We start from the raw sequence: 57499 nt of genomic DNA, 5'->3' as shown, positions 1-57499 counted from the left end.
AAGGCCGCGAGGGCGTAGGCGATGACGATGCGTTCCGCGGGCGTCGCCGAGCGCCAGCGGAGCACGATCCCGGTGACCGCGAGCGCGATGGCGATGACGGCGCCGATGACGGCGAGCACGCCCGGCAGCGACCACGACTCCGCGAGCGTGCCGAGCTTCTGCACCACGGTCGTGGATGCGTCTCCCTGCCCGCCGCTGCGCACGAAGCTCACGAGGCTGCGGAGGTGCTCCACGAATCCGGAGAAGCCGAGCGAGATCAGGGCGGCGAGCTCGAAGAGCAGGGTGGGAACGGCGACCATCACGAGGGGGAGCCATGCGCGTCGCAGCAGGTCGCGCATGCGCGCCCAGCCGGTGCCGTCCGAGAGCACCCAGAGCGCGATGGCGAACGCCGGCAGCGCGAGGAGCACGATGAGCTTCGCCTGGATCGCGAGCCCGACGAGGAGGCCGGCGAGCCAGGCCCGGCGCGGCAGCACGATGAGGGCCCAGACGAGGAGAGCGGCGGCCGGCACCTCGCCGAGCAGGTCGGCCGGTCCCTGGATGGGGGAGACGCTGGCGCTCGCGGTGAAGGCCAGAGGCACGGCCACGGCGAGCAGAGCCGTCCAGCGACCGGCGATCCGGCGGCCGATGACCGCGAGCCCGGCGAGCAGCAGCACCCAGTAGCCCAGGGGGATGAGGCGAGCGGCCAGCACGGGGTCGATGCCCGTGGCGAGCAGCACGGCCACGGGGAGCAGCACGACGGGCCCGGTCGAGATCCGCGGGTCGAACGGGGTGATGGTCGAGCCGGAGAGGGCGCCGTCGCTCGAGTAGCCGAGCCCGGCGAGCAGGTTCTGCGGGACGGTGAGGTTGAACGCCTCGTCCTCCCAGAAGCGCCAGACGACGAGGCTGTGCCAGGCGACGATCACGTGTCCCACCAGCAGTGCGGCCGCGACCGCCCAGAACAGGATCGTGCGCGTGCGGGTCATCGCGAGACGGACTCCGGCCGACGGATGCCGCGCAGCGGGGCCGAGGGGCGTAGCGACAGGCTCCAGGCCTCCGCGAGGGCGGTCCGCACGAACGCGCGCAGACGCTTCGGGGGCAGGCTGACGGCGTTGCCGCGGCCCCACATGGTGCCCGTGGTCGACGCACCGCGACGAGGGATGCTGGCGACCCGCAGGTAGCGGACCGTGAAGCCGGCGCGGGCTTCGGCGAGGGAGAAGTGCACGTGCGGCACCGAGGCGTCGGAGGGGATCGCGTCGATGAGGGTGCGCAGAGCCTCGGGACGGTACGCGCGCAGGGGAGTGTTGACGTCGGGGATCCGGCGACCCGCGGCGAGGGCGATCAGCAGGCCGACCGCGGAGGTGAGCACCTTCCGATACCAGGGGTCGGTGCGTCCGTCGCGGACGCCGTGCACGACATCGGCATCCGCCTTGTCCAGTGCGGCGAGGAGGCGCGGGAAGTCGCTTCCGTAGAACTGTCCGTCGCCGTCGACGTGGACGAGTGCGGTCGGATTCGCCGCGAGTCCGGCCCGGTAGGCCGCGAGCGCGGTGGGGCCGTGTCCGCGGTTGATCGGCTGCACCTCGACCGTCACATCCGCGACGTCGTCGAACACGGAGGCCGTGGCATCCGTCGACCGGTCGTCGGCGATGTGGAAGGTCACGCGGTCGGCCAGAGGTGACACGGAATCCCGGATCTCGTCGATGAACCCCCGGATGCCCTCGGCCTCGTTGAAGGCGGGCATGACGATGGCGAGATGGCAGAGAGTCACAGGTGTCCTAGGGATGGCAGGGCGCAGGGCATTCTGCAAGTAGCCTAGTTGAGCCATGAATCCTCCCTCCCGACTGCGCCGCTTCGTCGGCGTCGGCAGCCGCTTCCTCCTCGTCGGGGGGCTGAGCACCCTCATCGAGATCGGCGTCTTCAACCTCCTCGTCTACGTGTGGGGCTGGGATGTCGTCGCGGCCAAGATCGTCGCGTCTCTGGTCGCGCTGGTGAACGCGTACATCGGCAACCGCGAGTGGACGTTCCGCCACCGCGACCGCCGCGGCCGGGTCGCCGAGGTCGCGCTGTTCCTCGGCACCAATGCCGTGTGCACCGCGATCGGCGCCGCGCTCGTCTGGGCCGGCGTGGAGCTGGTGGCCGCATCGCTCGGTCGTGCGCCCGGCGCCTTCGCGGTGAACGCCGTGAACCTCGCGAGCATCGTGATCGTGGTGATGCTGCGCTTCGTGCTCTACCACTGGGTCGTCTTCCGGGTGGCGCCGAAGGCCTGAGGGTCCGTCGCGGGCTGCCGATCGAACGCGTTATCGCCCGAACCTGCTCAATACCTGTGAGAACATATCTCCAGGGGAGTGAGTAAGTCTGAGGGGGCTTCCAGTCTTGAGCGGCAAAAAGGAGTTCGTCGATACGTCGACGGGCGATATTCCGGTATTCTCGAAGGTGTCCGTCACCCAGAAGCGACGCCGGATGTTCGCCGCGATCGTCGACGGATTGTGCTGGAGTTTCGGTGTCGTGCTCGCGATCGCCCTGCGGTTCGAGTTCATGATGGATGCCCGCGGCTGGATCTCGACCACCCTGCTCGCCCTGATCGCCGGTGCGATCCAGATCGTCGTCGGCTATGCCACCGCCCTGTACCGCGGCCGCTTCTCCTACGGCTCGTTCGACGAGGTGCGGGCCGTCGGCATCATCGTCGTCCTCGAAGCCGTCGCCCTGTCGCTCGTGGTCATCCCGATCGGTCCGTTCATCGGGGTTCCGCGCGGCACGCTGCTGCTCGCGTTCCCGTTCGTCCTGCTGCTGATGTTCGGTGTGCGCTACCTCGCCCGTCTGCTCATCGAGCGCGCGCGCAAACCCGGTGAGGACGCCACCCCCGCGCTCATCGTCGGGGCCGGCTTCATGGCCGACAAGCTGCTCGCCAACGTGACCACCGATCCGGCATCGCCCATCCGCGCCGTCGGTCTCCTCGACGACGACCCGGACAAGCGCAATCTACGGCTCCGTGGCATCTCCGTCCTCGGCTCCACGCACGACTTCGCCGAGGCCGCCCAGCGGACGGGCGCCGAGCTCGCCATCATCGCGATCGGCAGTGCGGACAGCACGCTCCTGCGCAAGCTCAGCGATCGTGCCGAGATCGCGGGCCTCCGTGTGGCGATCACGCCCACTCTGAACACGCTGAAATCGGGGGAGAGCTCGATCAGCGATGTCCGCGACATCAGCATCGAAGACCTCATCGGCCGCCACCCCGTCGACACCAACGTCGAACTGATCGCCGGATTCGTCACCGGCCGGCGCGTGCTGGTGACGGGTGCCGGCGGATCGATCGGCGCCGAGCTCTGCCGGCAGCTCGCCAAGTACGGTCCCCGCGAGCTGATCATGCTGGACCGCGACGAGACCGGACTCCAGGACGCCCAGCTCGGCACGGCGGGGCACGGTCTGCTCGACACGAACGACGTCGTCCTCGCCGACATCCGCGACGTCGAGCTCCTCGACCGCATCTTCGACGAGAGGCAGCCCGAGGTCGTGTTCCATGCGGCGGCGTTGAAGCACCTCCCGATGCTCGAGCAGTATCCGGACGAGGCGTGGAAGACGAACGTGATCGGCTCGCTGAACGTGCTCAACGCGGCCCGGCGCGTGGGGGTGTCGACCTTCGTCAACATCTCGACCGACAAGGCGGCCAACCCGACGAGCGTGCTCGGGCATTCCAAGCGCGTGGCCGAGAAGCTGACGGCGTGGGCCGGCCAGGAGACGGGGATGCGCTACCTCTCGGTGCGCTTCGGCAACGTGATCGGCAGCCGAGGGTCGATGCTGCCCACGTTCCAGCGGCTCATCGCCGACGGTCGGCCGATCACGGTCACGCACCCCGACGCCACCCGGTACTTCATGACGATCCCCGAGGCGTGCCAGCTGGTCGTGCAGGCAGGGGCCATCGGTCGTACCGGCGAGGTGCTCATCCTCGACATGGGCGAGCCGGTGTCGATCCTCGAAGTCGCCAAGCGCATGGTCGCGATGTCGGGCAAGAGCATCGAGATCGTGTTCACGGGCCTCCGCCCCGGAGAGAAGCTGCACGAGGAGCTGGTGGGTTCGCGCGAGAACCTGGAGCGTCCCTTCCACCCGAAGGTCTCGCACACCCGCGCCGACGTGATCACGCCGGAGCGACTCGACAAGACGGGCTGGCTGGCACGGATGTTCGCGAGCCCGCGGGACAACGACACGGTCGTCATCGAGCCGATCCGTCTCGCGAAGGCGGCCGACGCGTGAGCGAACGGATCTACATGTCCTCGCCCGACGTGGGAGAGGCGGAGGAGCAGGCTGTCGTCGCCGCGATGCGCTCCGGCTGGATCGCCCCGCTGGGGCCCGACGTCGACGCCTTCGAGAAGGAGCTCGCCGATCGCCTCGGGGTCGCCCATGCGGTCGCACTGAGCTCGGGGACGGCGGCGCTGCACCTCGGGCTCCTCACCCTCGGCGTGAAGCCCGGCGACGTCGTGCTGACGTCGTCGATGACCTTCGCGGCGACCGCGAACGCGATCGTGTACACCGGCGCCGAGCCGTACTTCATCGATGCCGATCCGGCGACGGGGAACATGGATGTCGCGCTGCTCCGTGAGGCGCTCACCGAGCTCCGCGACGCGGGGGAACAGGTGTCGGCGATCGTGCCGGTGGACCTGCTCGGCAAGGCCGTCGACTACACCGCTATCCTCGCGCTCGCCGACGAGTTCGGCGTGCCCGTGCTGTCGGATGCCGCGGAGTCGCTCGGCGCCACGCACGCAGGACGCGCCGCCGGGAGCTTCGGCCGCGCATCCGTCGTCTCCTTCAACGGCAACAAGATCATGACGACGTCGGGCGGCGGGATGCTGCTCACCGACGACGCCGAATTCGCGCAGCACGTGCGATACCTGGCCACGCAGGCACGGCAGCCCGTGGTGCATTACGAGCACACCGACATCGGCTACAACTACCGGATGAGCAACCTGCTCGCGGCTCTCGGGCGTGCGCAGCTCACCCGCCTCGACGAGATGATCGCGCGTCGCCGCGAGATGCGGGAGCTCTACAAAGAGCTGTTCGCGGATGTCGACGGCGTCGAGGTCTTCGGCGCTGAGGGCGATGAGGCCGACAACGTCTGGTTGACGTCGATCCTGGTGGATGCGGAGAAGACCGGCTGGGAGCCGTCGGCGCTCGCCGCGGCCCTCGCGGAGGACAGCATCGAGAGCCGTCCGCTGTGGAAGCCGATGCACGCGCAACCCGTCTTCGCCGGTGCGCGCAGCAAGATCAGCGGTGCCTCGGAGTCGCTGTTCGCGCGTGGTCTGACACTGCCGAGCGGCTCTGCCCTGACTCCCTCTCAGCGCGAGCGCGTGATCGCGGCGATCCGCGGCTTCCTGATGCCATGAGTGCGCGGACCCGCCCCTACGATCTCGTCAAGCGTGCGCTCGACGTGGTCGCGTCGGCCGTCGCCCTCGTGCTGCTGTCGCCCGTGATCGTCGCGACCGCCGTGCTCGTCGCGATCAAGCTCGGACGGCCCGTGGTGTTCGCACAGGAGCGTCCGGGCCGGGATGGCCGGATCTTCACGCTGTACAAGTTCCGCTCCATGCGCTCGATCGACGAGTCGCGCGGGTGGGTGACGGATGCCGATCGCCTCACCCCGTTCGGAAGGCGACTGCGGTCGACCAGCCTCGACGAGCTGCCGAGCCTGTGGAACGTGCTGCGAGGCGACATGAGCATCGTCGGCCCCCGCCCGCTGCTCGTCGAATATCTTGATCGCTACACACCGGAGCAGGCACGTCGGCACGAGGTGCGACCCGGGATCACGGGCCTCGCGCAGGTGACCGGGCGGAACGCGATCTCGTGGGAGAACAGGTTCGCCCAGGACGTGCGCTACGTCGATCGGCGCAGCGTCGGACTCGATCTGCGGATCGTGGCCCGGACCGTCGGCTCGGTCGTGAAGCGCGAGGGGATCTCGGCGGAGGGACACGTGACCATGACGAAGTTCGGTGAGACGCATGGCTGAGCGGATCGTGATCGTGGGGGCCGGCGGCTTCGGCCGCGAGACCCTCGACGTCGTGGAAGCGCTGATCGCCGCGGGGGAGCCGCTGCAGCTCCTCGGTGTCGTCGACTCCGGTCCGCGTCAGGTCGACCTCGGCCGGCTGGCGGAGCGCGGCATCGTCTACCTCGGCACCGAAGAGGACTGGCTGCCGACCGCCGCCGGCGATGAGCGGTTCATCGTGGCGATCGGCTCGCCGGCGGCCCGCGAGGCCGTCGCGCAGCGGCTGTCGAACGCGGGACTGCGCGCCACGACCCTCATCCACCCGCGTGCGGTCATCGGGTCTCGGGCGCAGATCGGCGACGGCGTCGTGATCACCTCGGGCGTGCAGGTATCCACCAATGTCGCGATCGGCGACCACGTGCACCTCAACCCCGGGAGCATCCTCGGACACGACGCGATCCTCGCCGACTTCGTCTCGGTGAACCCCGGGGCGATCGTCTCGGGGAACGTCGTCGTCGAGAGCGGAACGCTTCTCGGTGCCGGCTCGGTCGTGCTCCAGGGGCTCACGGTCGGTGCGGGTGCGACCGTCGGAGCCGCGGCGTGCGTCACGAAGGACGTCGCAGCGGCGACGACCGTGGCGGGCGTTCCGGCGCGCATCCTCGAGGACCGGGCGTCGTCGTGAGAGTGCTCATCGTGTCGCAGTACTACCCGCCGGAGGCCGTGCCGCTTCCGGCCGACCTCGCCCAGGGACTCGCGGCGCGCGGGCACCAGGTGAAGGTGCTCACGGGATTCCCCAACTACCCGACCGGGAGGGTGTTCCCCGGCTACCGTCAGCGCTGGCGCTCGACGGAGCAGGACGGCGCGGTCGAGATCCGTCGCGTGCCGTTGTTCGCCGACCATTCGCAGAGCGCGGTCAAGCGCATGCTGAACTACTTCTCCTTCGCGTTCAGTGCGGCGACCGCTCGGCGCCTCTCGCGGGGGGCCGATGTCGTCTATGTGTACGCGACCCAGATGACCGCCGGCTTCGGGCCGTGGCTGTGGCGCGTCACCGGTGGGCGGCCCTACGTGCTGCACGTGCAGGACCTGTGGCCGGATTCGATCATCGGCTCGTCGATGATGGCGGGTGGCACGAAGGAGCGGGTCGTCTCCGCTGCCCTCGGCCCCTGGTTGCGCAGCGCCTACCGTCGAGCGGGCGGTGTCATCGGGATCGCGCCGACGATGGTGTCCACTCTGGTCACCCGCGGGGTTCCCGCCGATCGTGCCCATCTCATCTACAACTGGGCGGATGCCGGCGAGCCCGTGGCATCCGTTCTTCCTGCGGCGGAGGCGCCGCGCGCGGAGATCGTCTACGCCGGCAACGTCGGCGACATGCAGGACCTCGGCACGGCCGTTCGCGCCGCTCACGCCGCGGCGGATGCCGGTGTCTCGCTCACCCTCGTCGGCGACGGTGTGGTGAAGTCCGACCTGCAGACTCTCGTCGAAGAGCTCGGCGCAGACAACGTTCGTTTCCAGGATCCGGTCCCGCGCGAGCGGATGCCGGAGATCTACGCGCGCGCCGACTACGCCCTCGTCTCGCTGAAGGACATGCCCGTCTTCCGCGGCACGATCCCGTCCAAGTTCCAGGCCGTGCTGTCCGCCGGCGTCCCCGTGGTGACCACGGTCCAGGGCGACGTGCGCCGCCTCGTCGAGGACGGCGACGTCGGCCTGACGGCGGATGCCGAGAGTGTCGGGTCGCTGGAGGCGGCCTTCCGGTCCGCCGCCGAGCGCACCGCGGAGGAACGCGCCGCCATGGCAGAGCGCGGACGCACGATGTACGACACCCAGTTCTCCCGCGAGTCGGGAATCTCCAGCATCGAACGGCTGCTTGCTGCGGCCGCGAAGGGAACGAGTAGAGGACGATGAGCGAGTCATACGGCGGAGCGCGGGTGCTGGTGACCGGCGGAACCGGGTCGTTCGGCCACACGGTCGCGAAGAAGCTGCTCGACCGTGATGTGTCCGAGATCCGGATCTTCAGTCGCGATGAGGCGAAGCAGGACCTGATGCGGCACGAGATCCCCGATTCGCGCCTGCGGTTCTATGTCGGCGATGTGCGCGACTACGACAGCGTCGACCGGGCGACGCGCGACGTGGACTTCGTCTTCCACGCGGCGGCGCTCAAGCAGGTGCCGTCGTGCGAGTTCTTCCCGATGGAGGCCGTGCGCACGAACGTGAACGGCAGTGAGAACGTCGTGCGTGCGGCCGACCGCAACGGGGTCTCGTCGGTCGTCGCGCTCAGCACCGACAAAGCCGTGTACCCGGTCAACGCGATGGGAATGTCGAAGGCGCTGATGGAGAAGGTCGCGCAGTCGCACGGCCTCAACAACCCGAACACCGCCACCACCGTGTCGTGCGTCCGCTACGGCAACGTCATGTACTCGCGGGGATCGGTGATCCCGCTGTTCATCCGCCAGATCAAGGCCGGGAAGAACATCACCGTCACCAACCCCGACATGACGCGCTTCATGATGTCGCTCGCGCACTCGGTCGATCTCGTCGAGTTCGCGTTCCAGAACGCGAAGCAGGGCGACCTGTTCGTGCGCAAGGCGAAGGCGACCTCGATCGGCACGCTCGCCCAGGCCGTGCTGAACCTGTTCCGCTCCGACGCGAAGCTCGAGGTCATCGGCACCCGGCACGCCGAGAAGCTGTCCGAGGCGCTCGCCACGCGGGAGGAACTGTCCCGCGCCCGCGACATGGGGGAGTATTTCCGCGTCGTCGCCGACAACCGCGACCTCAACTACAGCGTCTACTTCGAAGAGGGCGACGTCACCCAGAACCGCTTCGAGGACTACGACTCGCACACGGTGCAGCAGATGTCCGTCGACGAGGTCGAGCAGCTGCTGCTGACCCTACCCGAGGTCCGGGAAGAGCTCCGCCAGGCGGGGATACCCGAGAACGGAGCCGGCTCGTGAGCAAGGTCGCCGTCACGGGAGCCGGCGGATTCCTCGGCTGGCACCTTCGTGCCGCCATGACGGAGGCGGGCACGCCGGTCGAGCCGATCGCCGTGGGCACGGAGTTTCTGGCGTCGACGGCGACCGCAGCGGTCGACGGCAGCGATCGGGTCATCCACATCGCCGGTGTCAACCGCGCCTCGGACGAAGAGGTGAGCGGGGGCAACATCGCCTTCGCCGAGCAGCTCGCCTCGGCACTGCTCGCCGCGGAGACGCCGCCTCCGGTGGTGGTCTACGCGAACTCCACCCAGGCCTCCAACGGCTCCGTCTACGGCGACGCCAAGGCGCGCGCCGCGGAGATCCTCGCCGAGGCGGCATCCGAAATCGGAGCGGAGTTCGTCGATGTGCGTCTGCCGAACCTCTTCGGCGAGCACGGGCGTCCCTTCTACAACGCGGTCACGGCGACCTTCAGCCACCTCGTCGCTGCCGGCGAGAGCCCGGTCGTGGAGAACGACAAGGAGCTCACGCTGCTGCACGCCCAGAACGCGGCCGACATCCTCAGCGGCGCCGTGCCCGTCTCGGCTCTCGAGGATCTGCAGCAGGCGGAGACGGTGTCGGGGCTGCTCGACCGACTGCAGGGATACGCCGAGCTCTACAGCCGCGGGGAGATCCCCAGCGTCGCCGACAGCTTCGACCGCGACCTCTTCAACACGTACCGCTCGTACACGTTCCCGGCGCAGTCGCCGATCGATCTGACCCGTCACGCCGATGCCCGCGGATCGTTCTTCGAGATCATCCGCTCCCACGGCGGACCCGGCCAGTCGTCGTTCTCGACGACGGTGCCCGGCGTGACCCGCGGCGACCACTTCCACCGGCGCAAGATCGAGCGCTTCACGGTGCTCCAGGGGCGCGCTCGGATCTCGCTGCGCCGCCTGTACTCTGATGAGGTCGTGTCGTTCGAGGTATCGGGCGATGCGCCCGGTGCCGTCGACATGCCGACGATGTGGGCGCACAACATCACGAACATCGGCGAAGACCTGCTCTACACGTCCTTCTGGACGAACGACATCTTCGATCCCGCGAACCCCGACACGATTGCCGAGGCAGTGTGACATGGCCGACAAACTCAAGGTGATGACCGTCGTCGGAACCAGGCCGGAGATCATCCGCCTCTCCGCGACGATCAAGCTTCTCGACGAGCACACGGATCAGGTTCTCGTCCACACGGGGCAGAACTACGACTACGAACTCAACGAGGTGTTCTTCGAGGACCTCGGGCTGCGCCGTCCCGACCATTTCATGAACGCCGACACGTCGTCGCTCGGCGCGGCGCTCGGGTCGATCCTCACGAAGACCGAAGAGGTGATCCGCGCCGAGAAGCCGGATGCGTTCCTCGTGCTCGGCGACACGAACAGCTGCATCTCCGCGGTCATCGCGAAGCGCATGAAGATCCCCGTGTTCCACATGGAGGCCGGCAACCGGTCGTTCGACGAGAACGTGCCGGAGGAGACGAACCGTCGCCTCGTCGACCACGTCGCGGACTACAACCTCGTCTACACCGAGCACGCCCGGCGCAACCTGCTGGCCGAGGGGTTGCACCCGTCGAAGATCCTGCTCACCGGCTCGCCCATGCGCGAGGTGCTCGAGCAGAACCGCGAGCAGATCGAGGCGAGCGACGCCGTCGAGCGTGCCGGCCTCACCGCGGGGGAGTACTTCCTCGTGAGCCTGCACCGCGAGGAGAACGTCGACAACCCGAAGCGACTGCGGTCCGCGATCGCCGCGCTGCAGGCGCTGCGATCGGAGTACGGCATCCCGATCCTGGTGTCGACGCACCCGCGCACGCGCAAGCGCATCGAGGCCCTGGATGACGCCGAGGCGATCGACGGCATCACGTTCCACCCGCCTTTCGGATTCCACGACTACATCAAGCTGCAGCAGGACGCGAAGCTCGTGCTCTCCGACAGCGGCACGATCAGCGAGGAGTCGAGCGTGCTCGGCTTCCCGGCGGTGACGGTGCGCGACTTCATCGAGCGTCCTGAGGCGCTGGATGCCGGGGCGATCATCACGACCGGCCTGACGCCCGAGAGCGTGCTGCGAGCGGTCAAGGCTCGCCTCAGCATCCCCGCCGATCTCGCATCGCTGCCCGCAGGCTACGAGATCGACAACACCGCGTGGCGCGCGACCGCCTTCATCCTGTCGACCGCTCATTCGCACCGCGCCCGGCTCGGTCTGCATGACTGAGCGGACCTCCGCTCCGCTCGTCTCGATCCTGTCCCCGGTCTTCAACGAGTCCGCGCACCTGGAGGAGATGATCGAGAGCGTCCTCGCACAGTCGCACACGGCGCTCGAACTGATCCTCGTCGACGACGGATCCACGGACGACACCGTGGCGAAGGCCCAGGCGGCGAGTGCCCGTGATCCCCGGGTACGCGTCATCGATGAGGGCAAGCACGGCAAGGTCGGCGCCTTCAACCGCGCCTTCGCGGCGTCACGCGGTGAGGTGATCCTGCTCCTGGGCGGAGACGACGTCCTTCCGGTCGACTCGGTCGCCACGCGCGCTGCAGCGGTGATCGCGGCACGAACAGCGCAAGCCCCCCGGGTGGCCGGCTTCGCGCGCCTCGTGACGTTCTCCGAGGATCCGAAGTTCGACGGTCAGATCATTCCGCGCAACCCCGAGCGCGGTGCGCGGTCCGGCGGAACGATCGCCATGTCACGTGAGCTCGCGGAGGTCGCGTTTCCGATCCCGACGACGCTGGTCGCCGAGGATCTCTGGGTCGGTGGAATCGCGGATGCCGTCGCCGACGCGCACCGTGACATCTCCGACATCGTGCTGCACTACCGCATCCACGGGGGGAATTCGAACCCCCGCGGACAGAGCTTCCCGCGGATGACGGAGTCGATGCACGCGCGCATGAACGCGTACCGCCTGCTGTCCGAGACGCAGCAGGCCGAGCTCTCCGACGCCGACCGGCAGCGGTTCGCGACGCTCGCGGACGTCGAGGACAAGCGCTACGCCGGCTCCCTTCTCGGCGTGCTCACCCATCGCGGCGCCTCGTGGGGCACCCGCCTGCGCGCCGCCTCCATGACCTCGCCGTGGCTCTTCGCCGTGCGCACGCGGCTGTTCAAGTTGTTCTCGGGGTGGTGACGTCGGTGCCATCTGTACTATTGGGGAGATCCAACGCGAGTGGGCGTATGAAGACCGACAACCTCAGTGCCGAGACGGCGTCACACGTCGCTGAGCCCAAGGTGCACCGGGGTTTCGCGGTCCTCTTCTTCCTGATGCCGATCACCGCCGTGATCGCCGGGGTCGTCTCGATCAACGGTGTGACGCCGCACGTCTTCACCAGTGCGCTCTTCGCCCTGGTCGGGGTGGCCTCTGTCCTCCGCCCGCGCTACAAGATCACCCGGCTCGCGCAGACTCTGCTGCTCTTCGTCATCGCGTGGTTCGTGGTGACACTGCTCCACATCGGGCTGCTGAACGTCCCGATCACCAATGAGGTGACCATCTCCCTGTCGGGGCTCGCGATTCTGCTCGGCGTGGTGACGGTCCGCGTGAGCAGCCGCACGTTCGATGCGATCGTCGTCGGATGGACGTTCGCGTACTTCCTCGCGGCGGCGGTGGCCCTGATGGAGAAGTTCCTCGGATTCGTGCCGCAGAACAGTTACCTGGTGCTGCGGGGGTACGCCCTCGAGACCGTCGGATTGTCGAGCCTGTTCGGCAACCCGAACGGGTTCGGTCTCTTCCTGATCGCGACCAGCATCGTCTTCATGCCGTTCGCGCTGTCCGCGAAGAGACTGTCCGTGCGTTTCGTGTACTGCGTCCTCCAGCTCTCGACGCTGTACTTCATGATCGAGAGCGGCAGTCGGACAGGCCTGACATGTCTCGCCGTCGTCTTGGTCGTCACCCTCTGGAAACTGCTCCACAAGCGCGATGTGGCACGCATGCTTCTCATACTCGGCGTCATCGCCCTCGTGATCGCTCAGCTGCTCTCGCCGGGCGGAACGGTGTTCATCAACGAACTGCGTGAGAGCAGCCTCTTCACCGACACCGACGACGGCTCCTTCCTGCTGCGCTTCAACCTGGTGCGGAACGGCCTGGTCTTCCTGTCCGAGAGCCCGCTCATCGGGATCGGACCGGACATGTACGAATCGCACATGGTGACGCGTCCGAACATCTACCCCACCAGCTTCATCATCAATCCGCACAACGGATTCGTCGAGATCCTGAGTCAGTACGGCGTGGTCGTCTTCGCGCTGTTCATCTTCCTGCTGATTCGCATCGGCGTCTCCGGCTGGAAGCTCATGAGATCCGCCTCTTCGAACAGGGACCGGAACTACGTGCTGGGTCTGGGGCAGCTGCTGCTGCTCGTGCTGCTTCCCTTCGCCGCCACCATGCACAGCACGTTCCTCGGGGCGCCGGCCGCTTGGCTCTATCTCTGCGCTCTCGTCGCCCTCGGACGCATGGCGACCGTCGACGATGCCGAGCAGCGGACGCGGCCCGACGTGCGCCCTCATGCGATCCCGCTCAGCGCAGGAACGCAACGGCGTCATGCGTGAGCGTCTCGGCCGGGCTCTGCGCGGATCGCTCAGGAGTCAATCTCTCAAGCACATCCTGACGCTGAGCTCGAGCAATCTTGTCGCCCAGGCGATCACGATCCTCGGCATACCCGTGCTCAGTCGCATCTACGGGCCGACCGCCTTTGGATTCCTCGCGATCTATGTCTCTGTGGCGACGTTGGTCTCGCTCGTCGCGACGGGCCGCTACGAGTTCGCGATCGTCCTGCCACGCTCCCGAGGCAACGCTTTGGCACTCAAGCGTCTGGCGAGATCACTCCTCTGGTCCGTCGCGGCCCTGTTCGAGGTCTTCCTGCTCGTCTTCCTGGAACCGTTCGCCCGATTCCTCGACGCGACGGACTACCAGTACTGGCTGTTGACGCTGCCCCTCCACGTGATCCTCCTCGGAGAGATCTCGATCCTCAGCGTGTGGCACACGCGTCACAATGGGTTCTCCACCCTGGGGACGTACCGGATCGTCCTCAGCATCGGGACAGTCGGCTTGCAGGCGTTGGCAGGGTGGCTGTTGTTCCGCGACGTACGCGGGCTGATCATCGGACTGCTGCTCTCGCAGGTGGTCGCGCTCGTGTTCCTGATCGTCCGTGAAGGCATCAGCGCCCCAGAGCGCAGGGGAGTAACGCGGAGCCGCGTGTGGGTGTCGATGAAGCGCTACAAGAAGATGCCGTTGCTGAATGCCCCGACGGCGTTGCTGGACGGGCTGCGCGTCGCCGGGATCAACCTTGTGATCGGGGGGCAGTCTCAGCAGGCGCTGGGACAGTACTCCATGGCGTGGCGGAGTGTGCAGGCTCCGATCGGCCTGCTGGGCTCGGCGCTGAATCAGGTGTATTTCCAGCGCATGTCCCATCAGGACCGCGGTCGGCTGTTCTCGGTCGTCCTCTCCACGACGGCGCGCGTGTCGCTGCTGACTCTTCCTGTCTTCGTCGTCCTGTACTTCCTGTGCCCATGGCTTCTTCCCGTGCTGCTCGGACCCGACTGGGACGAAGCCGGGCGATACGCGCAGGCTCTCGTTCCCTGGCTCTACCTCAATCTCGTCACATCGCCGATCGCCTCGGTCTTCGTCGTCACCGGAACGCAGGGACGTCAGGCCGTCTTCGGAGTCGTCTACACCGTGACTCCGATCGTCGTCCTTCTCGCACTTCGCGGCGATCTGCTCTTGGCCGTGTGGTGCACCAGCATCCTGATGGCGCTGCTGCTGATCGGGCTGCTCGTCCTCGCGCTGTTCGCCGCGCGAGCGGACGACCGGCGACACCTCGCCGGCATCAGCGGGACGAAGGGGTGATCATGGGGCGACTGCAGAGTGTCGAGGCGCGGATGCTGCGCGGATTGCAGCGTGCGCCGCGATGGGTGAACGGTACCGTCGACTTCGTCGTCGACACCGTGGTGCTGCGGGCTGCGGAGGCAGTCCGCTACCGGCGATTCAACGCCACGTCGGCACACGCCGCGGTGCCTCCTCCCGTCCCCGTTCCGGCAGAACGCCAGCGCGTACTCGTGGCCCCGTTGAACTTCGCCGGACAAGGAAATGCGTGGGCCCGCGCGATCAGCTCGCACGTGCCGGGTGCCGGTGCCGTCAACCTGACGATCGAGTATCCGGGCGATCTCGGTTTCCCGACGGACCGCGCGGTGCCGCACCGCGTGAATCGGTACAGTCGCGAATGGCAGGTCCAGGAGAGCGAGCATGTCGTCGACAGCTTCACTCATGTGCTCGTCGAGGCGGAGGCGGCGATCTTCGGTGCCCGATTCCGGAAGAGCCCCGAGAAGGAGCGCGACTTCTTCGAACGTCACGGTCTCTCGCCGGCGTACATCGCCCACGGCTCGGACATCCGCTCGCCACGCAGACACAGGGAGGCCGAGGCGTTCTCGCCGTTTCTCGACGACGGCAGCTACTTCGATCGCGTGCAGCGTCGGGTCGATCGCAACATCCGCTTCCTCAGGAACTCGGGTAGGCAGGTCTTCCTCTCGACGCCGGATCTGATCGAGGACTACCCGGACGGAACCTGGGTACCCGTCGTCGTCGACGTCGAGCGGTGGGCATCGGGGTCCGAGCCTCCCGGCGGACAGGGTGCTTCCTCCGGGGTTCCTCGCGTCCTGCACACGCCCAGCAGGCTCGCGGTCAAAGGCACTCACCTGATTCGTGAGACGGTGACGGGACTGTCCGAACAGCGAATCATCGCTTACTCGGAGATCTCCGGCGTGCCGTCCTCTCAGATCCAGGCCGAGGTGCTCCGATCGGACATCGTGCTCGACCAGTTCCGCCTCGGCTCCTACGGCGTCGCAGCCTGCGAAGCAATGGCAGCCGGGAAGGTCGTGGTGGGGCATGTCTCCGAACGGGTGAGGTCGTTCGTGTTGAACGAGACGGGACTCGACCTGCCCATCGTCGAAGCCACTCCGGCGACCATCGAGGTGGTATTGACCGGCCTCGTGAGCGATGCCGGGCGTCTCGCGGAGATCGGTGCTGCCGGTCAGGTGTTCGCCCGTCACGTGCACGACGGCCGCATGAGCGCGGCAGCTCTCGATCGCCATTGGCTGCGGAAGCCGTGATCGGCCGATGAATGTGTTGATCGAGCCTGTCACCGATGCGTGTGGCCCCGACAGTGGAAGGATGAGCAGATGGCCTCGTGGGTAGCAGTAAGTTTCGGGGCCCTCGATGTTCATGACCACGTGCTCGGAGCCGGAGAGTACCGCTACCTCGTCGCTCCTGTCCGTCCGGGCGTCCCTGTGATGCTCTCGGGAGACGGTGCTGCGATCTGGGAGCGACTGGTCCGGGGACCGCTGCGTGCGGAAGACCTCGACGCCGAGGAGCTCGTGGTCGTCGAGGAGATGGAGGCAATGGGCATCGCCTCTCGCGATTTCGATGACGAGGCACGCGTTCGCGAGGTGAACGCGCCGTGGTTGTCCTCACCCATCCACGAACTCGTCTACGCCATTCTCGGACGAGTCGCCGATCAGTCCGGGGTGGAGCTCGTCTTCATCAAGGGCCCCACCCTCCACGCGCAGGGTCTGCGTACGCGTGAGCACTCCGGCGACGTGGATTGCTGGGTGGCGCCGGGGAGTGACGTGCGGTTCGCGCGTGCGATGCAATCCTGGGGATGGCGGCCGGCCTTCTCCGCCTTCACGGGAACGGGTGTGCTGCACTCGCTCACGTTGCGCGCACCCGAGTGGGGGTGCGCGGTCGATGTGCACGGCTGGTTCCCCGGGATGACGATGTCTCATCAGGATGCGTTCGAGCAGGTTCAGCGGTCGTCCGAATCTCGAATGTTCGCGGGCTACCTCGGCAAGACACCCGACCGGGCCATGCACGCGGTGATCAGCGCTTTGCACGACGTGAGGCCCAGCGGCGGGCACGGGCCCTCTGAACACCACATCGACCGGGCAGCCGAGACTCTTTCGATGGCAGGGGAATCGGTGACCGACATCGCCGTGCAGACGGGCGCTGAGTTCGCTCTTCGCGGTGCGCTCTCTCACGCGTTCCCGGATCATCCGATCGACTACAACCGCGCACGAGTGCCTCCGGACTGGTCGTGGCGGATGCAGTCGACGATGCCGAGAACGTACCTGGCGGCGTTGCGCAGTCTTCCCTTCCGCGAGCGCGGTCGAGCCCTCTTCCGCATCCTCTGGCCGACCCCCGAGAGCCTCCTGGCCGGGCCGACCGCGCAGGAGTCCGGGGCGACGAGCGTGCGAGAGCTGCGCGTGCGGCGCGCGACCAGGGGGTTTCGGGAGATGATGACGGTGCTGCGGCGGCGGCGTCGCTGAATCGATCAGACGGCAGGTCACGTGGGGAGTCGTCAACATCCGCTCAGAGAACTGCGATTGAATAGAAGCGATGTCCACTTCGCACCGATCCCGCGCCAGCTTGCGCGCAGATGCAGGCCGACGCGAGTCGAAGAGATCTCATCGACGTCGGGTGGTGTGGATCATCGTCGGCCTGGTCGTTCTCCTGCTGGCGGCAGTCATCGGTCTGGCCGCCGTCGCCGCGTCGAAGGCACTCAGCGTCCGTGACTCTCTGACACCGGCGGTCCCGATCGCGAGCGGGATACCCGCCAAGGTCGCGGCAGGCGACGCGGAGGGTGCAGCGGCGGATGCTGCTGCGCTCAAAGAGCTGGCGGCGCGAGCGGTGTCGCAGACGGAAGGATGGGACTGGCGGATCGCGGAATGGATCCCGGTCGTCGGCCAGAACCTCGCTGCCGTACGTACAGCGGCCGAGAGCGTCGATGAAGTCGCCGACTTCTCTGTGGACTCGCTGCCGAACCTCGACCTGTCGGCATTCCGTCCGGTGAACGGGGCCATCGATCTTCAGGCCATCCGAGGCCTCGAGGGCGTCGTCTCGGGAGGTGCGGAGACCTTCGCCGGGATCACCGCTCGTATCGACTCGGCGGACCGCACGTTCCTCCTCCCGCAGGTCGCGGACGCGCTGACCACGCTGGACGACGCCGTCTCCGGCGTCGACGAGACGCTCGGAACCCTGTCGCCGATACTCAAGGTGCTTCCGTCCGCCCTCGGCGAGGGGACACCGCGCACGTACCTGCTCGTCTTCCAGGGCAACTCGGAGCTGCGCGCGTCGGGCGGAAACCCTGCCGCAATCGCCCTCGTCACGGCGACCGAGGGTCGTATCGAACTCACGACCCAGGCGACGAGCACGCAATTCGCCAACGCCCGTGCGGAGAGCATCGCGCCCCTCGACGCCGAGACGGAGAGCCTCTACTCGGACATCATCGGCCGCTGGATTCCGAACATGACCATCACCCCGGACTTTCCGACGACCGTGGACATCATGCGGGCATGGTGGGCCGACGAAGGGCTTCCGCCGTTCGACGATGTGATCGCGACAGACCCCGTCGCCCTCAGCTACATCCTGCGAGCGACAGGACCGATCCCGCTCGCCACGGGCGAGACGCTCACGAGCGAGAACGCCGTCTCCTTGCTTCTGAACGAGGTCTACTTCAACTATGGAGAGATGGTGCCCGGTCAGGGTGCCGACGGCACCGCCCAGGATCTCTTCTTCGCCTCCGCCGCGGCGCAGATCTTCTCCACTCTCACGTCGGGCGTGGAGAACCCTCTCGCGCTGTTCGACGCGCTCGCTCAGGCGAGCGATGAGAGCCGGATGAAGATCTGGTCGTCGAATCCCGATATCGAGGCGATGGTGTCGGGCACCCGCCTGGCGGGGACCCTCCCGGCCACCAACGACGACCGGACGATCGCCGGCGTCTATTTCAACGACACCACCGGCGCGAAGACGGACTACTACGCCGACGCCAATGTCGTGGCGAGCACCGATCAGTGCACGGCATCCGGGCCGCCGACGTTCCACCAGACGATCACCTTCGCGAACAACATCACGCCCGAGCAGGCCGACGGCCTTCCGTACTTCATCACGGGCCCATACTTCGAACCGGGCTGGATCGCGACGGACGTCGTGGTCTACGCCCCCGTCGGCGCGGCGATCACGTCGTGGAACGTCGAGGGTGCGGAGAGCTTCACACTCATGTCGGAGGGCACCCACCTCGGGCGCTCGGTCGTTCGTATCAGCGTCGTGACGCCTCCGCAGACGGCGGCGACCATCACGGTCGACATGACGGGTGCCGACGGCACGACGGGCGCGGACTACGGCCCCTACGACGTCTGGACCACCCCGATGGTCCGCGAGACGCCGGTGACGCTGGAGACGCCCGGCTGCGGCTGATCCCTCGCGCCTACGGCCCGCCCCAGCGCGAGATCGGCCAGAGGATCGGTCCGGCCTTGCCGAACACGGCATCGCGCTGCATCCAGCGCCAGCATCCGTCGTCCGGCTCGGCGGTGCCCCGGCACAGGAAGACGGAGTCCGCGGAGTTCGCCCTGTTGTCCCCGAGCAGGAGGTAGGAGTCCTCGGGCACGGTGACCTCCGGGAAGCACCGTGTCGACATCGGCGTGGAGTCGCAGTCGAGCTCTCCGCGGACGAAGGGGAGGTCGTGCACGACGTACGGCTCGTCGAGGGGTTCGCCGTCGACGAGCACCTGCCCGTCGGCGGAGCAGCACTCCACGGTCTGGCCTTCGCCGGCGATGACCCGCTTCACGAGCACGTAGGGGCGGATGCCGGTGGTCTCGCCCACCCACTGCAGCCCACCCGTGAACCAGTTCTCCGCCACGGGCTTCTCGCCCCAGGTCTCGTCAGGCCGGAAGACGACGATGTCACCGGGAGCGGGATCGGCGCCGATGAACGCGAGGCGGTTCACGACGATCCTGTCGCCGGGTTCCAGCGTCGGAGACATCGAGCCCGACGATGGCTGACCGAGGAAGGCGACGACGATCGCGGTGAGTGCGAGAGCGAGTGCGACGTTGATCCACACACTGCCGAACCGGCGACGCCGCGGAGCGGGAGCGTCGGAAGTCGTCATGTCGTCTCCAGGTCGCGCGCGCGGGGGTCCACCCAATACTGTCAGGGAATGGACCAATATTCTGCGAGCACGGCGACGCGTGCGCCGGAGATTGGACAGCGGCAGAAGCCCGCGTCCGGCCGCCTTGTCGTTCCGGACGTCCTGCGCGGATTCGCGATCATCGCGATGCTGATCGCGCATGCGGCATCGTTCGTTCCGAACGCGCCCTGGGCCGTCCACTTCCTCACGGCGAACTTCAGCGACGTCGCCTCACCGCTCTTCGCCCTCGTGATGGGAATGTCGGCGGAACTCGTCCGGCGGCGCGGCGGACGAGTGGGGACCACCCTGCTGCAGCAGACGCTGCGGGGGCTGTTCCTCATCTTCCTGGGAGTCTGGATGGCCACCTGGGGATCGTGGGTGGCCGTGATCCTCGCCTACCTCGGTCTGCTCATCATCGTCGGGGCGCCGATCCTGCTCGCGCGCACCCCTGTCCTCATCGCCGTGACCGTGCTGATCCTCGTCGTGAGCCAGCCCCTCCTCGCGCTCGCCCGCACCTGGATCTGGGTGTACTCGTCTCCGCTGCCGGTGCGGGAGCTCATGACGTGGATGTTCCTCGGTCCGCAGTACCGCATCGTGAACCTGCTGCCGATGTTCCTCATCGGAGCGCTCCTGATCCGCCACGGCCTCACGCGCGACCGGCTGCTCTGGGTGCTCGCCGTGGCGGCTCCGCTGGCGTACCTGGCGTGGGGTCTCGGCCAGAGGCTCGGCACGGTGGTCTCCGGTGACTACCTCGACACCCTCAAGGATCTCGGACTCGTGTTCGCCGTCTACGTCTGCGTGGTGCTCGCGGCGACCGTCCGGCGAGAACGCGCCGAGCGCGTCTGGGGTGCGATCTTCGTCCCTCTGCGCGCGTGCGGCCAGGTCGCGCTGTCGCTGTACCTGCTGCACGTCGGGCTCATCGGGCTCTGGAACAACGCCTACGGCCGCCCGGCAGAGAACTTCTATCCCGGCTGGCTGGTCATCGTGCCCGGAATGATCCTCGTCGGCTGGCTGTGGTGGCGCTTCGTCGGCACCGGTCCCGTGGAGTGGGTCATGGGCTGGCTCACCGCCCGCCCCAAGCCGTTGCGCCGCTCGGCGCAGTAACGGAGCAGCTCAGGCCGGCGGGGCCGCGGCGAGGGAGCGGAGGCTCTCCACGAGCTGCGTCGTCTCGTCGCTGCCGATCGCGAGCGGACCCGCCTGGATGCCGTCGGTGCCGATGAGCGCGGCCACCGGGGTCGCGGGGCCGGTGCCGAGGCTCGCACCGAGCGATCCGCCGATGTCGAGCGCGAAACGGGCGTCCCGCGGGAGCTCGTGCGCGGAGCGGGTCGCTGAGGAGCCCGAGGCGGCCCTCTGCACGACGAAGACGTCCACGAGGGTGCTGATGTCGTCCTCGGGGTTCCTGAGGGGTGCCAGGGCCGTCTCGCAGGCATGGCATCCCGCAGACACGAACAGCAGAAGACGGGCGCGTGTGCCGGGAGCGAGGAGGTCGGCGATCTCCGACGTCTCGGGGAGGAGCACGGCGCCGGCACCCCGCGCAGCGGACTGCGCCGCTGCGACGGACGTGGTGGCGCGGGCTGTCGACCAGGCGGCGGCGGAGATGAGCGCAGACGCCGCCAGCGCTCCGAGGGCGTCTCCTGCGTGAACAGGGGAGGACAGGACGAGCGGCACACCGAGGGGCTCATCCGTGAGCGTCACGATGAGCACTGAGGTGACCAGCACCCCGACGGCCGCGAGGGCGAGCATCACGTTGCGCGTGATCAACCGCGGACCGATCGCGGCAGGGAGCCAGTCCCCGAAGCATCCGCAGTCATCGGTCGCGCCCCGTCGGTGCGCCCGCACGACCACCACGAGCAGACCGGCGGTCAGGACGACGGCTGCGGCGGCGAAGACCACGAAGACCCATCCCCAGGTCGCGACGAGCCCCAGCGCGACGAGCGCCTCGGCGACGATCAGGGCGATCGCTGCGGCATCCGGACGCCGGACCGGGATCTGCAGGGCCGAGAACGCGGCGCGTCCGCGATCGGGGGACCGGAGCTTGCCGATCGCGCTCGCCGCGAAGACGACGGCGAGGAACACGGCCAGCGGGATGACGAACGCGGTCATGAGCCCATCCTCCTCCTGGATCGGCGGAGCGGCCGGACCCCGAAGGATCCGGCCGCTCCGATGTTCTGACTGCTCAGATCTGCTGCGACCCGATCAGGTGGCCGAGCAGAGGATGAGCGTCGAGCTCACCGAGCCGGCCGACTTGCCACCGGTACCGGTGTATCCGGCCGGAAGGGTCGCGGCGCCGTTCAGCGTGAACGCGACCGAGATCGACAGCGTCGTGCGCGCGGCGAGCGTCGCGCCCGCAGCCAGCGGCGCGGTCAGGACGATCGAGCGTGAGGTGGGGGAGAGCACGTTCACGTTCGCGGTTCCGCCGGTGATGCTGAAGACACCGATGTTCGCGACGCCGCCGCCGGTGATCGTGATGGTGGTGCCGGCGGGCAGCGGTGTCGTCGGGCCGGCCTGGATCGTGAATCCGGGGCCGAGGACGCCGAGCACACCACAGGTGCCGTCGAGCGAGAACGCGCCCACGTCGACGGTCGATGCTGCCGCGAGCGGCGTGGCCACGGCGGCCGCGATGACCGGAACGGACCATGCCGCGCCCTTGACGACGGTGCGGCGCGAGACGCCCTTGTTCTTCTGGATTTCTTCGGTCACGTGAGTGCCCTCCCTCATAGATGCAGATACGGTTCCCCGTTGTGTCGCAAAGAGGCGACACGTTCGTCTGCATCCCCCAGGAGCCTCTTCGTAGGCATCAAGTTAGGGGCGCGATGGAGGGCCAAAACATCGAATGGAGGAAGTCAGCGCATTGTGCGCTGAACCTGCGCGATCTGTGCGAAATCGCGGGTTTTCGGGCTCTGCGCGAAGGCGGTCCGGGCTATCCGCGACGCTGTGCGCGGAGAGCCCGAGGCGTCGTCTTGTAGGCCTCGTCGAGCGCGCGGCGCAGGCTCATCGGCGACTGGAAGCCGGCGCGCTGCGCGATCTGTTCGATGCTCAGCACGTCGTACCGGCTGTCGACGAGGAGCGACCGGGCGAGCCGCGCACGTTGGCGGCGGATCTCCCCGGCGACGCTGTTCTCGGCTTCGGCGAAGACGAGCTGCAGCTGGCGCAGCGACGACTGCACCTCGCGGGCGACCTGGGTGGGCGTCAGCCCGGGGTCGCCGCACTGCTGGGAGATCACGGCGATCGCCCGGTCGCGCAGCACTGCACGCGGGGAGCCGTGGCCCGACACCGCGCCGACGCGATCGAGAAGGATCGCCCCGCCCATCTCCACGATCAGCTGCTCGACGGCGTACCGCTCGATCGCGGTCGCCCGCTCGTCGGCATCCAGCAGTCCCTCGATGAAGTCCTGCATGGCCCGATCGAGCAGTCGGCGGTCGGAGAAGAGCTGTGCGTCTGCGGGAAGGGCGGAGACGAACGACGCCATCGCCGCACGCGGTACGAAAGCCACCGTGGCGCTCCAGCGCCCCTGGCACCGCAAGACGCGAGTGATTCCGGGTGCCGCGATCACGAGTCCGGCTTCGATCTGCAGCCAGGGCTCGTCCTGAGACCGCGACCACAGCGCCTCCGCGTCGAGGAACGCGAAGACGGAGTATTCCGGGTGGGCGGAGACCGTGTCGATCACGACCTCGCTCGACATCCCGCGGAGAGTCAGCAGAGTGATGGAACCCGGAGTCCGCTCGCGCGCGCGGAGAGGCACACGGTCGCCGACAGGGCGGATGCCGTGATCGATCAGCTCCTGCGGACCGATCTCCCTCACGATGCCGAGATCCACGAACCACCCTTCCGTGCCGCCGAATGAGCGCGCGCCAGACTGACCCGTGCTCGTCGACCCCCTCAGACCGACCTGCACTCTGGCTTCGCGTGGTCGATACGCTACCGTCTCGAAGACCGTCGCGGTGACCGTGACCCCGCTTTTCTTCTGGAGTCAGAGGATTTCTTCGCGAGACATCCCTGATGCTCTGAATATCGTCACGCTATGGCGATCCAGGGTATTCGAACATCGAAATGAAGAACTGCGCGCATTTTGCGCTAAATGTGCGCGCGTTGTGCTTTCCTGTCGTTTCATCGAGCCCCGCGACCAGATCGATAGGCTGATGACATGCCTGATCGCTTTCTCGTCAGCGCGGTCGGTGCCGTCATCGAAGTGGACGTCTCAGACCGGGATCCGGCGTTCCAGACCCGCGCTTACGAAGCCTGGGCGGACGCCCGCTATCGCGGGGCTCGGGCGGCCGACGCCGTGGCGACGGCTCGTGCACATCTCGACGACGCGGCCGCGCTCTCGATGCTCTCGACGGATGTCACCACGACTGCTCTCGCCCACCGGCGAGAGGACTCCGTATGGATGCTGCACGCCGCAGGCATCGCCGACGACGACGGGCACGTCGTCGTGCTGAGCGCCCCCTCGGGGACCGGCAAGACGACGGCCGCCAGGCACCTGTCGCAGCGGTACGCCTACATCAGCGACGAGACCATCGCGATCGGCGCAGACGGCAGTGTGGATCCCTACCGCAAGCCTCTGTCGATCATCGAGGAGGGTTCCCCTCACAAGGCGCAGGTGGCGCTCTCCAGCTTCGACGGAGGCCGCTCGCTCCCCGCCGTGCTGCGCGTCGCGAAGATCGTCGTGCTCGACCGCTCGCCCGATGCGCCCGAGCAGCCGCTGATCGAGGATCTCGACGTCGCGGAGGCCCTCGAACTGCTCGGCCCTCAGACCAGCTACCTGTGCGACGGCGCCGCGCCGCTGCAGCGCATCGACGCCCTCCTCGAGGCGACGGGCGGAGCCGTGAGACTGCGCTACCGCGAGGTCGGGGGCATCGACGCCATCATCGACGCCCTGATGCGCACCGAGATCCGGTCGGTGCCGGCGGTCTCCCCGCGTTCTCCGGCACCGATCATCCCTTCATCGCGCCCCGGCGCCTATCAGCGATCCGAGGTCGTCGACGAACTCGCTCTCGACGCCCGCACGGTCGTGCTGCGGCGGATGCCGACGGGCGGGCACGTACACGTGCTCGACGGCATCGGGCCCACCCTGTGGGAGGCAGCCGACGGATTGACGCTGGACGAGATCGTCAACGCCATCGTCGACGAGCACGGCGAACCCGGGGCAGGAGACGCGCGTGCGATCGTCAGCGCGGCTCTGCAGGAGCTCGTCGATGACGGGCTCCTGCAGGAGACGGCTGTTCAGACCTGAGCAGCGCCCCGGCGGCGTACGCCCGGGCTCTGATCCTCCGCGTCGGAGTCGTCCTTGTTCTGGGCGTATCGCTCGTACGCCCCGTAGTACTCGCGGCCGTAGTAGGCCGACTCCGCACCCTTGCGCGGCACGCGGTTGAGCACCACGCCCAGGACGCGCCCGGTGGTGCGGGTGATGTTGTCGATCGCACGCTGCAGCATGTCGAACGTCGTCTTCCCCGAGGAGACGACGATCAGGACGCCGTCGGCACCGGCGGCGAGCACCGCGGCATCCGTCACCGGCAGCACGGGAGGCGAGTCGAGGATCACGATCGCCGACTTGCTGATCTCCGCCAGGAAGTCGCGCATGCGGTGGGAGCCCAGCAGCTCGCTCGGGTTCGGCGGAATGCGACCCGCACCGACGACGGCCAACGGGACGTCGCGCGAGGGCCGGTGCGCGACGTCCTGCAGATCCGCACGCCCGGCGAGAACGTCGGTGAGCCCGACATCGTGAGACATGCCGAAGATGTCGGCGATGACCGGACGCCGCAGATCGCAGTCGATGAGGATGGCCCACTGTCCCGCGGCCGCGAGGCTGGAGGCGAGGTTGACCGACACGGTCGACTTGCCGTCGCCGGGTACGGAGCTGGTCACGACGATGACCCGCGGCGGGTTGTCGACGTCGATGAACTGGAGGTTGGTGCGCAGCTCGCGCATCGCCTCGATCGTGTGGTGCGAGACACCGTGCTGCGACTCGAGCGAGAAGTCGATCACCTGGCGCTCGTCGGCCATCGACTTCTCGAGGGGGAGCGTGCCGATGACCGAGACACCGGTCTCGCGCTCGATGTCGCGCGGATGCCGCACGCGGCGGTCGAAAGTGTGCCGCACGAACGCATACACGAGCCCCAGTGCGAGACCGGCGAGGGCGCCGATGATGACGTTGAGGCGCGTGTTCGGCGAGGAGGGATCGGTGGGCAGTCGTGCCGAGTCTCCGACCATGAGAGAGATCGCGGCCGGCGTCGTCGACGTTCCGCCCTCGAGCTTCTCGATCTCGATCGCCATGCCGTCGAGCCACGCCTGGGCGAGGTTCTGCGCCGATTCGGGCGTCGAACCCGTCGCCGTGACCTTCAGCGCCGTGGTGTCGACGGGGTTCGTCACCGTGACGTGATTGACGAGCACGTCCGGGGACGTGTCGAGGTCGAGCTCGTCGATGGCGTGCTCGGCGACGGCCCGCCATGAACCGAGGTTGAGATACGACTTCACGCGGCTCTGTGCGAGCTGGTTGCCGACCAGCGCGCTGCCGCTCGTGCCGTCACCGCCGACCGAGGTCACGATTCCGGTGGTGTCGGCCGAATACACCCGCGGCTGCAGGGCACTCCAGCCGAACGCGGCGCCGGCTCCGACGATCGTGGCGACGATGATCACGATCCAGTGCGCGCGCAGAATGCGCACGTAGTCTCTCAGTTCCAACTCTTTATCCCCTCATGCATCCCGTGGGGAACTCGAGATGCAGATACGACATCGAGCATACGGCGAACGCCCGCCAGCCGTGGGCAGGCGCGGCTCAGACGATCGCGACCCGGACGATCCGCTCGACCTCGTCGAGCGTCGGCATCAGCTGCGACGCCGAGAGCGCGTAGGTCTCGCGAGAACGGCGGTACGGGTCGATCACATCGTCGTCATCCGCGGTCGACGGCGTCACGCCGCGCTGGTCGACGACGGCGCGCAGAACAGCGGCGAGCCGGTCGTGCGCAGACCCGCCGGCCGCGTCGGCGGCCGCGCGTGCCTCTTCCGTGCTGAGCGTCGAGGCGAGTCGGGCGAACTCGCGGATCGTGAACGTGCGACGCAACCGGTTGGGCATCATCTTCACCACATGCGACCGGTGCTCGCGCGCCATCGTGAGGATGAGATCGGCATCGGCCAGGAGCGGCTCGACGAGATAGCGGGCGTGATGCGCGGCCGCGGCCTCCGGATCGGCGCCGGCCTGCAGAGCGAGCTCGAGCGCCGGCTCGGGCATGCCGTGACCGACCATGGCGTGCGTGCCTGCGCTGTGCACGCGCACGCCGAGCGATTCGAGCCGTGCGCGCAGCAGGACCTCGGCGAGCGGCGAGCGGCAGATGTTGCCCGTGCACACCGTGAGGATCGTCAGGTTCGACCGCGGCTGCTCCGCGGTGGCGGGCCCGCCGAGGAAATCGGGCAGGGCGACGGGCTCTTCCGGAGCCGTGTCCTGCTGCTCACGCCACGCCCGGCGACTCATGCCGGCGGGCGGTCCATCCTGACGGTGCGCGTTCACGCAGCCAGCCTACGCGTCGTCGTCGGCCGGCCGACCCCGGCGAGATAGAGGATGAAGGCGACGATGAGGGCACCGATGAGAGTGCCGGTCGTGTTCGCGATCACATCCGAGAGGGTCGGGAACCGCGAGGGCATGAGGCCCTGCACGGTTTCGATGAGCACGCTCATCAGCGCGCCGATCAGCACGGTCTGCCACAGCCGCAGACGCGGCCAGGCCAGGGCGAGCAGGAGGCCGATCGGCACGAAGAGGGCGACGTTCGCGAGGATCTCCAGCACGAAAGCGCTCCGTGCGTACGACGCGATCCCGGCATCCGACACCCAGGTCGCGATGATGCCGACGAGGCCGGTGACCTTCGCCGAGACGGTCGCCGGCAGCCACACCGTGAAACCCACGAAGAGCAGGTAGCCGACCAGCAGCACCCGCGCCACCACGGCGCCGGTGCCGGCGCGGACGATCGGGGGAGCGGACATGCCGCAATGGTAGCCAGCGCACCCGACCGCGGCTCTCAGTTTCGGGTGCCGCTCCAGTTCAGCTGCTCGATGTACCGCAGCAGCACGCCTTCACGCAGCGCCCAGGGCGACACTTCGAGCTCGTCGAGGTCGAGCACGGTCATCGCCGCGTGCAGCGACACCGCCGCCGCGACGATCTGGAACGTCCGGTCCGGCGTGATGCCCGGCAGCTCCTGACGGGCGGATGCCGGGAGGCGTGCGAGCCGCGGGATCCACGAGCCGAGCGAGTCTCGGGGCAGCAGCATCCGGTCGGTGCCCGACCAGCCGGGCGCCGGGTATCCGACGAGTCGCGCGAGCGAACGGATCGCCTTCGATGACCCGACCACGTGATCGGGCCGGGGGAGCGCGATGAACTGGGGCAGCACGGCCGCGAGCGTCTTCTTCGCGTGGGCGCGCAGCCGTTCGACGTCTTCCTCCCCGGGAGGATCCTTCGGCAGGAACTGCACCGTCATGCGTCCGGCGCCCAGGGGGACGGATGCCGCGGCATCCGGCATCTCCTCCGCACCCGCCGCGATCTCGAGCGAACCGCCGCCGATGTCGAGGAGCAGGAGCTGTCCGGCCGACCAGCCGAACCATCGGCGCACCGCGAGGAACGTGAGCTCGGCCTCGGTCTCGCCGTCGAGCACCTGCAGGGGCTGGCCGAGAGCGGCCTCGATGCGGGCGATGACGTCAGCGCCGTTGCGGGCGTCGCGCACCGCACTCGTCGCCGTCGCCAGCAGCTCGTCCACCTTCTCGGTTTCGGCGACGCGGCGGGCCTGGGCGACCGCCGCCTCGAGCGCGACCACCCCCTCCTCGGAGATCGCGCCGTCGGGCGTGAGATAGCGCATGAGGCGCAGCACCGTCCGGTCGCTCGTCTTCGCCAGCGGTCGACCGCCGGGGCGGACGTCGGCGGCGAGCATATGGACGGTGTTGGAACCGATGTCGAGGACTCCCAGGCGCACGGGAAGAGACTACTCGTGCCCCGATACGATGGAAGGGTGACCACCGTCGACTCCGCGCAGCCGCTTTCGCCGTACCGTGAGATCGATCGCGCGGAATGGGCGCGGCTCGCGGCCGACCTCGATCAGCCCTTGAGCGAGACCGAGGTCGTCGAGGTCCGCGGCATCGGCGACCGCATGAGCATGACCGAGGTGCGCGAGGTGTACCTGCCTCTGAGCCGGCTGCTCAGCCTGTATGCGACGTCGACGAAGCGCCTCGGCGCCGCCACCTCGTCGTTCCTGCAGGAGGACGACACCACGACGCCGTTCGTCGTCGGCGTCGCCGGCTCGGTCGCCGTGGGCAAGTCGACGATCGCGCGACTGCTGCGCGAGCTGATGAGCCGCTGGCCGGGCACTCCGCGCGTGGAGCTCGTCACCACCGACGGCTTCCTCTACCCGAACGCCGAACTCGAGCGCCGCGGACTGATGGAGCGCAAGGGCTTCCCCGAGTCCTACGACCGGCGCGCGCTCCTGGAGTTCCTCACCGAGGTGAAGAGCGGCGCCCCCGAAGTGCGCGCTCCCTTCTACTCGCACATGCGGTACGACATCGTGCCCGATGCGCACGTCGTCGTGCGGCGCCCCGATGTCGTCATCGTCGAGGGCCTGAACGTGCTGCAGCCGCCGCCCGCGCCGAACGACGTCGCGGTCAGCGACCTGTTCGACTTCTCGATCTTCGTCGACGCCGACACCTCGCACATCGAGAAGTGGTACGTCGACCGGTTCCTCGCGCTGCGCCAGGGCGCGTTCAGCAACCCCTCTTCCTACTTCAACGTCTTCGCGCACCTCACCGACGACGAGGCGATCACCACGGCGCTCGGATACTGGAACGAGATCAACATGCCGAACCTCGTCGAGAACGTGATGCCCACCAAGCACCGCGCGCGACTGGTCCTCAACAAGGGTGCCGACCACACCGTCGAGAGCGTCCTGCTGCGCAAGCTCTGACCGCGACAGATCCTCCGCGCGATTGTTCGGACGACTTGCAAAAGTTCGCGCTTATCTTTGAACCATGTGTGGAATCGTCGGATACGTGGGCCCGCGCCCCAGCCAGGACATCCTTCTCGCCGGCCTCGCCCGCCTCGAGTACCGCGGGTATGACTCGGCAGGTGTCGCCGTCATCGACGGCGACGGTGCGCTCGGCATGCGCAAGAAGGCGGGCAAGCTCGCCATGCTGCGCGACTCGCTCAAGGACGCCCCGCTCGCCGACGGCTCGACCGGCATCGGTCACACCCGCTGGGCGACCCATGGCGGACCGACCGATGTCAACGCGCACCCGCACCTCGCCGACGACGACAAGCTCGCCGTCATCCACAACGGCATCATCGAGAACTTCTCCGCGCTGCGCGAAGAGCTGCTCGCCGATGGCGTGGTGTTCCGCAGCGAGACCGACACCGAGGTGGCGGCCGCTCTCCTCGGCCGCGAGTACGCGGGCAACGGCGGCGACCTGCAGCACGCGTTCCGCAGCGTGGTCAACCGCCTCGAGGGCGCGTTCACCCTCCTCGCGATGCACCAGGACCACCCGGGCCTCGTGGTCGGCGCTCGCCGCAACTCGCCGCTGGTGATCGGCCTGGGCGAGGGGGAGAACTTCCTCGGCTCCGACGTCGCCGCGTTCATCGAGCACACCCGCAGGGCGCTGGCGATCGGGCAGGACCAGATCGTCTCGATCACCCCGGATGCCGTCACGGTCACCGACTTCTTCGGCGCGCCTGTGCAGGCCGAGCCGTTCGACGTCTCGTGGGACGCCGCCGCTGCCGAGAAGGGCGGCTGGTCGAGCTTCATGGCCAAGGAGGTCGCGGAGCAGCCCGAGGCCGTCGCGAACACGATCCGCGGGCGCATCCACGACGGCCAGGTCGTCATCCCCGAGCTCGACGGACTCGACGAGCTCTTCATCGGCATCAACCGCGTCATCATCACGGCCTGCGGAACGGCATCCTACGCAGCACTCGTCGGCAAGTACGCGATCGAGCAGTGGGCGCGCGTCGCGGTCGACGTCGAGCTCGCGCACGAGTTCCGCTACCGCGACCCGGTGATCGGCGCCGACACCCTCGTCGTGTCGATCAGCCAGTCGGGCGAGACCATGGACACGCTCATGGCCGTGAAGTACGCCCGCGAGCGCGGCGCGCGAACCCTCTCCATCTGCAACACGCAGGGCGCGACGATCCCGCGCGAGTCGGATGCCGTCGTCTACACCCACGCCGGACCCGAGGTCGCCGTGGCATCGACCAAGGCCTTCTCGGCTCAGATCACCGCGCTGCTGCTGCTCGGCCTGCACATGGGCCGCGTGCGCGGCACGGTCGCCGATGCATCCGCCGACGTCGCCGAGCTCGCCGCTCTGCCGGAGAAGGTCGCCCGCGTGCTCGAGAGCGAGCAGGAGCACGTCACCCAGCTCGCCGGCTGGATGGCCGACACCCGCTCCGTGCTCTTCCTCGGCCGCCACGTCGGCTACCCGATCGCGCTCGAGGGCGCGCTCAAGCTCAAGGAGATCTCGTACATCCACGCCGAGGGCTTCGCCGCCGGTGAGCTCAAGCACGGCCCGATCGCGCTCATCGAGCCGGGTCAGCCGGTGTTCGTGCTCGTGCCGTCGCCGCGTCACTCGGCGCTGGTGCACTCCAAGGTCGTCTCGAACATCCAGGAGATCCGCGCTCGCGGCGCCCGGGTGATCGTGATCGCCGAAGAGGGCGACGCGGCCGTCCTGCCGTTCGCCGACGAGGTCATCCACATCCCGCTCGCGGGCGCGATGTTCGAGCCGCTGCTCGCAGTCGTGCCGTTGCAGATCTTCGCCATGGCCCTCGCCACGGCCAAGGGTCTCGACGTCGACCAGCCGCGCAACCTCGCGAAGTCCGTCACCGTCGAGTAGGTCGCCCATTTGCAGGACGGCGGCGACCACGGTCGGCCAGTCGTGGACGATCATCGCGTAGTCGAAGCGCAGGGTCTCATATCCGAGAGCGGATGCCGCGGCATCCCGTTTCAGGTCGGCATGTCGCTTCGCGTGACTGTGGCGAAAAGCTCGTTCAGCGCAGACGAACCGCTCAACCCACGAGCATGCTCGCTAGGCTGAACGGGTGATCATCGGGACCGGCATCGACCTCGTGGACATCCCGCGGTTCGAACGGACCATGGAGCGGACACCACGTCTGCGGGAGCGACTCTTCGCCCCCTCGGAGCGCACGCTCCGTCTCCCGTCGCTGGCTGCGCGATATGCCGCGAAGGAGGCGCTGATCAAGGCGCTGGGCGGCTCGGACGGTGTGCACTGGACCGAGATCGAGATCGCCTCGGAGGCGTCGGGCAAGCCGCACTTCGTCCTCACCGGCTCGACGGCCGCGGTCGTCGAGGAACGCGGCATCCTCACGCTGCACCTGACACTCACCCACGACGCCGGCCTCGCTGCGGCGTTCGTCATCGCCGAAGGAGCACCGCTGTGACCGTCCCCTTCCGCGAGGCGACCATCGATCTCGACGCGATCGCCGACAACGTGCGGCACTTCCGACGTCTCACGGGCGTCGAGGTCATCGCCGTCGTCAAGGCGAACGCCTATGGTCACGGGGCGGCCGCGTCCGCGATCGCCGCGCTGTCGGCGGGTGCCACCCGGATCGGCGTTGCCGAGATCCCCGAGGCCCTCGAGTTGCGCCGACAGGGCGTGCACGCGCCGATCATGGCGTGGCTGCATGCTCCGGGGGAGCGGTTCGCGCAGGCCGCCGCCGAGAACATCGAGGTCGGCATCTCCTCATTCGACCAGCTCGAGGCGGCTGCGACCGCCGCCTCGGTGGATCATCCGGTCAGCGTGCACCTGAAGTTCGAGACCGGGCTCTCACGCAACGGCATCGCTCCGGCGGACTGGGCGCGCGTGCTGGCCGAGGCCGCGCGACTCGAACGGATCGGACGCCTCCGCATCGTCGGACTGTTCAGCCACCTCTCGAACACCTCGCCGGAGGACGACAGGGCGGCGCTCGCGCGTTTCGAGGAGGGCGTCGCGGCCGCGGCATCCTTCGGCATCCGACCGGAGATCCGTCACATCGCCGCCACGGCCGCGGCGATCGACCTGCCCGAGATGCGGCTCGACGCGGTGCGCATCGGCATCGGAATCTACGGACTGTCGCCGTTCGACGATCGCACCTCGGCCGAGCTCGGACTGCGTCCGGCGATGACCCTGCGGGGATCGATCGCCGCCGTGCGCCGCGTGCCCGCAGGCGCCGGTGTCTCCTACGGCTACGACTACCGCACAGAACGCGACACCACCCTGGTGCTCGTCCCGCTCGGCTATGCCGACGGCGTCCCGCGCAGCGGCTCCGGCAAGCTCTCCGTCTCGATCGCCGGTCGGCGGTTCCCGAACGTCGGACGCGTCGCGATGGACCAGTTCGTGGTCGACGTGCGCGACACCCCGGTCTCGATCGGCGATGAGGTCGTGCTGTTCGGCGATCCGACGCTGGGCGTGCCGTCGGCGGCGGAGTGGGCGGATGCCGCGGGCACGATCAACTACGAGATCGTCACGCGCATCGGTCCTCGCGTGCCCCGGCGGGCATCGTGAGCGTCGATCCCGCCTTCATCGGAAGGCGCGAGATCGCGACGACGGAGGCGATGGAGGATCTCGGACTGCGCATCGGAGAGCAGCTCGGTGCCGGCGACCTGCTGATCCTCACCGGTCCGCTCGGCGCAGGGAAGACCACGTTCACGCGGGGGCTCGCCCAGGGACTCGGCGTGCGAGGACCGGTGCAGAGTCCGACCTTCGTGATCGCCCGCACGCACCCGTCGCTGGTGGGCCGTGCTCCGCTCGTGCACGTCGACGCCTACCGGCTCGGCTCCGGCGCCGAACTCGACGACCTCGACCTCGACCTGACCCGCTCGGTGGTCGTCATCGAATGGGGACGCGGAATGGCCGAGGAGCTCGCCGACTCATGGTGGGACATCGAGCTGGAGCGCCCCGTCGGTGCCGGCGATGCGGATCCGGCCGAGCTGGACGCCGACGCCCCGCGCATCGTGACCATCAGCCGGGAGAGTGCGCCGTGAGCGAGAGGACCGCCGGCGCGCTCGTGGCCGTGATCATCGAGGACGACGCCGATGTGAGGTCGCTCCTCGACGAGGTGTTCCGCGCCGCGGGCTTCCGGACCGTCCTGGCCGGATCCGGTCTCGAAGGCCTCGCCGCGATCGAGGAGCACGGGCCGGTCATCACGACGCTCGACATCAACCTCCCGGGCATCGACGGCTTCGAGGTCGCCCGTCGCATCCGCCGGATCAGCTCGACGTTCATCATCATGCTGTCGGCCCTCGCCGACGAGTCGGATGTCGTGCTCGGGCTCACCTCGGGCGCCGACGAGTATCTCGTCAAGCCGTTCCGGCCGCGGGAGCTCCGCGCCAGGATCGAGGCGCTTCTCCGGCGTCCGCGCAATGAGGATCCGCGGACCGCGGCGGCACCGCGGGCCGTGCCCGATGCACCGCCGGGAGCGAGCGCCGACACGACGGTGGCGACGTGGCGCGGTCGTGTGCATCTCGACCTCAGTCTCGACCTCGACACCCGCGTCGTCCTGGTCGGGCAGCAGCGTGTCGACCTCACACCGACGGAGTTCGAGCTTCTGGCCACTCTGCTCGCGTCGCAGCGGAGAGTCTGCAGCAAGGCGGAGCTCGCGCTCGGTCTCCGCGGCGTTCCTCCCGGCGGCACCGGGCATGTCAGCGAACCCGACAAACGTGCCATCGAGACCCATATCGCGAATCTGCGGCGCAAGCTCGGCGACAGTTCGACGGAGCCGCGTTACATCGAGACGGTGCGCGGAGTCGGCTACCGTCTCACCCCCGCGGACGCCGCGGCGGGGTAGGGAGTGCTGGTGAGGCCGCGGCTCCCCAGCCGCGGCCTCAGTGCCTGCGAATCCCCACTCGCGTGGCCCAGCGCCTGCGAATCCCCAGTCGCAGAGTCAGCCCCCACTCAGGATGCTATTGCCGGGATGCCGCCTGAAGAGCGCAGAGACCCGATCTTTGAGTAATCTTGCGTCAAAGCTGAGGATCGACCGGAGGGCGGGCGATGATGATCCGCACCGTCTCGATCTGGCGATGGCAGTTGGTGTTCACGGGCAGCATCGTTGCGATCGCCGTGATGATCACGGCCTTCAAGCCGACGACGCTGGGACTGCCCCTGGTGATCGCCGGGCTCGCGCTCGTCGTCGTCACGACCCTGGTGACCTTCGCCGTCCCCTGGCACCGACTGCCGCGCCGCGCGGTCGTCATCCTGCCGCTGCTCGACGTCCTCGCCGTCGGGCTGACGACCAACGCACCCGACATCCGGCTCGGGCTCCTCTGGGTCTTCCCCGTCACCTGGCTCGCCACCTACTTCACCATGCCGTGGGTGCTGGGCGGCGTCGCCTTCAGCGCCGCATGCCTGGTGCTCTTCTCCGAGCGGAACGGTGAGCCCGCCGACGTGCTGTTGCGCGTCCTCACCGTCATCATCACCCTGAGCTTCCTCGGCGTCACCGTGCGGATCGGCGCGCAGCGCTCGCGAGCCGCGCGGCGCCTGCTGGAGCGGCGATCGGAGCAGGTGAACCGTGCGGCCGAGCGTGCGGAGACGAACCAGCGACGGGTGACCCAGGTCATCGACGCCCTCGGGGTCGCCCTCGTCGTGGTCGACGACGACGGCCGGGTCATGCAGATGAACGACGCGTACCGCGCCCTGTACGGCCGCGATCGCTACGGAGAGGCGCTGCCGTCGACCGCGGTCGAGTACGACCGACGGCGCGGGTCGGCCGTGCCTCCGGCCCGCACCACCCTCGCGCGGGCCGCGAGCGGAGAGCAGCTGCAGGACGAGCGCGTCTGGCTGTTCGACGGCGCGGGGCACTGGCGCGCACTGCAGGTGAGCACGCGGACGATCGCGAGTGCGACCGAGGGGAAGCGCATCACCCTGGTCGTGATCGACGACGTGACCGAGCTGATGGAGGCGGCGGAGGAGCGGCGCGCGCTCGGCGCGGTCGTGTCGCACGAGCTGCGCAATCCGCTGACCGCCATCATCGGCCATGTGGACCTGCTGCTCGAGCGGGAGGACCTTCCGCCCCAGGTCACCGCGCAGCTCGGAGTCATCGCGAACGCCGGGGAGCGCATGGAGAATCTCGTGGCCAGCACGCTCGAGACCACCCGGAGGGCGCCGGAAGAGCCCTTCGAGCCGGTCGATCTGCGGGAGGTGGTCGAGGAGTCGGCGGCGTCGTACGCGCCTCTCATCTCGGGCAGCAGGCAGGAACTGGACATCAGCGGGGCCGAGCGTCTCGTGATCTACGGCGACGCCTTCCGGCTCCGCCAGGTGCTGGACAACCTGCTGAGCAACGCCGTGAAGTACACGCCGGCCGGCGGGCGCATCGCCGTGCGCCTCGGCTGGACCGGAGACAAGCAGGCGGAACTCGTCGTGACCGACACCGGGACCGGGATCGCCGCGGACGAGCTGTCCCGCGTCTTCGAGCCGTATTTCCGCACGGATCGCGCGGTGCTCGCCGGAGTCGCCGGCACCGGGCTCGGTATGGGCATCGCCCGGGCCATCGTCGAGGCGCACGAGGGCAGCATCCGGGTCGAGAGCAGCATCGGTGTCGGCACGGTCGTCACCCTGCGATTCCCGCCTCGGCGGGTGAAGGAGGTCCTGGCGTGAGCGCGTTGGCACTCGTACCGGTGGCAGTCGATGTCACCACCAGCATGGTCGCGGTCGTGACCGTGCTCGCCGCGCTGGTGTTCGGGCTCGCGACGTTGGCACGACCGAGCCGCGCGACCGTGACGTGGGGTGCCGCCTTCGGACTCGGCGTGCTCGGGGCCTATCTCTGGTTGGCCGGGCAGCAGACGGGCGAGCAGGCCCTGCGCGGCGCGGCCTCCGGGCTGCTGCTCTCGTTCGAGCCCCTGGTCTGGATCGGCCTGCGGATGTACCGAGGTCGTCGCACCCCCTGGTGGCCGGTGGCCCTCTTCGCGGCTGCCGCGCCGACAGCTCTGGTGGTGACCGCGGATTCGCCGTGGTACCTGCTGGCGTTCCACTCGGTCTTCCTGGCGAGCGGGATCTTCGCGGCACTCGTGGCGTACGAGCTGTGGCGGGGCAGGCCTGCTGCGCGTGACATCACGATGCCGCTCGCCCTGGCATCGTGCGCGCTCTTCCTCGTCGCCGTCGCCAGCGGCGCGTCGGCCCTGGTCACCGACGCGGCGAACACGGCCGCCCAGCTCAGCGCGCTGCGGGGCATGAACGCGGTCGGCACACTCGTCGTCAGCACCTGCGCCGCCTTCACCCTCGTCCTGACGGTGCGCGCGGACGGCATCGCTCCGACCGGCACCGCTGCGGCGATCGCCGGGCTGCGACGGCGGCTGCAGAAGGCGCAGGCCCAGAACGAGCAGAGCTGGTCGATCCTCGACGTGCGCCTCGACGATCCCGCCGATCTGCGCGAGGCCTCGACAGGGTCGGCCTTCGCCATGATCGCCGACCGCTTCCACGACGACGTCCAGGAGGCGCTTCCCGCCGCGGCCGACGCGGTGCGGATCGACGACGCGCGGGCGATCGTGCTGATCCGGGGCGGTGAGGAGGCGGTCCAGTTCCACATCCGCGACATCCTCAACCGGGTCTCGATCATCGAACGGGATGCACCCGTGCACGGCATCCGCGCCTCCGCGAGCATCGGCTGGGCGCTGGTGACGGTGCTCGGCTTCGACTACGACGTGCTGGCCACCGGCGCGGGGGCGGCGGCGGTGCGAGCCCGGGAGGGCGGCGGCGACCGCTGGAAGCAGGCGACGGCCCTCGATGTGCCGGCATCCGAGCTCGAGGCGGTATCGAGCAGAGCCCCCTCGGCCCGGACTACCCTGGAAGGGTGATCCTCGCCGTCGACACCTCCCTGGGCACCGCCGTCGCGCTCATCGATTCCGACGGGACGCGACGCGCCGAGGCGGCGACGACGGATCCCCTCGGACATGCCGAGGTCATCGGCGTCCTCCTCGCCGAGGTGCTCGAGGAGGCGGCTCCCGGAGACATCACGCACGTCGTCGCGGGCATGGGCCCAGGGCCCTTCACCGGTCTCCGTATCGGCATCGCCGCGGCGCGCGCGTTCGCCCTCGGCCGGGGGCTCCCGGTCGTCGCCGTCCCCAGTCATCTCGCCGCCGCCCTCACCGCCCTCGAGACCGAGAAGGGGCCGTTCGCGATCGTCACGGACGCCCGCCGACGCGAGGTCGCGATCACGGTGTTCGACGGCGCGGACGCCGACGGCCTCCCGCAGGTCCTGGCCGACACCGTCCTGGTGAAGGCCGTGGATGCCGACGCGCACCTGGCCGGCATCCGCCGCATCGATGTCGCCGCGCTCTCCGCCGTCGATCTGGCCCGGGTCGGCGCGCGAGCGCTCGCCGCGGGTCGCACCCTCGCCGGCGACGAGCCCCTGTACATGCGGCATCCCGACGTCACGCTGCCCGGAGCCCCCAAGAAGGTCGGATCGTGACCCTCCGCGCAGCCACCTCCGCCGATCTCGCCGCCATCATGCGGATCGAGGACCGATCGTTCCCGACTGATGCGTGGAGCCCCGAGACCATGGCCGCCGAGCTCGCCAGCCCGCACGGGCAGTATCTCGTCGACGAGCACGAGGGCGTCGTGATCGGCTACGGGGGCGTGCGTGCACTGCAGGGGAGTCCGGATGCCGACATCCAGACCATCGCCCTCCTCGCCGAGCACCGGGGGCAGGGGAGAGGGCGGGCCCTGCTGCGGGCGCTGCTGGCGGCAGCACGGGAGCGCGGAGCGCGCGAGATCTTCCTGGAGGTCAGGGCCGACAACCCGACCGCGGCGGGACTCTACCTCGCCGAGGGCTTCGAGGAGATCGGCAGGCGGCCTCGCTACTATCAGCCCGACGACGTGGACGCGATCGTGATGCGGAGCGATCTGCGACGGCAGCCGCGGGCCGCCGATGAGCCGGAGGAGGCGAACGCATGAGTGAGCCCCTGGTGCTCGGCATCGAGACGAGCTGCGACGAGACCGGCATCGGCATCGTGCGCGGACGCACGCTCCTCTCGAACACCATCGCGTCGAGCATGGACGAGCACGCCCGCTTCGGCGGCGTCGTGCCCGAGGTGGCCGCCCGTGCGCACCTCGAGGCGCTGCAGCCTTCGATCGATGCCGCTCTCGCCGAGGCGGGCGTCGGTCTCGACGACCTCGACGCGGTGGCGGTGACCAGCGGCCCCGGTCTCGCCGGTGCTCTCATGGTCGGCGTCGGTGCGGCCAAGGGTCTCGCGGTCTCGCTCGACAAGCCGCTGTATGCCGTGAACCATCTCGTCGGGCACATCGCCGCCGACATCCTGACGCCGGATGCCGAACCGCTCGAGTATCCGACCATCGCCCTGCTGGTCTCCGGAGGCCACACCTCGCTGCTGCACGTGCGCGACCTCACCACCGATGTCGAGCTGCTCGGCGAGACCATGGACGACGCGGCCGGCGAGGCCTTCGACAAGGTCGCCCGGCTCCTGTCGCTGCCGTATCCCGGCGGCCCCGAGATCGACCGCGCGGCGCGCGACGGCGATCCGGATGCCATCCGGTTCCCCCGCGGGCTCTCCCGCGCCTCGGATCTCGCGAAGCACCGCTACGACTTCTCGTTCTCCGGACTGAAGACCGCGGTCGCCCGCTGGGTCGAGCGCTTCGAGGCCGAGAACGCGGACGGCGCTGCGGAGCTCCCCGTCGCGGATGTCGCGGCGAGCTTCCGCGAGGCCGTCGTCGACGTGCTGGTGACCAAGGCGCTCGCCGCCTGCACGGATCTCGGTGTGCCGCGACTGCTGCTCGGCGGCGGGGTGATCGCCAACCGACGCCTGCGCGAGGTCGCCCTGCAGCGTGCCGAGGCGGCGGGCGTGACCGTGCGCATCCCGCCCCTCTCGCTGTGCACCGACAACGGTGCGATGATCGCGGCGCTGGCCGCCGAGCTGATCGTCTCGGGGCGCCGGCCCTCGACTCTCGCCTTCGGCGCGGACTCGACCCTCCCCGTCACCGAGATCCAGATCGCCGAAGCGGTGCCGGCGTGACCGACGTGCCGCGCACGCCCGAGGCGGAAGGGTCGGTTCCGCCCCCGCGCACGAGTATCGAGCGCCCCAGCGGCGAGGTCGAGCGACCGGTGGGAGCGACGAGGATCCCCGGCGCTCGCCGCGACGGCTACACGAAGCTGCCGACCGGCCCGGTCGGCATCGAACCCGTGGTGGTGAGCGGCCCCGACATCGACGCGGTCGACGACACCGACTGGGAGCCGACGACCGACACCGCCGCGATCGACGACACCCGACTGGCGCCCTGGGCGCTCCTCGCCGCGATCGTCGCGCTCGGCGCCTCGTTCTTCGTGGGGTGGGGCATCCCGGTGGCGGTCGTCTCGGTGGTCGCCGCGATCATGTCGCTGCGGCGCCCGGTCGAGAGCCGCGTGATCGCGCGCTGGGCGCTCGTCCTCGGCCTCTGTGCGACCGTCTACAGCCTGGGCTGGCTCGTCTGGGCCGGCATGCAGTTCGAGCGGCTCGGGTAGTCCCATGCTGGACGCCGACGAGCTCGCGGAGATGCGCGCACTGCAGGTGCGGGCGTACGGGCGCGGCGGCGAGCTGTCTCCGGGAGAGGCCGACCGTCTGACCGATCTCCAGGCTCGCGTGCCGGAGCATCGTGAGACGGCGCCCGCGGATCGACGCGAGCCCTCGGCTCCTGAGCGCGTCGCCACCGCGCCGATCGAGGCTCGCAGCTTTCGTGCCGCTGCTCCCGAACCGACCGCCATCGCGACCGCCCCGGGTTTCGCACCCGCCGAGCCCGCCGAGCCCGCCGAGCCCGCGGAAGGGGCCGAGGAAGCGCCTCCCTCGGCATCCGCTCTGTCGTCGATCCGGGCGCTGTGGCGCCCTCTCACGCTCGCCGCCGTCGTGGTGCTCGCTGTGGGCGTGGGCATCGGCTGGCTCGCGTTCGGCCGCGTGATCATGCCGTCCATCGCACTCTCCCCGGAGCAGCAGGAATGGCAGACCGCCCTTCTCGCGGAGGGGGTCTACGACTCCGGATCGGTGCGGGCGGTCGCCGCCGAGGACGGGGTCGTCGTCTGGATGGCCACGCAGGACGAGCGGGAGAAGACCTGCATCATCCTGAGCAACGGCGAACGGACCCGGCCGAGCTGTCAGCCGACCGAGGTCGTCGAAGAGGACGGGATCTTCGGCCAGCTCCTCGTGGAGGTCAGCGAGGCGGCGCGGCGCGAGGTCATGGCCTCGGTCTTCTTCGCGCCCTCAGGCGAACCCGTCGTGCGGATGGACTCCTGGGACCAGACGCCCGGCACCTCGTCCATCACGTATGCCAGCGAGGAGGAGACGAGGATCGCTGCACGGCTCGCCGAAGACGGCTACGATCCGAACTCGATCTGGGTGGCCGGCTACGACGGTGGCGTGCCGGTCTGGACCGCCACGGTGATCGACTCGCAGGCGCAGTGTCTGATCTACGACGGCGCGAGCGAATCGTCGCCCCGGGTCTGCGCTGATGCGCAGACGATGATGGACCAGGAATCGGGGCTCGTGCTCAATGTCGTCGACCCGGTGAGCGGCCAGGCGACGACGTTCGAGATGTCGCCCAACACGGGGCCGACCTACCTGGTGATCACTCGCGAGCGAGGTGAGACCGGTGCCGGCGGCGACTGACCCCGACGAGCTGCGCGCGCTGCAGCGGAAGGCCTACGGACGCGACGGTGCACTGACGGATGCCGAAGCGAGGCGGCTCCGCGACCTCGAGCGTGCGGGGCAGGAGGAGACGGTCGCACCGTCCGAGGCTCCGCCGGTCGAGATCGGGATCGTCGACGCGGTTCCGTTCGACATCGACCGGCGGCGCGGCGCCCCGGTCGATGTCCCCGTTCCCGGCGCTTCGACCGGCTCAGGGACCCGGGAATCGGGGTCGGATGGTGTTCGCATCCCGGACTCCGGCGCCGAGGAATCGGGGACTCCGCGCTCGCGGACCGCATCGAGACTGCTCCGTCGGTGGTGGGTGCCGGCCGCGGCATCCGCTCTGCTGCTGGCGATCGGCGTGGGTGCCGGCTGGGTGTTCTTCGGCCAGCCCGCCGGGACCGTCGTCCTGACGACGGATCAGCAGGAGCGACGGACGGAGCTCTATCAGGAGGGCGACTACGACGCCGGCAGTCTGCTCGCGGTCGGGCAGGATGAAGACGCCGTGGCCTGGTACGCGACGAAGGACGGCGGCGAGCAGGCCTGCCTGGTGATCGACATCGCTCAGGCATCGTCGGAGGCATGTCAGGACGCCGCGGACACCCGTCCCTTCGGCCTGTCGGCGTCGGTGATGGTGCCGCCGAACGCCGGCAGCGATGCCGAGTCCGGGGTGGCTCCGGGCGCCAGTGTGAACGCTTACCTGATGCTCTCGACGACCGGCGAGCCGATGGTCTCCATCCAGCGGTGGTCACCGGATCTCGCGATGATCAGTCAGTTCCGCGGCGCGGAGCGCGACCGCGCGACCGCGCTCATCTCAGAGGGATTCAACGCCGGTCTGCTGATCGTCGGCGAGTTCCAGAGCGAGCCCGTGTGGTTGGGCACCCGTTTCTCGGAGGGCGACTCGTTCGTGGAGTACTGCATGATCGTCGACGGCGTCGACGGGAGGACCGTGTGCAGCGCGGACATCGACGCGGCGGGGCGGGGCGTGTCCACCGACGTCGAGGGAACCGCCGACGGGGTGCCGACGACCTGGAACCTCCGGGTCCAGAACACGCAGGACCGGACGCCCTACCTCACGATCGCCCAGACCGTCTCGTTCCCGAACCCGGGCGACAGGGTCACGCTGGGCGGAGACGACGGCGACCCGCTCGAAGAGACCGTGCCGAGCGAACCCCCGGGGTGAGCGCGATCAGCCGAACGCGGGCACGCGATCGGCGAGGATCGCGCGGCGCTGGTCGCCGATGCGTACGAGGATGAGCGTGGCCTCTTCGTCGCCACGCAGGGTCAGCTTCTTCCGGAACGCCGCGGGGTCGATGTCGACGCCGCGCTTCTTGATCTCCAGCCGACCGATCCCGTTGGCCTTCAGCACGGCGCTGATCGCCTTGGGATTCGCGGGCATCGTCTCGCGCACGCGGAACGACTGCACGAAGGGGCTCGTCAGGGCGGCATCCGAGGTCAGGTAGGCGATGTGCTCGTCGAGCATGCCGGCGTCGAGGCTTCGTGCGACGTCGCCGATCAGGCGTGCGCGGATGACGGCCCCGTCGGGCTCGTGCAGGAAGGCTCCGAGCGCGCGGACGGGCACGTCGTCGGCGTCTCCGCTCGACGTGAGCTCATGGGAGCGCTCGCCGCGGATCACGAGAGCCGCGCGGCGCACACCCTCGCGCGCGAGGGCCCCGCTCCACACGACGAGCTCGACGACGCTGCCGTCGGCGCTCACCCACTGGGCCTCGTCGTCGTCGGGGAGCGCGTCGCGGTCGTGCGCCGGACCGAGCTTGATGCCGGTGGGCCGGCGTGCCGCGACGTCGAACGCCCAGTCCAGCGAGGGCGAGTAGTCATCGGCGGAGACGCGACGGGTCTCGCTGTGGCCCGCGGTGCGACGGGCAGGATCCATCCAGACTGCGCCGGGTTCGGTGCCCGAGGAGAGTGTGCTCTCGGCTGTCCCGTGGCGCACGACGGCCGCGTCGCCGAACGGTGCGAGGTTGTAGGCCGCGATGACGGAGGTGACCTCGTCGGCGTCGACCGCCAGCACGTCGAGACCCGCACCCGCGAAGGCGAGGGCGTCGCCGCCGATACCGCAGCCGAGGTCGGCGACGCGGGTGATGCCGGCGCTGCGGATCCGCTGCGCATGCCGCGCCGCGACCGCGAGCCGTGTCGCCTGCTCGAGACCGGCACGGGTGAAGAGCATCCGTGCGGCGAACGCGCCGAACTTCGCGGTCGCCCGGGAGCGCAGATGCGCCTGGCCGACCACCGCCGAGACAAGATCGGGGGAGTGCCCGGCCGCCCGCAGCCGCGAGACCGTGCGTGCGACGTCGGCGGTCGACTCGATCAGCCCCACCTCGTCAAGGAGCGCGAGCCCTTCGGGGGTCAGCAGCGCTCGCAGCTCGGACATCTCCACGTTCTCAGCCTAATTCCCCGGTCGTGGCCGCCGAGACGGGCAGCGGGTTGGCACTCGCATTGCATGAGTGCCAACCGAGCGCCTAGACTGGATTAGCACTCTCGGGTTGAGAGTGCGAACAAGTCTTTCGTGTCAGCGTCAAGAAAGAAGAGGTAGACCGTGTCGGTTTCCATCAAGCCGCTCGAGGACCGCATCGTCATCCAGCAGGTCGAGGCCGAGCAGACCACCGCGAGTGGCCTGGTCATCCCCGACACTGCCAAGGAGAAGCCCCAGGAGGGCGAGGTCATCGCCGTCGGCCCCGGCCGCATCGATGACAACGGCAACCGCGTTCCGATCGACGTCGCCGTCGGCGACCGTGTCCTGTACAGCAAGTACGGCGGCACCGAAGTGAAGTTCGGCGCAGACGAGTACCTCGTCCTGTCGGCCCGCGACGTCCTCGCGGTCGTCGTCCGCTGAAGACCTGAAGCCGGTTCCTGAGCCTGTCGAAGGACAGCGAGCCAGCTCGTGAGAAGGAGCTCGGATGCCACGGCATCCGGGCTCCTTCTGCTTTCCGCCACCCGGCATCCGATTCCTGCCGAACTCCGCACGGCGGGGTGCTCGCGGTGATCGGACTCCGCCTGCGGCAATAGGGTTGTCCAGTGCCCCCTGAGACGACGACCCGCGCCACTCGGACCGCCGGAGTCGCCTACGCGGGCGGCGCCTATCTGCTCTGGGGCATCCTCCCGCTGTACTTCCTGCTCCTCGTGCCGACCGGCCCCTGGGAGGTCGTCGCCTGGCGCGTCCTGTTGTCGCTCGTCTTCTGCCTGCTGCTGCTCACGGTGACGCGCGGCTGGGCGGCGTTCGGCGTGATCCTGCGGCAGCCGAAACTCCTCGGCTGGACCGCGCTCGCCGGCCTGCTCATCTACGTCAACTGGCAGGTGTTCGTGCTCGGCACGCTCACCGGCCACGTCGTGGAGACCAGCCTCGGATACTTCATCAACCCGATCACCACGGTGCTGCTCGGCGTCTTCGTGCTGAAGGAGCGCATCCGCCGACTCCAGTGGGCGGCCATCGCCATCGCCGCGATCGCCGTCGTCGTGATCGTCGTGGCCTACGGCGCCTTCCCGTGGATCGCGCTGACACTGACCGCGTCGTTCGGCGTCTACGGCCTGATCAAGAAGAAGATCGGTCCCGCGGTCGACGCGGTGAGCGGCCTCACGCTCGAGTCGTTCTGGCTGATCCCGATCGCGGTCGTGCAGCTGATCATCGTGGCGCAGACCCCGGCGGGCATCACGATGGGGCAGAACGGCTGGGGTCACGCCCTTGTGCTCGGTTTCGCCGGCGTGGTCACCGCGGTGCCCCTGCTGCTCTTCGCCGCCGGCACGCGAAGGATCGACCTCACGGTGATCGGCATGATCCAGTTCGTCACGCCCGTGATGCAGTTCATCCTCGGCGTCGCGGTGCTCGGCGAGCCCATGCCGGCCGAACGCTGGGCCGGATTCATCATCGTGTGGATCGCCATCGCCGTGTTCGTGATCGACCTCCTCCTGGCGGCCCGTCGCGGGCGTCGTGTCGCGGAGCCCGGAGTCGCCTGACCCTGCGGCCCACCGCGGCCAGGACTCGGTATCGGATCGTTAACGCACTGAGATACTGCCGACACCTGCGCGCGAGCATCTCGCTCTAGTGTTAGAGCACCCGATCGCGGTCACAATCCGCGCTCAGTTACGCAAGGGAGCAACATGAACGTATTGAAGGGTTCGCGCAGCGCGAAGATCTTCGCGGGGATCGCGCTGCTCAGCGCATCCGCCATCGTGGTCGCCGGCTGCAGCAGCACGCCGAACGCCGAGCCATCGGAAGGCGGTGGAGACAAGCCCGCAGCAGACCTGACGCTCAAGCTCGGTTCGCTGCTGCCTCAGACCGGATCGCTGTCGTTCCTCGGCCCGCCCATGGAATCCGGCGTCGGACTCGCCGTCTCCGAGGTCAACGAGGCCGCCGCCGGCGTGACCATCGACCTGACGGCCGAAGACGAGGGCGACACCGACACCAAGGCGTACGAGACCTCCATCACCAAGCTCCAGGGCGCAGGCGTGACCGCCATCGTCGGTGCCGCGGCATCCGGTGTCTCCCGCCTCATCCTCGACGGAAACGTCAGCGCGGGAATCCTGCAGATCTCGGCCTCGAACACTGGTCCCGACTTCACCGACTGGGACGACAACGGCCTGTACTTCCGCACCGCACCCAGCGACCTGCTGCAGGGTGAGGTTCTCGGCAACCTGATCGCCGAAGACGGTCACAAGACGCTCGGCGTCATCTACCAGAACGACGCCTACGGCACCGGCCTGTTCGACAACATCAAGTCGACGTTCGAGGGCGCCGGCGGCGAGGTCGTCGCGGATGCGTCGTACAACGTCGGTGACGGTCAGTTCGACGCTCAGGTCGAGACCATCAAGGCCGCGAACCCCGACGCCGTCGCGATCGTGTCGTTCGACCAGTTCAAGACCATCGCCCCGCTGCTGCAGAACGCCGGCATCTCGCCGGACAAGTGGTACCTGGTCGACGGCAACCTGTCCGACTACGGCTCCTCGCCCGACACGAACTTCTCCTTCTCGCTCGAGGGCGCGCAGGGCACGAAGCCGGGTCCGGCACTCGAGGACGACTTCACCGACCGTCTGCAGGCGTACTGGACGGGTGAGGGCAACCCTGAGGTCAACGACTTCACCTACGCGGCCGAGGCGTACGACGCCGTCGTGCTCGTGGCTCTGGCGTCGCTCGCGGCAGGCTCCACCGAGGGCGCGGACATCGCGGCCAAGATGGAAGAGGTCTCCGGCGGTTCCGGCGACGGTGAGAAGTGCACCAGCTTCGCTGACTGCGCCAAGATCATCAACGACGGTGGCACGGCCGACTACGACGGCTACTCCGGCGAGGTCACGTTCGACGAGAACGGCGACCCGCAGGGTGCGTCCATCGGTACCTACAAGTACGGTGCCGACAACCTGATCACCCGCACCAACTGATCACACGCGCGAAGGCCCCGGATGCTGCATCCGGGGCCTTCGTCGTGTCTGGAGAAAGAGAGAGGGGCGGATGCCTCAGCATCCGCCCCTCTCTCCGACGCGTCAGGCGGCGTCTTCGGTGCCGAGCGTACCGAGGTACAGTCCGATCACCTTGGGATCGTTGAGGAGGTCGCGTCCGGTGCCCTCGTACGCGTCCCTGCCCTGATCGAGCACATAGCCGCGGTCGCAGATCTGCAGGCAGCGCCGGGCGTTCTGCTCGACCATGATCGTCGTCACGCCCGCCTTGTTGATGTCGGAGACGCGGATGAACGCGTCGTCCTGGCGCACGGGGGAGAGGCCGGCGGAGGGCTCGTCGAGCAGCAGCACCGACGGGTCCATCATGAGGGCCCGTGACATCGCCACCATCTGCCGCTCGCCGCCCGAGAGCGAACCTGCGCGCTGCTTGAGCCGCTTGCCGAGCTCGGCGAAGATGCTGCTGACGAACTCCAGCCGCTCGGCGTAGATCTTGGGGTTCTGGTAGAGCCCCATCTGCAGGTTCTCCTCGATGGAGAGCGACGGGAAGACGTTGTTCGTCTGAGGGACGAAGGCCACGCCACGCTTCACGAGCTTGTCGGCCTTGAGCCCCACGATGCTCTCGCCCTTGAGCGTCACGTCGCCGCTGCGCACGTTCACCATGCCGAAGATCGCCTTCAGCAGGGTCGACTTGCCGGCGCCGTTCGGGCCGATGATGCCGATCAGCTCGCCCTTGCGCGCGACGAGGTTGGCGCCGTTGAGGATGTTCACACCCGGCAGGTAGCCGGCGTGCACATCCTTCAGCTCGACGATGACATCGTCGTTCTTGATCTCGTTCCGGACAGGCGTCTGGTCGGTCATGCCTTCTTCTCCTCGGCGTCGTCGACGGATTCCTCGGCCTCGACCTCTGCTTCGACCTGTTCGCGGAACTTCGCGGCATCCACGTCGGCGACCACGGGGATGCGGCCGGTGACGGCACCCAGATCGACGTCCTGATGCGCCCCCAGGTAGGCGTCGACGACCGCGGGGTCTGCCATGACCTCGTCGGGCGGGCCTTCTGCGACGACACGGCCCTCCGCCATCACGACGACCCAGTCGGCGATGTGGCGGACCATGTGCATGTCGTGCTCGACGAAGAGCACAGTCATCCCGAGGCCCTTGAGGTCGAGGATGTGGTCGAGGAGCGACTGCGTGAGCGCCGGGTTGACGCCGGCCATCGGCTCATCGAGCATCACGAGCGTCGGATCGCTCATCAGGGCTCTGGCCATCTCGAGGAGCTTGCGCTGCCCGCCGGAGAGCGATGCGGCGAAGTCCTTTTCCTTGGCGTCGAGCTTGAAGCGCGCGAGCAGGTCGCGCGCCTTGCCCTCGATCTTGGTGTCCTGCTTGCGCCACAGGAACGGGAAGAGACTCGACCAGAAGCCCTCGCCGCGCTGATGCGGGGCGCCGAGCTTCATGTTCTCGAGCACCGTGAGCAGCGACAGCGACTTGGTGAGCTGGAACGTGCGCACCTGGCCCATGCGGGCGACCTTGAACGACGGCACCCCGGAGAGGTTCTTGCCGTCGAACGACCAGGTGCCGCTGTTCGGCTTGTCGAACCCGCAGAGCAGGTTGAACAGCGTCGTCTTTCCGGCGCCGTTCGGTCCGATCAGGGCGGTGATGGCGCCGCGGGGGATCTCGAGGTGGTCGACGTCGACGGCGGTCAGTCCGCCGAAGCGCCGCTGCACCGCGTCGGCGACGAGGATCGGATCGACCTTGGCGACGCCGGGCTTCACCTCTCCCTTGGTGAGACCGGTGGTCTTCGGGCGTCGGATGCTTCCCGTGGCCGGCCCTTCGGCCGGCTCAGGGACCGTGTTGGTGCTTTCACTTGACAAAGGTCATCTCCCTCTTGTCGCCGAGGATGCCCTGGGGGCGGAAGATCACGAGCAGCATCAGCGCGATGCCGATGAAGATGAACACCAGCGTCGAGGCCTGGCTGTCGGACATCGGCAAGATCCCCGCCTTCGCCATCGACGGCAGCAGGTTCGCCATGAAGGCGAACACGATCCAGAAGAGGATCGCTCCGAGCGTCGGTCCGAACACCGTGGCCGCGCCTCCCAGGAGGAGGACGGTCCACAGGAAGAAGGTCAGCGAGGTCGTGTAGCTGCCCGGCACGACGGCGGAGGGGAGCACGAACACGATCCCTCCGGCGGCGCCGATGACGCCACCGACGACGAGCGCCTGCATCTTGTAGGCGAAGACGTTCTTGCCGAGCGAGCGCACGGCGTCCTCGTCCTCACGGATGCCCTTGAGCACGCGGCCCCACGGGCTGCGCATCAGGGCCCACACCAGGAGGATCGCGACGAGCAGGACGATCAGCCCGAACACACGGTTCCAGAGGTCATCGGCGCTGTACGTCCACGGTCCGAACCCGTAGGTGCCGGTGGGGAAGGGGTTCGCGTCGCGGAAACCGCCGTTGAACTGCGCGAGGCCGTCGGCCGAGTTGGTGTACTCGTCGAATACCTGCGTGGTGAAGAGCAGGCGCACGATCTCACCGGCGGCGATCGTCGCGATCGCGAGGTAGTCGGCCCGCAGGCGCAGCGTCGGGATGCCGAGGAGCACCGCGAAGAGCGCGCCCCCGAGCAGGCCGATCAGCATGCCGATCCACCACGGGAGACCGAAGGTCAGCACGGAGATGGCGTAGCCGTAGCCGCCGATAGCCATGAAGGCGGCCATACCGAAGTTGAGCAGGCCGGCGAAGCCGAAGTGCATCGCGAGACCCGTGGCAGCCAGCGCGTACGCCAGGGTGACCGGGCTGAACAGGTAGACGGCGGTGTTGGAGAAGATGCTTCCGAAGTCCATGGCGGTCAGCCCAACCTTTCCCTGCGGCCCAGCAGTCCCTGGGGTCTGACGAGGAGGATCACGATGAGCACGACCAGAGCGCTCGCGTACTTCAGGTCGGAGGGGATCCAGAGTGTGGAGACCTCGACCGCGATGCCGACGATGAGCGAGCCGACGAGAGCGCCGAACGCGGTACCGAGGCCGCCCAGCGTGATCGCGGCGAAGATGAGCAGCAGCATCTGCGCGCCCATGTCCCACTTCACCCCGGGGCGGAAGTAGCCCCAGAGGACGCCGGAGATCGCTGCCAGGGTGCCGGAGAGGATCCAGACGTACCGGACGACCTTGTCGACGTCGATGCCGGATGCGGCAGCGAGCTGCGGGTTGTCGGAGATCGCGCGGGTCGCCTTGCCGATGCGGGTGCGGGTGAGGAAGAACGCCACCCCGACGATCACCACGATGCTCACGCCCATGCCGATCATGTCGATGTACGACAGCGAGATGGGGCCGAACTGGATCGGTGCCGGGCTGGCACCCGGAAGCTGCCGGGTGCCGCCGCCGATCAGGTACTGGAAGGCATAGCGGAGCGCCAGCGACAGCCCGATGCTGACGATCATCAGCTGCACGACGCCGAGCCCGCGTCGCCGCAGCGGACGCCAGATCCCGGCGTCGAGCGCCCAGCCGAACAGTCCGCCGCCGACCACCGCCGCGATGATGCCGGCCCACAGCGGAAGATGCCAGAAGGTCGTCGTGACCAGCGCCACCAGTCCGCCCCAGGTCACCATCTCGGCGTGTGCGAAGTTCGACAGCCGCGTCGTGCCGTAGATCAGCGCCGCGCCCATCGAGGCGAGCGCCAGGAGGAGGCCGAAGTTCAGGCCGCCGACGAGACGCGAGAGCAGCTGATCGAGGACCGACACCGTGACCCGCTGACCCTCACCGAGGAACAGGTTCATGATCTTGGTGCCGGTGAGCCCGAACTCCACCTCGAAGGAGGCGGACGTGCCGGAGATCGGCTGCGTGCCCGGGGGCAGCAGGCTCGCGTCGACGATCACGCCGTCCGGCAGGGAATCTTCGTCGACTGTGAGCGTGTACGTGTCCTTCTCGGGCACGTAGAGACGCCACTTGCCGTCGGCATCCGTCTCGGTCTCGCCCTTGAAGCCGTTGCCCTCGATCTGCATGCCGACGCCTTCGACAGGCTCATCGTCGAAGGTGATGACCCCGGCGAAGTAGAAGTCGGTCACCTCCTGGCCGTCGTCGGTCGTCTCGGCCGAAGCCGGAGACGGGGGCAGGATCAGGAACGCTGTGAGCGCCATGATGATGCCGAGGAAGGCGACCACCCAGGGTCGCTTTCGCTGCACGGCGATTGATGTGGGTCCCACGCAACCTCCACTGTGAGTGCTTTCCCGGCGGCATCGGGTGTGAACCGCAGGGGTGGACGACGTTTTGAGCGTAGTGTGCGTTTCCCGATTCGCCTACACCGGCGGCCTGCCCGCCGGACGACCGCGCCCTTCGGGAATGTTCACGGCCTCATCTCGCTTAGAATCCTCATACGGGTTTCCGGCCCGCGCCGGACGCTGTCGACCGCACTCGCACTCGGATTCGCGCGACTCGCGCAGGAGGAGCTTCCATGGACCAGCACGATCCCTTCGGCTTCGTCGGACTGACGTACGACGATGTGCTGCTCCTGCCGGGGCACACCGACGTGATCCCCAGCGAGGCCGACACGTCATCGCGGATCACGCGCCGCATCTCGGTCGCCACGCCGCTGCTGTCGAGCGCCATGGACACGGTCACCGAGTCGCGCATGGCGATCGCGATGGCGCGTGAGGGCGGCATCGGCATCCTGCACCGCAATCTCTCGATCGCCGACCAGGCGGCGCACGTCGACCGGGTCAAGCGCAGCGAGTCCGGCATGATCACCGACCCGATCACGACCACGGCGGATGCCACGGTCGAAGAGGTCGACGCCCTGTGCGCGAAGTACCGCATCTCGGGACTTCCCGTGATCGACGACGACGGCAAGCTCGTCGGCATCATCACCAACCGCGACATGCGCTTCGTCTCGGGCTTCGAACGGCAGACCACGTTCGTGAAGGACGTCATGACGTCGGAGGGCCTCGTGACCGCCCCGGTCGGCGTCGCCGCCGGCGAAGTCATCGCCCTCTTCGCGAAGCACCGCGTCGAGAAGCTGCCCCTGATCGACGCCGACGGCAAGCTCGCCGGTCTCATCACCATCAAGGACTTCGACAAGAGCGAGAAGTACCCGCTCGCGACGAAGGACGACCAGGGCCGTCTGCGCGTCGGCGCGGCGATCGGCTTCTTCGGCGACGCGTGGGAGCGTGCGGAGGCGCTGCGCGACGCGGGCGTCGACGTGCTCGTGGTCGACACGGCCAACGGCCAGTCGCAGGGCGTCATCGACCTGGTGCGCCGTCTGAAGGCCGACGAGACGTTCGAGCACATCGACATCATCGGCGGCAACGTCGCCACCCGCGAGGGTGCCCAGGCTCTCATCGACGCCGGAGTCGACGCCGTCAAGGTCGGCGTCGGTCCCGGCTCGATCTGCACCACCCGCGTCGTCGCCGGCGTCGGCGTGCCGCAGGTCACCGCGGTCTACGAGGCGTCGCTCGCCGCACGTCCTGCCGGTGTTCCCGTGATCGCCGACGGCGGTCTGCAGTACTCGGGCGACATCGCCAAGGCGCTCGTCGCCGGCGCGGATGCCGTGATGCTCGGGTCGCTCCTCGCCGGTACCGACGAGTCGCCGGGCGAGATCGTCTTCCAGTCCGGCAAGCAGTTCAAGCAGTACCGCGGCATGGGCTCGCTCGGTGCGATGCAGACCCGTGGCAAGCAGACCTCGTACTCGAAGGACCGCTACTTCCAGGCCGACGTCCCGAGCGACGACAAGCTCATCCCCGAGGGCATCGAGGGCCAGGTCCCGTATCGCGGCCCGCTCGCCGCTGTGGCGTACCAGCTCGTCGGCGGTCTCCGTCAGTCGATGTTCTACGTGGGCGCTCGCACGATCGAAGAGCTCAAGCAGCGCGGCAAGTTCGTGCGCATCACGTCGGCAGGGCTCAAGGAGTCCCACCCGCACGACGTGCAGATCGTCGTCGAGGCGCCGAACTACAAGAAGTAGGCGACCCAGACAGGAAGGGACCGGATGCTGCACAGCATCCGGTCCCTTCCTCGTGCAGGCGGGGTCAGCCGCAGGTGTAGGTGACGCCGTTCACGTCCCACACACCAGGGCCGAGCTCCGCGCACGTCCCGATGACGCCGCTGAGCACGGTCACGAAGAGGATGATGCCGATGATCCAGAGCAGCGTGATGACGGCGCCGACGATGATGCCGGCGATCGCGAGGCCCTTGGGTGCCCCGGCCTTGCCGAGCTTGACGGCCGCGACGATGCTGATGACGAGGCCGACCGGCGCGGCGACGAAGGCGAGCACCAGGCCGATGATCGACAGCACGCGTCCCGGAGGGGACGCCGGCGCGGTCGCATAGGGCGCGCCGCCGTACGGCGCCCCGTTCGGGGCAGGCGGAGCGTAGCCGGCGGCAGGATCCGCCGGCGCACCGTTCCACGCCGGGGGAGTCTGTGCGGGGGGATTCTGCGGGGAATCCGGGGGTGGGGGAATCGTCATGTCTCGCTCCTCTTCCAGGGAGACGGCGGATCGGCCGTCGCCGGTTCTCGTAGCCAGAGCGTAGCGAGCCGCGTGTCGATCGCACCATCCTGTGCACCGGATCGACTCTTCCGTCAGCCGTCGGCCCGGCGTAGCGTGCCGGTATGTGCCGCAACATCGTGCCCCTGAACAACCTCGAGCCCGCAGCGACCGACGAGGAATGCCACGACGCCGCCCTCCAGTTCGTCCGCAAGATCGCGGGAACGAATGCGCCGTCGCGGGCGAACCAGGCCGTGTTCGACCGGGCGGTCGCAGAGATCGCGCACGCGGCCCGTCATCTGCTCGATGACCTCGTGACCACGGCTCCGCCGAAGAATCGCGCCGACGAGGCGGCCAAACGGCAGGCCCGCTCGGCCGAGCGGTACGAGGCGATCCGGGTCTACCAGCAGGAGAAGCGTGCAGCACGGGTGACGTCGTAGTCCCTCGGCGCACACGCATCCGGGGAGCGGGCACGCAGTTATCGTGTCGTGCACGCCCTGATCGATGCCGTTGCGCGCGGTGAGCGAAGGCTCGCCCTGACCGGCAGCGTCGCGCGGGGGCTTTGATATGCCAATATTTAGGAATAACACCCGCTCGACTTCCCCGAGCTCACGGTTCTGAAGGGCGCCGAGAGCACGACGCCAGCCCCACCGGCAGGGAATTCCCCAAGGAGAGCTGCAAATGGTTGAGGAGTCCCCGCGCGTCCTCGTCGTCGACGACGATCCGGACGTCGCACTGCTCGTGAAGACAGTGCTCGAAAGGCGCGCGGGCTGCATCGTCGACACCGCGGAGGACGGCCGCTCGGCGATCGAGCTCATGACCGCGCTGCGCCCGGACGTCGTCGTCACCGACATCGAGATGCCGGGGCTGAGCGGTCTCGAACTGCTGGACGAGCTGCGGCGCACGAGCCCGCACGTCCCCGTGATCGTCATGACGGCTCACGTCTCCGTCGAGTACGCCGTCTCCGCGCTGCGCGCGCAGGCCGACGAGTTCCTCACCAAGCCGCTCGACAACGCGCGACTCGTCGAAGCCGTCACGCGCCTCGCCGCGGAAGGACGACGCCGCCGCGATGAGGCACGGCCCAAGGAGGTCGTGCTCGCGATCGGCGCGCACCCCGACGACGTCGAGATCGGAGTCGGCGGACTCCTGGCCGCCCACGCCCATGCGGGCGACTCGATCACCATCCTCACGCTGTCCCGAGGTGCCCGCGGCGGCGACGCCGACAGCAGGCAGAGCGAGTCCCTCGCCGCGGCCGACATGCTCGGCGCCCGGCTCTTCGTGAAAGACCTGATCGACACCGAGATCTCCGGGGGAGGCGCGACCGTGCGCCTGATCGAGGAGGTCGTGCAGGAGATCCAGCCGACGATCGTCTACACGCACTCGAGCCACGACCGCCACCAGGATCATCGCGCGGTGAGCGAGGCGACGATCGTGGCCACGCGCCGCGTCGGCACGGTCGCCTGCTACCAGAGCCCCTCGGCGACCATCGACTTCCGGCCGACCCGGTTCGTCCGGATCGACCCGTACCTCGAACAGAAACTGCGGCTCCTGGAGCGTTTCAGCTCGCAGACCGCCAGCCGCGATTACCTCGAACCCGACTTCGTCACCGCGACGGCCCGCTACTGGTCGCGCTTCGGTGGTGGCAAGGCGGTCGAGCCGCTCGAAGTGGTGCGCGAGACGGCCGAGTTCGTCGGCGCCCACGAACTCACGAGAAGAGAGACCTGATGACGAAGCGCGTGCTGGTGACGGGTGCGGGGGGTCCGGCCGGCGTGGCCGTCATCCGCTCGCTCCTCCGCCGTTCCGACCTGACCGTGTTCGCGGCCGACATGGACGGCTGGGCGAGCGGCATCTACCTGGTGCCGCCGGCGCAGCGCCGTCTCGTACCGCCCGGCCGCGACGAGGACTTCGTCCCGGCGATCGCGCGGATGGTCGCGGAGGATTCCCTCGACCTCGTGATCTCGACGGTCGACGTCGAACTGATCGCGCTCGCCGAGCGACGCGACGAACTCGCACCGGCCGTGCTCGCCGCGCCCTCCGCCGACACGCTGAACACCGCGCTCGACAAGCTCGCCCTCGCCGAGCGCTGCGCTCCGACGGGGCGCACCCCGCGCACGGTCCTCGCCGGACCCGACGCCGAAGGCGTCGACTGGGAGTTCCCCGTCTTCGCGAAGCCGCGCCAAGGGGCCGGGAGCCGCGGCATCCGATTGGTACCCGACCGCGCGGCGCTGGAGGCTCTCCCGACCGACGAGGGGCTCATCGTGCAGGACTACCTGCCGGGCGAGGAGTACTCCGTCGACGTGATCGCGGATGCCGCGGGCAACGTCGTCGCCGCCGTGCCGCGGACGCGCGCCCGGGTCGATTCGGGCGTGGCGATCGCCGGACAGACGGTCATCGACCCCGAGCTCGAGGACACGGCGGCGGCCATCGCGCAGGCGATCGGTCTCGTCGGCGTCGCGAACGTGCAGCTGCGCCGCGATCGGACCGGACGCGCCGTGCTGCTCGAGGTCAATCCGCGCTTCCCCGGTGCCCTCCCGCTGACGATCGCGGCCGGGGTGGACATCCCCTCGCTGGTCGCCGATCTGTTCCTCGGCATCGAGCTCCCCGCACGGATCCCGTTCCGTGAAGTCGCCTCGGTGCGCTTCCTGGAAGACGTGATCGTCGAGGTGGACGACCTGCTCGTCTCGGCCCACGCAGGGCACCAGGAGGAGCTGTGAGTCACGCCGCGCTCCGCGGCGACCACCACGTGCACTCCACCTTCTCCGACGACGCCGTGTCGACCCTCGCCGAGAACGTCGCGGCGGCCGCTACGGCCGGACTGACGACCGTGCGACTCGTCGACCACGTGCGGCAGAGCACCACCTGGGTGCCGGAGTACCTCGCGGCCGTCCGCGCGCTCTCGGTGCCGGAGGGCCTTGAGGTGCTCACCGGCGTCGAGGCGAAGATCCTCGACGCGTCGGGCACCCTGGACATCCCGGTGCTCCCGGAGGGCATCGATCGCATCCTCATCGCGGATCATCAGTTCCCGGGACTCGACGGCCCGCTCGGACCGACCGCCGTGCGCGAGCGCATCGCATCCGGCTGGGCTGGCGACGACGTGCTCGACGAGCTCGTCGGGGCGCTGATCGCGGCGATGCGCCGGTATCCCGGCAACCAGCTCGCCCACTGCTTCTCGATCCTGCCGAAGATCGGATTGTCGGAAGAGGACCTCGGGGACGAGCGCATCGACGCCTGGGCGCGCGCGGCAGCGGAGACCGACACCCTCGTCGAGGTCAACGAGAAGTGGGGGTGCCCCGGCATCCGTTCGCTGGCGGCACTGCGTCAGGCCGGGGCCGGGATCGTGGCATCCACCGACAGCCATGTCGCATCCGACGTGGGGCGGTACTCGCGGGTCACGGCGCTCCTCGACGCGGAGGCCGGTGCGTGATGCCCGAACTCACCTGGCTCGAGACGGCCGTGGTCGTCGTGCTGCTGATCTGCGTCTTCGTCGGAACTCTGCCCGTGATCAACACGGCGCTGCAGTTCCTCACTCTGCCGCTGCACGCGTTCCGCAACCACTACGCGAAAGCGGCGCCGTACCATCCGAACGTCGCGGTCGTGATCCCCGCCTGGAACGAGGGGCTCGTCATCGGGCCGGCGATCGAACGGCTGCTCCAGCTCGAATACCCGGAGGACCGTCTGCGGATCTTCGTCGTCGACGACGCCTCGACGGATGACACCCCCGAGATCGTCACCGCCAAAGCCGCAGCGTACCCGGGCCGCGTCGTGCACCTGCGTCGCGACAAGGGCGGCGAGGGCAAGGCGCACACGCTCAACCACGGGCTCGACGTGATCCTCGCGGACGCCTGGACCGAAGCGGTGCTCATCATGGACGCCGACGTCATCTTCGCCCGCGACTCGCTGCGCAAGCTCACCCGGCACCTCGCCGACGAGAAGGTCGGCGCGGTCACCGCGTACATCGCCGAGGGCAGTCGCGACCGCAACTACCTCACGCGCTTCATCGCGATCGAATACGTCATCGGGCAACTCTCCGCCCGCCGCGTGCAGAACGTCGGCGGCGCCATCGCCTGCCTCGCGGGCGGCGCGCAGCTGCACTCCCGTGCGAACCTCGAGGCGATCGGCGGACGCATCCCCACCGGCACGCTCGCCGAAGACACCATGACGACGTTCGAGGGCCAGCTCAAAGGACGGCGGA

Annotated in this window: 56 protein-coding genes (2 of these 56 running past the window's edge); 40 read left to right on the top strand and 16 right to left on the bottom strand. The window is 68.7% G+C overall.

Translation table 11 applies throughout. The annotated features are described in order from the left end of the window. Together LC452_RS14830 and LC452_RS14825 are read right to left on the bottom strand one after the other, a co-directional pair. Window positions 1–962, bottom strand: the 5' portion of a protein-coding gene (locus LC452_RS14830; protein ID WP_223626620.1) for a hypothetical protein. The gene continues 493 nt to the left of window position 1, outside the view; 962 of the gene's 1455 nt are visible here — the first part of the coding sequence; the start codon lies at window positions 960–962; its stop codon lies beyond the left edge, outside the window. Next, window positions 959–1744: a glycosyltransferase family 2 protein gene (locus tag LC452_RS14825; protein WP_223626619.1), complete on the bottom strand. Its 786-nt coding sequence runs from the start codon at window positions 1742–1744 to the stop codon at window positions 959–961. Before LC452_RS14825 ends, LC452_RS14830 begins: the two co-directional genes overlap by 4 nt. 55 nt (window positions 1745–1799) lie before the next feature. On the opposite strand from LC452_RS14825, the gene LC452_RS14820 reads away from it, so the two are divergent. The 15 genes from LC452_RS14820 to LC452_RS14750 all read left to right on the top strand — a co-directional run bounded on the left by LC452_RS14820 (window position 1800) and on the right by LC452_RS14750 (window position 19123). Beyond that, window positions 1800–2243 carry a GtrA family protein gene (locus tag LC452_RS14820; protein ID WP_223626617.1) on the top strand — a complete coding sequence of 148 codons (444 nt, stop codon included), beginning with the start codon at window positions 1800–1802 and terminating at the stop codon, window positions 2241–2243. A 166-nt stretch (window positions 2244–2409) separates the two neighbouring features. Continuing rightward, window positions 2410–4224, top strand: coding sequence for a nucleoside-diphosphate sugar epimerase/dehydratase (locus tag LC452_RS14815; protein WP_223626615.1), 1815 nt, complete (start codon window positions 2410–2412; stop codon window positions 4222–4224). After that, complete coding sequence (locus LC452_RS14810; RefSeq protein WP_223626613.1) at window positions 4221–5351, top strand: DegT/DnrJ/EryC1/StrS aminotransferase family protein; 1131 nt, start codon at window positions 4221–4223, stop codon at window positions 5349–5351. The genes LC452_RS14815 and LC452_RS14810 overlap by 4 nt, the downstream gene beginning before the upstream one ends. Further along, a complete protein-coding gene (locus LC452_RS14805; protein ID WP_223626611.1) occupies window positions 5348–5968 on the top strand; it encodes a sugar transferase in 621 nt (206 codons plus the stop codon). The genes LC452_RS14810 and LC452_RS14805 overlap by 4 nt, the downstream gene beginning before the upstream one ends. Further along, a complete protein-coding gene (locus LC452_RS14800; RefSeq protein ID WP_223626609.1) occupies window positions 5961–6626 on the top strand; it encodes a NeuD/PglB/VioB family sugar acetyltransferase in 666 nt (221 codons plus the stop codon). The genes LC452_RS14805 and LC452_RS14800 overlap by 8 nt, the downstream gene beginning before the upstream one ends. Then, window positions 6623–7846, top strand: coding sequence for a glycosyltransferase family 4 protein (locus tag LC452_RS14795; RefSeq protein WP_223626607.1), 1224 nt, complete (start codon window positions 6623–6625; stop codon window positions 7844–7846). Before LC452_RS14800 ends, LC452_RS14795 begins: the two co-directional genes overlap by 4 nt. After that, window positions 7843–8892, top strand: coding sequence for a polysaccharide biosynthesis protein (locus tag LC452_RS14790; protein WP_223626606.1), 1050 nt, complete (start codon window positions 7843–7845; stop codon window positions 8890–8892). Before LC452_RS14795 ends, LC452_RS14790 begins: the two co-directional genes overlap by 4 nt. Beyond that, complete coding sequence (locus LC452_RS14785) at window positions 8889–9983, top strand: NAD-dependent epimerase/dehydratase family protein (RefSeq protein ID WP_223626604.1); 1095 nt, start codon at window positions 8889–8891, stop codon at window positions 9981–9983. Before LC452_RS14790 ends, LC452_RS14785 begins: the two co-directional genes overlap by 4 nt. Before the next feature lies 1 nt (window position 9984). Next, window positions 9985–11112: a non-hydrolyzing UDP-N-acetylglucosamine 2-epimerase gene (wecB, locus tag LC452_RS14780; protein ID WP_223626602.1), complete on the top strand. Its 1128-nt coding sequence runs from the start codon at window positions 9985–9987 to the stop codon at window positions 11110–11112. Next, window positions 11105–12016 (top strand): glycosyltransferase family 2 protein, encoded by a 912-nt coding sequence (locus LC452_RS14775; RefSeq protein WP_223626600.1) that lies wholly within the window; start codon window positions 11105–11107, stop codon window positions 12014–12016. The genes wecB and LC452_RS14775 overlap by 8 nt, the downstream gene beginning before the upstream one ends. Window positions 12017–12063: 47 nt before the next feature. Next, complete coding sequence (locus LC452_RS14770) at window positions 12064–13428, top strand: O-antigen ligase (protein WP_223626598.1); 1365 nt, start codon at window positions 12064–12066, stop codon at window positions 13426–13428. Further along, entirely contained in the window at window positions 13421–14725 is a 1305-nt protein-coding gene (locus tag LC452_RS14765) for a lipopolysaccharide biosynthesis protein (RefSeq protein WP_223626596.1), read from the top strand. The genes LC452_RS14770 and LC452_RS14765 overlap by 8 nt, the downstream gene beginning before the upstream one ends. A gap of 2 nt (window positions 14726–14727) precedes the next feature. Beyond that, complete coding sequence (locus LC452_RS14760; RefSeq protein ID WP_223626594.1) at window positions 14728–15984, top strand: glycosyltransferase; 1257 nt, start codon at window positions 14728–14730, stop codon at window positions 15982–15984. 69 nt (window positions 15985–16053) lie between these two features. Beyond that, the gene (locus LC452_RS14755; RefSeq protein ID WP_223626593.1) at window positions 16054–17196 is read left to right on the top strand and encodes a hypothetical protein; all 1143 of its coding nucleotides are present in this window, start codon (window positions 16054–16056) and stop codon (window positions 17194–17196) included. A 151-nt stretch (window positions 17197–17347) separates the two neighbouring features. Further along, on the top strand, window positions 17348–19123 hold the full coding sequence (locus LC452_RS14750; protein WP_223626591.1) for a DUF4012 domain-containing protein: 1776 nt from the start codon (window positions 17348–17350) through the stop codon (window positions 19121–19123). Window positions 19124–19133: 10 nt separating this feature from the next. Here the strand turns inward: LC452_RS14750 and lepB are convergent, their stop codons facing one another. Further along, window positions 19134–19814: a signal peptidase I gene (gene lepB / locus LC452_RS14745; RefSeq protein WP_223626589.1), complete on the bottom strand. Its 681-nt coding sequence runs from the start codon at window positions 19812–19814 to the stop codon at window positions 19134–19136. Window positions 19815–19862: 48 nt separating this feature from the next. Here lepB and LC452_RS14740 point away from each other — a divergent pair, with 48 nt between their 5' ends. Then, entirely contained in the window at window positions 19863–20936 is a 1074-nt protein-coding gene (locus LC452_RS14740; RefSeq protein ID WP_223626587.1) for an acyltransferase family protein, read from the top strand. A 9-nt stretch (window positions 20937–20945) separates the two neighbouring features. Here the strand turns inward: LC452_RS14740 and LC452_RS14735 are convergent, their stop codons facing one another. The 3 genes from LC452_RS14735 to LC452_RS22110 form a co-directional block, all read right to left on the bottom strand. Then, complete coding sequence (locus tag LC452_RS14735) at window positions 20946–21935, bottom strand: MauE/DoxX family redox-associated membrane protein (RefSeq protein ID WP_223626585.1); 990 nt, start codon at window positions 21933–21935, stop codon at window positions 20946–20948. A gap of 93 nt (window positions 21936–22028) precedes the next feature. Continuing rightward, window positions 22029–22532, bottom strand: coding sequence for a hypothetical protein (locus LC452_RS14730; RefSeq protein WP_223626583.1), 504 nt, complete (start codon window positions 22530–22532; stop codon window positions 22029–22031). A 220-nt stretch (window positions 22533–22752) separates the two neighbouring features. Then, a complete protein-coding gene (locus LC452_RS22110) occupies window positions 22753–23649 on the bottom strand; it encodes a helix-turn-helix domain-containing protein (RefSeq protein ID WP_223626582.1) in 897 nt (298 codons plus the stop codon). A 327-nt stretch (window positions 23650–23976) separates the two neighbouring features. Here LC452_RS22110 and LC452_RS14720 point away from each other — a divergent pair, with 327 nt between their 5' ends. Continuing rightward, entirely contained in the window at window positions 23977–25065 is a 1089-nt protein-coding gene (locus LC452_RS14720) for a PqqD family peptide modification chaperone (RefSeq protein WP_223626580.1), read from the top strand. Here the strand turns inward: LC452_RS14720 and LC452_RS14715 are convergent. The 4 genes from LC452_RS14715 to LC452_RS14700 form a co-directional block, all read right to left on the bottom strand. Beyond that, a complete protein-coding gene (locus tag LC452_RS14715) occupies window positions 25056–26513 on the bottom strand; it encodes a polysaccharide biosynthesis tyrosine autokinase (protein ID WP_223626578.1) in 1458 nt (485 codons plus the stop codon). The two genes, LC452_RS14720 and LC452_RS14715, sit on opposite strands and share 10 nt — an antisense overlap. A gap of 94 nt (window positions 26514–26607) precedes the next feature. Next, complete coding sequence (locus LC452_RS14710; protein WP_223626576.1) at window positions 26608–27336, bottom strand: low molecular weight phosphatase family protein; 729 nt, start codon at window positions 27334–27336, stop codon at window positions 26608–26610. Next, complete coding sequence (locus LC452_RS14705) at window positions 27333–27806, bottom strand: VanZ family protein (protein ID WP_223626575.1); 474 nt, start codon at window positions 27804–27806, stop codon at window positions 27333–27335. Before LC452_RS14705 ends, LC452_RS14710 begins: the two co-directional genes overlap by 4 nt. Before the next feature lie 35 nt (window positions 27807–27841). Then, on the bottom strand, window positions 27842–28786 hold the full coding sequence (locus LC452_RS14700; RefSeq protein ID WP_223626573.1) for a Ppx/GppA phosphatase family protein: 945 nt from the start codon (window positions 28784–28786) through the stop codon (window positions 27842–27844). 36 nt (window positions 28787–28822) lie between these two features. On the opposite strand from LC452_RS14700, the gene coaA reads away from it, so the two are divergent. From coaA to LC452_RS14630, 14 genes are all read left to right on the top strand, one after another. Then, on the top strand, window positions 28823–29767 hold the full coding sequence (gene coaA, locus LC452_RS14695) for a type I pantothenate kinase (protein WP_223626572.1): 945 nt from the start codon (window positions 28823–28825) through the stop codon (window positions 29765–29767). Window positions 29768–29831: 64 nt separating this feature from the next. Next, a complete protein-coding gene (gene glmS / locus LC452_RS14690; RefSeq protein ID WP_223626570.1) occupies window positions 29832–31679 on the top strand; it encodes a glutamine--fructose-6-phosphate transaminase (isomerizing) in 1848 nt (615 codons plus the stop codon). 205 nt (window positions 31680–31884) lie between these two features. After that, window positions 31885–32244, top strand: a complete 360-nt coding sequence (locus LC452_RS14685; protein ID WP_223626568.1) for a holo-ACP synthase — start codon at window positions 31885–31887, stop codon at window positions 32242–32244. Beyond that, window positions 32241–33347 (top strand): alanine racemase, encoded by a 1107-nt coding sequence (gene alr / locus LC452_RS14680; RefSeq protein WP_223626567.1) that lies wholly within the window; start codon window positions 32241–32243, stop codon window positions 33345–33347. Before LC452_RS14685 ends, alr begins: the two co-directional genes overlap by 4 nt. Further along, window positions 33344–33826, top strand: a complete 483-nt coding sequence (gene tsaE, locus LC452_RS14675) for a tRNA (adenosine(37)-N6)-threonylcarbamoyltransferase complex ATPase subunit type 1 TsaE (protein WP_223626565.1) — start codon at window positions 33344–33346, stop codon at window positions 33824–33826. The genes alr and tsaE overlap by 4 nt, the downstream gene beginning before the upstream one ends. After that, a complete protein-coding gene (locus LC452_RS14670) occupies window positions 33823–34629 on the top strand; it encodes a response regulator transcription factor (RefSeq protein ID WP_223626563.1) in 807 nt (268 codons plus the stop codon). Before tsaE ends, LC452_RS14670 begins: the two co-directional genes overlap by 4 nt. Before the next feature lie 203 nt (window positions 34630–34832). Next, window positions 34833–36434 carry a cell wall metabolism sensor histidine kinase WalK gene (locus tag LC452_RS14665; RefSeq protein WP_223626561.1) on the top strand — a complete coding sequence of 534 codons (1602 nt, stop codon included), beginning with the start codon at window positions 34833–34835 and terminating at the stop codon, window positions 36432–36434. Next, window positions 36431–37630: a hypothetical protein gene (locus LC452_RS14660; protein WP_223626560.1), complete on the top strand. Its 1200-nt coding sequence runs from the start codon at window positions 36431–36433 to the stop codon at window positions 37628–37630. The genes LC452_RS14665 and LC452_RS14660 overlap by 4 nt, the downstream gene beginning before the upstream one ends. Further along, window positions 37627–38244, top strand: coding sequence for a tRNA (adenosine(37)-N6)-threonylcarbamoyltransferase complex dimerization subunit type 1 TsaB (gene tsaB, locus LC452_RS14655; protein ID WP_223626558.1), 618 nt, complete (start codon window positions 37627–37629; stop codon window positions 38242–38244). The genes LC452_RS14660 and tsaB overlap by 4 nt, the downstream gene beginning before the upstream one ends. Next, on the top strand, window positions 38241–38729 hold the full coding sequence (gene rimI / locus LC452_RS14650) for a ribosomal protein S18-alanine N-acetyltransferase (protein ID WP_223626556.1): 489 nt from the start codon (window positions 38241–38243) through the stop codon (window positions 38727–38729). Before tsaB ends, rimI begins: the two co-directional genes overlap by 4 nt. After that, on the top strand, window positions 38726–39805 hold the full coding sequence (gene tsaD, locus LC452_RS14645; protein ID WP_223626554.1) for a tRNA (adenosine(37)-N6)-threonylcarbamoyltransferase complex transferase subunit TsaD: 1080 nt from the start codon (window positions 38726–38728) through the stop codon (window positions 39803–39805). The genes rimI and tsaD overlap by 4 nt, the downstream gene beginning before the upstream one ends. Continuing rightward, complete coding sequence (locus tag LC452_RS14640) at window positions 39802–40290, top strand: hypothetical protein (protein WP_223626552.1); 489 nt, start codon at window positions 39802–39804, stop codon at window positions 40288–40290. The genes tsaD and LC452_RS14640 overlap by 4 nt, the downstream gene beginning before the upstream one ends. Before the next feature lie 4 nt (window positions 40291–40294). Beyond that, window positions 40295–41425, top strand: a complete 1131-nt coding sequence (locus LC452_RS14635; RefSeq protein ID WP_223626550.1) for a hypothetical protein — start codon at window positions 40295–40297, stop codon at window positions 41423–41425. Further along, a complete protein-coding gene (locus tag LC452_RS14630) occupies window positions 41409–42626 on the top strand; it encodes a hypothetical protein (protein ID WP_223626549.1) in 1218 nt (405 codons plus the stop codon). The genes LC452_RS14635 and LC452_RS14630 overlap by 17 nt, the downstream gene beginning before the upstream one ends. 6 nt (window positions 42627–42632) lie before the next feature. On the opposite strand, the gene LC452_RS14625 is transcribed toward LC452_RS14630, so the two are convergent. After that, window positions 42633–43832: a class I SAM-dependent methyltransferase gene (locus LC452_RS14625; RefSeq protein WP_263294200.1), complete on the bottom strand. Its 1200-nt coding sequence runs from the start codon at window positions 43830–43832 to the stop codon at window positions 42633–42635. A 165-nt stretch (window positions 43833–43997) separates the two neighbouring features. On the opposite strand from LC452_RS14625, the gene groES reads away from it, so the two are divergent. The 3 genes from groES to LC452_RS14610 all read left to right on the top strand — a co-directional run bounded on the left by groES (window position 43998) and on the right by LC452_RS14610 (window position 46831). Then, window positions 43998–44294 carry a co-chaperone GroES gene (gene groES, locus LC452_RS14620; protein WP_046012430.1) on the top strand — a complete coding sequence of 99 codons (297 nt, stop codon included), beginning with the start codon at window positions 43998–44000 and terminating at the stop codon, window positions 44292–44294. Between the two features lie 182 nt (window positions 44295–44476). Next, complete coding sequence (rarD, locus tag LC452_RS14615; protein WP_223626545.1) at window positions 44477–45412, top strand: EamA family transporter RarD; 936 nt, start codon at window positions 44477–44479, stop codon at window positions 45410–45412. A gap of 144 nt (window positions 45413–45556) precedes the next feature. Next, on the top strand, window positions 45557–46831 hold the full coding sequence (locus LC452_RS14610) for an ABC transporter substrate-binding protein (protein WP_223626544.1): 1275 nt from the start codon (window positions 45557–45559) through the stop codon (window positions 46829–46831). Window positions 46832–46933: 102 nt separating this feature from the next. Here the strand turns inward: LC452_RS14610 and LC452_RS14605 are convergent, their stop codons facing one another. From LC452_RS14605 to LC452_RS14590, 4 genes are read right to left on the bottom strand one after another with little or no spacing between them, the layout of a single operon-like run. Beyond that, entirely contained in the window at window positions 46934–47704 is a 771-nt protein-coding gene (locus LC452_RS14605; protein ID WP_223626542.1) for an ABC transporter ATP-binding protein, read from the bottom strand. Then, on the bottom strand, window positions 47701–48654 hold the full coding sequence (locus LC452_RS14600) for an ABC transporter ATP-binding protein (RefSeq protein ID WP_223627690.1): 954 nt from the start codon (window positions 48652–48654) through the stop codon (window positions 47701–47703). The genes LC452_RS14605 and LC452_RS14600 overlap by 4 nt, the downstream gene beginning before the upstream one ends. Window positions 48655–48703: 49 nt before the next feature. Next, window positions 48704–49681: a branched-chain amino acid ABC transporter permease gene (locus tag LC452_RS14595; RefSeq protein ID WP_136055470.1), complete on the bottom strand. Its 978-nt coding sequence runs from the start codon at window positions 49679–49681 to the stop codon at window positions 48704–48706. Window positions 49682–49686: 5 nt separating this feature from the next. Next, entirely contained in the window at window positions 49687–50970 is a 1284-nt protein-coding gene (locus LC452_RS14590; RefSeq protein WP_263294199.1) for a branched-chain amino acid ABC transporter permease, read from the bottom strand. Between the two features lie 314 nt (window positions 50971–51284). Between LC452_RS14590 and guaB the strand changes: the two genes are divergently transcribed. After that, the gene (gene guaB, locus LC452_RS14585) at window positions 51285–52787 is read left to right on the top strand and encodes an IMP dehydrogenase (protein ID WP_223626540.1); all 1503 of its coding nucleotides are present in this window, start codon (window positions 51285–51287) and stop codon (window positions 52785–52787) included. Between the two features lie 64 nt (window positions 52788–52851). Here the strand turns inward: guaB and LC452_RS14580 are convergent, their stop codons facing one another. After that, window positions 52852–53289: a DUF4190 domain-containing protein gene (locus LC452_RS14580; protein WP_223626538.1), complete on the bottom strand. Its 438-nt coding sequence runs from the start codon at window positions 53287–53289 to the stop codon at window positions 52852–52854. 143 nt (window positions 53290–53432) lie between these two features. On the opposite strand from LC452_RS14580, the gene LC452_RS14575 reads away from it, so the two are divergent. The 5 genes from LC452_RS14575 to LC452_RS14555 all read left to right on the top strand — a co-directional run. Beyond that, window positions 53433–53747, top strand: coding sequence for a DUF2277 domain-containing protein (locus LC452_RS14575; protein WP_223626536.1), 315 nt, complete (start codon window positions 53433–53435; stop codon window positions 53745–53747). Window positions 53748–53988: 241 nt separating this feature from the next. Continuing rightward, a complete protein-coding gene (locus LC452_RS14570) occupies window positions 53989–55032 on the top strand; it encodes a response regulator (protein WP_223626534.1) in 1044 nt (347 codons plus the stop codon). Further along, a complete protein-coding gene (locus LC452_RS14565) occupies window positions 55032–56021 on the top strand; it encodes an ATP-grasp domain-containing protein (protein ID WP_223626532.1) in 990 nt (329 codons plus the stop codon). The genes LC452_RS14570 and LC452_RS14565 overlap by 1 nt, the downstream gene beginning before the upstream one ends. Then, window positions 56018–56731, top strand: coding sequence for a PHP domain-containing protein (locus LC452_RS14560; protein WP_223626530.1), 714 nt, complete (start codon window positions 56018–56020; stop codon window positions 56729–56731). Before LC452_RS14565 ends, LC452_RS14560 begins: the two co-directional genes overlap by 4 nt. Continuing rightward, window positions 56731–57499: the 5' portion of a glycosyltransferase gene (locus LC452_RS14555; RefSeq protein ID WP_223626529.1), read on the top strand. The gene runs 719 nt beyond the window's last position; the window shows 769 of its 1488 coding nt (coding positions 1–769); its start codon is at window positions 56731–56733; its stop codon lies beyond the right edge, outside the window. Before LC452_RS14560 ends, LC452_RS14555 begins: the two co-directional genes overlap by 1 nt.

The organism is Microbacterium sp. EST19A, assembly GCF_019969685.1.
Classification (GTDB): Bacteria; Actinomycetota; Actinomycetes; order Actinomycetales; family Microbacteriaceae; genus Microbacterium.
This window is presented reverse-complemented; position numbering and strand designations above follow the sequence as displayed.

Excerpts from the sequence above, each read along its gene's own strand:
- LC452_RS14610 (WP_223626544.1), top strand. The coding sequence starts at position 45,557 with ATGAACGTATTGAAGGGTTCGCGCAGCGCGAAGATCTTCGCGGGGATC.
- LC452_RS14575 (WP_223626536.1), top strand. The coding sequence starts at position 53,433 with ATGTGCCGCAACATCGTGCCCCTGAACAACCTCGAGCCCGCAGCGACC.
- LC452_RS14770 (WP_223626598.1), top strand. The coding sequence starts at position 12,064 with ATGAAGACCGACAACCTCAGTGCCGAGACGGCGTCACACGTCGCTGAG.
- LC452_RS14820 (WP_223626617.1), top strand. The coding sequence starts at position 1,800 with ATGAATCCTCCCTCCCGACTGCGCCGCTTCGTCGGCGTCGGCAGCCGC.
- guaB (WP_223626540.1), top strand. The coding sequence starts at position 51,285 with ATGGACCAGCACGATCCCTTCGGCTTCGTCGGACTGACGTACGACGAT.
- LC452_RS14565 (WP_223626532.1), top strand. The coding sequence starts at position 55,032 with ATGACGAAGCGCGTGCTGGTGACGGGTGCGGGGGGTCCGGCCGGCGTG.
- LC452_RS14665 (WP_223626561.1), top strand. The coding sequence starts at position 34,833 with ATGATGATCCGCACCGTCTCGATCTGGCGATGGCAGTTGGTGTTCACG.
- LC452_RS14775 (WP_223626600.1), top strand. The coding sequence starts at position 11,105 with ATGACTGAGCGGACCTCCGCTCCGCTCGTCTCGATCCTGTCCCCGGTC.
- tsaD (WP_223626554.1), top strand. The coding sequence starts at position 38,726 with ATGAGTGAGCCCCTGGTGCTCGGCATCGAGACGAGCTGCGACGAGACC.
- LC452_RS14705 (WP_223626575.1), bottom strand. The coding sequence starts at position 27,806 with ATGTCCGCTCCCCCGATCGTCCGCGCCGGCACCGGCGCCGTGGTGGCG.
- LC452_RS14580 (WP_223626538.1), bottom strand. The coding sequence starts at position 53,289 with ATGACGATTCCCCCACCCCCGGATTCCCCGCAGAATCCCCCCGCACAG.
- LC452_RS14635 (WP_223626550.1), top strand. The coding sequence starts at position 40,295 with ATGCTGGACGCCGACGAGCTCGCGGAGATGCGCGCACTGCAGGTGCGG.
- lepB (WP_223626589.1), bottom strand. The coding sequence starts at position 19,814 with ATGACGACTTCCGACGCTCCCGCTCCGCGGCGTCGCCGGTTCGGCAGT.
- LC452_RS14800 (WP_223626609.1), top strand. The coding sequence starts at position 5,961 with ATGGCTGAGCGGATCGTGATCGTGGGGGCCGGCGGCTTCGGCCGCGAG.
- LC452_RS14755 (WP_223626593.1), top strand. The coding sequence starts at position 16,054 with ATGGCCTCGTGGGTAGCAGTAAGTTTCGGGGCCCTCGATGTTCATGAC.
- LC452_RS14625 (WP_263294200.1), bottom strand. The coding sequence starts at position 43,832 with ATGTCCGAGCTGCGAGCGCTGCTGACCCCCGAAGGGCTCGCGCTCCTT.
- LC452_RS14590 (WP_263294199.1), bottom strand. The coding sequence starts at position 50,970 with ATGGCGCTCACAGCGTTCCTGATCCTGCCCCCGTCTCCGGCTTCGGCC.
- glmS (WP_223626570.1), top strand. The coding sequence starts at position 29,832 with ATGTGTGGAATCGTCGGATACGTGGGCCCGCGCCCCAGCCAGGACATC.
- LC452_RS14605 (WP_223626542.1), bottom strand. The coding sequence starts at position 47,704 with ATGACCGACCAGACGCCTGTCCGGAACGAGATCAAGAACGACGATGTC.
- LC452_RS14570 (WP_223626534.1), top strand. The coding sequence starts at position 53,989 with ATGGTTGAGGAGTCCCCGCGCGTCCTCGTCGTCGACGACGATCCGGAC.
- LC452_RS14765 (WP_223626596.1), top strand. The coding sequence starts at position 13,421 with ATGCGTGAGCGTCTCGGCCGGGCTCTGCGCGGATCGCTCAGGAGTCAA.
- LC452_RS14740 (WP_223626587.1), top strand. The coding sequence starts at position 19,863 with ATGGACCAATATTCTGCGAGCACGGCGACGCGTGCGCCGGAGATTGGA.
- LC452_RS14595 (WP_136055470.1), bottom strand. The coding sequence starts at position 49,681 with ATGGACTTCGGAAGCATCTTCTCCAACACCGCCGTCTACCTGTTCAGC.
- LC452_RS14720 (WP_223626580.1), top strand. The coding sequence starts at position 23,977 with ATGCCTGATCGCTTTCTCGTCAGCGCGGTCGGTGCCGTCATCGAAGTG.
- wecB (WP_223626602.1), top strand. The coding sequence starts at position 9,985 with ATGGCCGACAAACTCAAGGTGATGACCGTCGTCGGAACCAGGCCGGAG.
- LC452_RS14735 (WP_223626585.1), bottom strand. The coding sequence starts at position 21,935 with ATGACCGCGTTCGTCATCCCGCTGGCCGTGTTCCTCGCCGTCGTCTTC.
- LC452_RS14760 (WP_223626594.1), top strand. The coding sequence starts at position 14,728 with ATGGGGCGACTGCAGAGTGTCGAGGCGCGGATGCTGCGCGGATTGCAG.
- LC452_RS14805 (WP_223626611.1), top strand. The coding sequence starts at position 5,348 with ATGAGTGCGCGGACCCGCCCCTACGATCTCGTCAAGCGTGCGCTCGAC.
- LC452_RS14790 (WP_223626606.1), top strand. The coding sequence starts at position 7,843 with ATGAGCGAGTCATACGGCGGAGCGCGGGTGCTGGTGACCGGCGGAACC.